The organism is Kluyvera sp. (genome assembly GCF_965301105.1).
Genome location: NZ_CBDKZX010000021.1, coordinates 1 through 52466 on the forward strand (window position 1 = coordinate 1; position 52466 = coordinate 52466).

The 52466-nt window shown below is 51.6% G+C and carries 53 protein-coding genes, 1 tRNA gene, 2 pseudogenes and 1 riboswitch; of the genes and pseudogenes, 27 read left to right on the forward strand and 29 right to left on the reverse strand.

Going from position 1 to position 52466, the window contains the following annotated elements; all coding sequences use genetic code 11:
* Positions 1 to 254 precede the first annotated feature (254 nt).
* Complete coding sequence (locus ACW14G_RS10150) at positions 255 to 1442, reverse strand: acetyl-CoA C-acetyltransferase (protein WP_163446087.1); 1188 nt, start codon at positions 1440 to 1442, stop codon at positions 255 to 257.
* A gap of 111 nt (positions 1443 to 1553) precedes the next feature.
* The gene (locus ACW14G_RS10155; protein WP_249022790.1) at positions 1554 to 2423 is read right to left on the reverse strand and encodes a LysR family transcriptional regulator; all 870 of its coding nucleotides are present in this window, start codon (positions 2421 to 2423) and stop codon (positions 1554 to 1556) included.
* A gap of 94 nt (positions 2424 to 2517) precedes the next feature.
* Here ACW14G_RS10155 and ACW14G_RS10160 point away from each other — a divergent pair, with 94 nt between their 5' ends.
* Both ACW14G_RS10160 and ACW14G_RS10165 read left to right on the forward strand, forming a co-directional pair.
* Positions 2518 to 2979: a multidrug/biocide efflux PACE transporter gene (locus ACW14G_RS10160; protein ID WP_065358237.1), complete on the forward strand. Its 462-nt coding sequence runs from the start codon at positions 2518 to 2520 to the stop codon at positions 2977 to 2979.
* Positions 2980 to 3090: 111 nt separating this feature from the next.
* Positions 3091 to 4320 carry an amino acid permease gene (locus ACW14G_RS10165; protein WP_167575085.1) on the forward strand — a complete coding sequence of 410 codons (1230 nt, stop codon included), beginning with the start codon at positions 3091 to 3093 and terminating at the stop codon, positions 4318 to 4320.
* A gap of 39 nt (positions 4321 to 4359) precedes the next feature.
* Here the strand turns inward: ACW14G_RS10165 and ACW14G_RS10170 are convergent, their stop codons facing one another.
* The 9 genes from ACW14G_RS10170 to ACW14G_RS10210 all read right to left on the reverse strand — a co-directional run bounded on the left by ACW14G_RS10170 (position 4360) and on the right by ACW14G_RS10210 (position 15487).
* On the reverse strand, positions 4360 to 5883 hold the full coding sequence (locus ACW14G_RS10170) for an alpha-N-arabinofuranosidase (protein WP_249022789.1): 1524 nt from the start codon (positions 5881 to 5883) through the stop codon (positions 4360 to 4362).
* Positions 5880 to 7250: a glycoside-pentoside-hexuronide (GPH):cation symporter gene (locus ACW14G_RS10175; protein ID WP_249022788.1), complete on the reverse strand. Its 1371-nt coding sequence runs from the start codon at positions 7248 to 7250 to the stop codon at positions 5880 to 5882. Before ACW14G_RS10175 ends, ACW14G_RS10170 begins: the two co-directional genes overlap by 4 nt.
* Positions 7251 to 7562: 312 nt before the next feature.
* Positions 7563 to 9221 carry a malate dehydrogenase (quinone) gene (gene mqo / locus ACW14G_RS10180; RefSeq protein WP_163446085.1) on the reverse strand — a complete coding sequence of 553 codons (1659 nt, stop codon included), beginning with the start codon at positions 9219 to 9221 and terminating at the stop codon, positions 7563 to 7565.
* Positions 9222 to 9413: 192 nt separating this feature from the next.
* Positions 9414 to 10184, reverse strand: a complete 771-nt coding sequence (locus tag ACW14G_RS10185; RefSeq protein WP_064542884.1) for an ABC transporter ATP-binding protein — start codon at positions 10182 to 10184, stop codon at positions 9414 to 9416.
* Entirely contained in the window at positions 10184 to 11155 is a 972-nt protein-coding gene (locus ACW14G_RS10190) for an ABC transporter substrate-binding protein (protein ID WP_163446084.1), read from the reverse strand. Before ACW14G_RS10190 ends, ACW14G_RS10185 begins: the two co-directional genes overlap by 1 nt.
* A 51-nt stretch (positions 11156 to 11206) precedes the next feature.
* The gene (locus ACW14G_RS10195) at positions 11207 to 12037 is read right to left on the reverse strand and encodes an ABC transporter permease (RefSeq protein ID WP_064542876.1); all 831 of its coding nucleotides are present in this window, start codon (positions 12035 to 12037) and stop codon (positions 11207 to 11209) included.
* A 9-nt stretch (positions 12038 to 12046) separates the two neighbouring features.
* The gene (locus ACW14G_RS10200) at positions 12047 to 13393 is read right to left on the reverse strand and encodes an LLM class flavin-dependent oxidoreductase (RefSeq protein WP_249022787.1); all 1347 of its coding nucleotides are present in this window, start codon (positions 13391 to 13393) and stop codon (positions 12047 to 12049) included.
* 143 nt (positions 13394 to 13536) lie between these two features.
* Positions 13537 to 14856 carry a voltage-gated chloride channel family protein gene (locus ACW14G_RS10205; RefSeq protein WP_249022786.1) on the reverse strand — a complete coding sequence of 440 codons (1320 nt, stop codon included), beginning with the start codon at positions 14854 to 14856 and terminating at the stop codon, positions 13537 to 13539.
* A 70-nt stretch (positions 14857 to 14926) separates the two neighbouring features.
* Positions 14927 to 14988, reverse strand: a riboswitch (Fluoride riboswitch).
* Positions 14989 to 15016: 28 nt separating this feature from the next.
* The gene (locus ACW14G_RS10210) at positions 15017 to 15487 is read right to left on the reverse strand and encodes an Lrp/AsnC family transcriptional regulator (RefSeq protein ID WP_065358244.1); all 471 of its coding nucleotides are present in this window, start codon (positions 15485 to 15487) and stop codon (positions 15017 to 15019) included.
* 138 nt (positions 15488 to 15625) lie between these two features.
* On the opposite strand from ACW14G_RS10210, the gene ACW14G_RS10215 reads away from it, so the two are divergent.
* Positions 15626 to 16237, forward strand: coding sequence for a LysE family translocator (locus tag ACW14G_RS10215; protein WP_249022785.1), 612 nt, complete (start codon positions 15626 to 15628; stop codon positions 16235 to 16237).
* 40 nt (positions 16238 to 16277) lie between these two features.
* Here the strand turns inward: ACW14G_RS10215 and ACW14G_RS10220 are convergent, their stop codons facing one another.
* From ACW14G_RS10220 to ACW14G_RS10235, 4 genes are all read right to left on the reverse strand, one after another.
* A complete protein-coding gene (locus ACW14G_RS10220) occupies positions 16278 to 16550 on the reverse strand; it encodes a GNAT family N-acetyltransferase (protein ID WP_163446079.1) in 273 nt (90 codons plus the stop codon).
* Positions 16551 to 16561: 11 nt separating this feature from the next.
* Positions 16562 to 16795 (reverse strand): 4Fe-4S mono-cluster protein YjdI, encoded by a 234-nt coding sequence (yjdI, locus tag ACW14G_RS10225; RefSeq protein WP_064542861.1) that lies wholly within the window; start codon positions 16793 to 16795, stop codon positions 16562 to 16564.
* A 67-nt stretch (positions 16796 to 16862) separates the two neighbouring features.
* Positions 16863 to 17396 carry a hypothetical protein gene (locus ACW14G_RS10230; protein WP_167575080.1) on the reverse strand — a complete coding sequence of 178 codons (534 nt, stop codon included), beginning with the start codon at positions 17394 to 17396 and terminating at the stop codon, positions 16863 to 16865.
* A gap of 176 nt (positions 17397 to 17572) precedes the next feature.
* Positions 17573 to 18268: a porin gene (locus ACW14G_RS10235; RefSeq protein WP_064542854.1), complete on the reverse strand. Its 696-nt coding sequence runs from the start codon at positions 18266 to 18268 to the stop codon at positions 17573 to 17575.
* A gap of 608 nt (positions 18269 to 18876) precedes the next feature.
* On the opposite strand from ACW14G_RS10235, the gene ACW14G_RS10240 reads away from it, so the two are divergent.
* Together ACW14G_RS10240 and ACW14G_RS10245 are read left to right on the forward strand one after the other, a co-directional pair.
* A complete protein-coding gene (locus tag ACW14G_RS10240; RefSeq protein ID WP_163446077.1) occupies positions 18877 to 19734 on the forward strand; it encodes an AraC family transcriptional regulator in 858 nt (285 codons plus the stop codon).
* Positions 19735 to 19765: 31 nt separating this feature from the next.
* Complete coding sequence (locus tag ACW14G_RS10245) at positions 19766 to 20128, forward strand: cupin domain-containing protein (RefSeq protein ID WP_163446076.1); 363 nt, start codon at positions 19766 to 19768, stop codon at positions 20126 to 20128.
* Positions 20129 to 20150: 22 nt separating this feature from the next.
* On the opposite strand, the gene ACW14G_RS10250 is transcribed toward ACW14G_RS10245, so the two are convergent.
* Positions 20151 to 20531 (reverse strand): NUDIX hydrolase, encoded by a 381-nt coding sequence (locus ACW14G_RS10250; protein ID WP_167575078.1) that lies wholly within the window; start codon positions 20529 to 20531, stop codon positions 20151 to 20153.
* A gap of 102 nt (positions 20532 to 20633) precedes the next feature.
* Here ACW14G_RS10250 and ACW14G_RS10255 point away from each other — a divergent pair, with 102 nt between their 5' ends.
* Positions 20634 to 21386, forward strand: a complete 753-nt coding sequence (locus tag ACW14G_RS10255; protein WP_167577244.1) for a DeoR/GlpR family DNA-binding transcription regulator — start codon at positions 20634 to 20636, stop codon at positions 21384 to 21386.
* Positions 21387 to 21397: 11 nt separating this feature from the next.
* Entirely contained in the window at positions 21398 to 22042 is a 645-nt protein-coding gene (locus ACW14G_RS10260) for a LysE family translocator (RefSeq protein WP_163446074.1), read from the forward strand.
* A 77-nt stretch (positions 22043 to 22119) separates the two neighbouring features.
* Here ACW14G_RS10260 and ACW14G_RS10265 read toward each other — a convergent pair whose 3' ends face one another.
* From ACW14G_RS10265 to ACW14G_RS10275, 3 genes are all read right to left on the reverse strand, one after another.
* On the reverse strand, positions 22120 to 23508 hold the full coding sequence (locus tag ACW14G_RS10265; RefSeq protein ID WP_163446073.1) for a carbohydrate porin: 1389 nt from the start codon (positions 23506 to 23508) through the stop codon (positions 22120 to 22122).
* A gap of 397 nt (positions 23509 to 23905) precedes the next feature.
* A complete protein-coding gene (locus tag ACW14G_RS10270) occupies positions 23906 to 25579 on the reverse strand; it encodes a glycoside hydrolase family 43 protein (protein WP_163446072.1) in 1674 nt (557 codons plus the stop codon).
* Between the two features lie 62 nt (positions 25580 to 25641).
* A complete protein-coding gene (locus ACW14G_RS10275; RefSeq protein ID WP_249023287.1) occupies positions 25642 to 27081 on the reverse strand; it encodes an MFS transporter in 1440 nt (479 codons plus the stop codon).
* 442 nt (positions 27082 to 27523) lie between these two features.
* Between ACW14G_RS10275 and xylA the strand changes: the two genes are divergently transcribed.
* Positions 27524 to 28843, forward strand: a complete 1320-nt coding sequence (xylA, locus tag ACW14G_RS10280) for a xylose isomerase (protein ID WP_163446071.1) — start codon at positions 27524 to 27526, stop codon at positions 28841 to 28843.
* Positions 28844 to 28905: 62 nt separating this feature from the next.
* Here xylA and ACW14G_RS10285 read toward each other — a convergent pair whose 3' ends face one another.
* The 5 genes from ACW14G_RS10285 to cuyA are packed head-to-tail and all read right to left on the reverse strand — an operon-like array spanning position 28906 to position 33218.
* Complete coding sequence (locus tag ACW14G_RS10285; protein WP_163446070.1) at positions 28906 to 29682, reverse strand: ABC transporter ATP-binding protein; 777 nt, start codon at positions 29680 to 29682, stop codon at positions 28906 to 28908.
* Positions 29682 to 30452: an ABC transporter permease gene (locus ACW14G_RS10290; protein WP_163446069.1), complete on the reverse strand. Its 771-nt coding sequence runs from the start codon at positions 30450 to 30452 to the stop codon at positions 29682 to 29684. The genes ACW14G_RS10285 and ACW14G_RS10290 overlap by 1 nt, the downstream gene beginning before the upstream one ends.
* Positions 30449 to 31456 (reverse strand): taurine ABC transporter substrate-binding protein, encoded by a 1008-nt coding sequence (locus ACW14G_RS10295; RefSeq protein ID WP_249022784.1) that lies wholly within the window; start codon positions 31454 to 31456, stop codon positions 30449 to 30451. The genes ACW14G_RS10290 and ACW14G_RS10295 overlap by 4 nt, the downstream gene beginning before the upstream one ends.
* A gap of 54 nt (positions 31457 to 31510) precedes the next feature.
* On the reverse strand, positions 31511 to 32221 hold the full coding sequence (cuyB, locus tag ACW14G_RS10300) for a cysteate racemase (protein ID WP_249022783.1): 711 nt from the start codon (positions 32219 to 32221) through the stop codon (positions 31511 to 31513).
* Positions 32214 to 33218, reverse strand: a complete 1005-nt coding sequence (cuyA, locus tag ACW14G_RS10305) for a D-cysteate sulfo-lyase (protein WP_249022782.1) — start codon at positions 33216 to 33218, stop codon at positions 32214 to 32216. Before cuyA ends, cuyB begins: the two co-directional genes overlap by 8 nt.
* A 449-nt stretch (positions 33219 to 33667) precedes the next feature.
* Here cuyA and ACW14G_RS10310 point away from each other — a divergent pair, with 449 nt between their 5' ends.
* The 7 genes and pseudogenes from ACW14G_RS10310 (at position 33668) to ACW14G_RS10340 (ending at position 38439) form a co-directional block, all read left to right on the forward strand.
* Entirely contained in the window at positions 33668 to 34387 is a 720-nt protein-coding gene (locus tag ACW14G_RS10310) for a PadR family transcriptional regulator (protein WP_419057776.1), read from the forward strand.
* A gap of 381 nt (positions 34388 to 34768) precedes the next feature.
* A pseudogene (locus ACW14G_RS10315) lies at positions 34769 to 35381 on the forward strand (hypothetical protein); the annotation flags it as partial.
* A 664-nt stretch (positions 35382 to 36045) separates the two neighbouring features.
* Entirely contained in the window at positions 36046 to 36372 is a 327-nt protein-coding gene (locus ACW14G_RS10320) for a hemagglutinin (protein WP_455648576.1), read from the forward strand.
* Between the two features lie 66 nt (positions 36373 to 36438).
* Positions 36439 to 36720 (forward strand): ParB N-terminal domain-containing protein, encoded by a 282-nt coding sequence (locus tag ACW14G_RS10325; RefSeq protein ID WP_249022777.1) that lies wholly within the window; start codon positions 36439 to 36441, stop codon positions 36718 to 36720.
* A gap of 23 nt (positions 36721 to 36743) precedes the next feature.
* Positions 36744 to 37070, forward strand: coding sequence for a zinc ABC transporter substrate-binding protein (locus ACW14G_RS10330; protein WP_223803884.1), 327 nt, complete (start codon positions 36744 to 36746; stop codon positions 37068 to 37070).
* A gap of 194 nt (positions 37071 to 37264) precedes the next feature.
* Positions 37265 to 37891, forward strand: a complete 627-nt coding sequence (locus tag ACW14G_RS10335) for a hemolysin/hemagglutinin-like protein HecA precursor (protein ID WP_249022776.1) — start codon at positions 37265 to 37267, stop codon at positions 37889 to 37891.
* 2 nt (positions 37892 to 37893) lie between these two features.
* Complete coding sequence (locus ACW14G_RS10340) at positions 37894 to 38439, forward strand: immunity 42 family protein (protein ID WP_167575069.1); 546 nt, start codon at positions 37894 to 37896, stop codon at positions 38437 to 38439.
* Between the two features lie 48 nt (positions 38440 to 38487).
* Here ACW14G_RS10340 and ACW14G_RS10345 read toward each other — a convergent pair whose 3' ends face one another.
* Positions 38488 to 38595, reverse strand: coding sequence for a SymE family type I addiction module toxin (locus tag ACW14G_RS10345; protein ID WP_223803881.1), 108 nt, complete (start codon positions 38593 to 38595; stop codon positions 38488 to 38490).
* A 737-nt stretch (positions 38596 to 39332) separates the two neighbouring features.
* Here ACW14G_RS10345 and ACW14G_RS10350 point away from each other — a divergent pair.
* The 11 genes and pseudogenes from ACW14G_RS10350 (at position 39333) to ACW14G_RS10400 (ending at position 47691) form a co-directional block, all read left to right on the forward strand.
* The gene (locus ACW14G_RS10350; protein WP_455648577.1) at positions 39333 to 39953 is read left to right on the forward strand and encodes an HNH/ENDO VII family nuclease; all 621 of its coding nucleotides are present in this window, start codon (positions 39333 to 39335) and stop codon (positions 39951 to 39953) included.
* An 8-nt stretch (positions 39954 to 39961) separates the two neighbouring features.
* Positions 39962 to 40381, forward strand: a complete 420-nt coding sequence (locus ACW14G_RS10355) for an SMI1/KNR4 family protein (protein WP_271459143.1) — start codon at positions 39962 to 39964, stop codon at positions 40379 to 40381.
* A gap of 221 nt (positions 40382 to 40602) precedes the next feature.
* Positions 40603 to 41463 (forward strand): hypothetical protein, encoded by an 861-nt coding sequence (locus ACW14G_RS10360; RefSeq protein WP_419057821.1) that lies wholly within the window; start codon positions 40603 to 40605, stop codon positions 41461 to 41463.
* A gap of 434 nt (positions 41464 to 41897) precedes the next feature.
* Positions 41898 to 42584, forward strand: a complete 687-nt coding sequence (locus ACW14G_RS10365; protein ID WP_419057819.1) for an endonuclease toxin domain-containing protein — start codon at positions 41898 to 41900, stop codon at positions 42582 to 42584.
* Positions 42584 to 43087 carry a contact-dependent growth inhibition system immunity protein gene (locus ACW14G_RS10370; protein ID WP_249022779.1) on the forward strand — a complete coding sequence of 168 codons (504 nt, stop codon included), beginning with the start codon at positions 42584 to 42586 and terminating at the stop codon, positions 43085 to 43087. The genes ACW14G_RS10365 and ACW14G_RS10370 overlap by 1 nt, the downstream gene beginning before the upstream one ends.
* A 630-nt stretch (positions 43088 to 43717) precedes the next feature.
* Positions 43718 to 44440, forward strand: coding sequence for a DNA/RNA non-specific endonuclease (locus ACW14G_RS10375; protein WP_419057817.1), 723 nt, complete (start codon positions 43718 to 43720; stop codon positions 44438 to 44440).
* Positions 44440 to 44775, forward strand: coding sequence for a hypothetical protein (locus ACW14G_RS10380; RefSeq protein ID WP_419057815.1), 336 nt, complete (start codon positions 44440 to 44442; stop codon positions 44773 to 44775). The genes ACW14G_RS10375 and ACW14G_RS10380 overlap by 1 nt, the downstream gene beginning before the upstream one ends.
* 663 nt (positions 44776 to 45438) lie before the next feature.
* Positions 45439 to 45507, forward strand: a pseudogene (locus ACW14G_RS10385) (hypothetical protein); the annotation flags it as partial.
* Between the two features lie 141 nt (positions 45508 to 45648).
* The gene (locus ACW14G_RS10390) at positions 45649 to 46149 is read left to right on the forward strand and encodes a ShlA/HecA/FhaA protein (RefSeq protein ID WP_419057832.1); all 501 of its coding nucleotides are present in this window, start codon (positions 45649 to 45651) and stop codon (positions 46147 to 46149) included.
* A complete protein-coding gene (locus ACW14G_RS10395) occupies positions 46146 to 46532 on the forward strand; it encodes a contact-dependent growth inhibition system immunity protein (protein WP_419057813.1) in 387 nt (128 codons plus the stop codon). The genes ACW14G_RS10390 and ACW14G_RS10395 overlap by 4 nt, the downstream gene beginning before the upstream one ends.
* A 628-nt stretch (positions 46533 to 47160) precedes the next feature.
* On the forward strand, positions 47161 to 47691 hold the full coding sequence (locus ACW14G_RS10400; protein WP_455648578.1) for an adhesin: 531 nt from the start codon (positions 47161 to 47163) through the stop codon (positions 47689 to 47691).
* 454 nt (positions 47692 to 48145) lie between these two features.
* Here ACW14G_RS10400 and ACW14G_RS10405 read toward each other — a convergent pair.
* Positions 48146 to 48219, reverse strand: a tRNA-Gly gene (locus ACW14G_RS10405).
* A gap of 80 nt (positions 48220 to 48299) precedes the next feature.
* Positions 48300 to 48995 (reverse strand): amidase activator ActS, encoded by a 696-nt coding sequence (gene actS / locus ACW14G_RS10410; protein WP_249022775.1) that lies wholly within the window; start codon positions 48993 to 48995, stop codon positions 48300 to 48302.
* A gap of 288 nt (positions 48996 to 49283) precedes the next feature.
* Here actS and idi point away from each other — a divergent pair, with 288 nt between their 5' ends.
* Positions 49284 to 49829 (forward strand): isopentenyl-diphosphate Delta-isomerase, encoded by a 546-nt coding sequence (gene idi / locus ACW14G_RS10415; RefSeq protein ID WP_249022774.1) that lies wholly within the window; start codon positions 49284 to 49286, stop codon positions 49827 to 49829.
* Positions 49830 to 49891: 62 nt separating this feature from the next.
* Here idi and lysS read toward each other — a convergent pair whose 3' ends face one another.
* The gene (gene lysS, locus ACW14G_RS10420) at positions 49892 to 51409 is read right to left on the reverse strand and encodes a lysine--tRNA ligase (RefSeq protein ID WP_455648579.1); all 1518 of its coding nucleotides are present in this window, start codon (positions 51407 to 51409) and stop codon (positions 49892 to 49894) included.
* Positions 51410 to 51418: 9 nt separating this feature from the next.
* Positions 51419 to 52466, reverse strand: a protein-coding gene (prfB, locus tag ACW14G_RS10425; protein ID WP_455648580.1) for a peptide chain release factor 2 whose coding sequence is annotated in 2 segments (ribosomal slippage) — positions 51419 to 52441 and positions 52443 to 52466 — 1047 coding nt annotated over the 2 segments. Because the reading frame shifts where the segments join, the coding sequence is not laid out codon by codon here. This gene is flagged as partial in the annotation.

Genomic DNA, 52466 nt, shown 5'->3' on the forward strand with positions numbered 1-52466 from the left:
TACATGAACTTACCAAAAAAGAAGTAACATGAGTTATTCTTAGCAATAGTAATAATTTATGTTTAATCAATGATTCGGCTAAGCATTTACTCATTCATATCTCTTACAGATGACACAAATAAAAATAAATATATAAAGGAAGAAACTAGACACAATTCCTTTCCTAGTCTCTTAACCCTGCGTATATAAACAAAAAAAGACCTCGAATGAGGTCTTTCTGAAGGAAAAAATAGAATGGAGAAACTAAAGCAGATTTACTGAATGTCTCGCTCGACGGCAAGGGCAACCCCCTGACCACCACCGATGCACAGCGTCGCCAGGCCTTTGCGCGCATCGCGTTTAATCATCTCGTGAACCAGAGAAACCAGAATTCGGCAGCCCGATGCGCCTATCGGATGCCCCAGAGCGATCGCTCCGCCGTTGACGTTGACCTTCTGTTCGTTCCATTCCAGCATTTTACCCACCGAAATGGCCTGCGCGGCGAAAGCTTCGTTGGCCTCAATCAAATCCACCTCATTCAACTGCCAGCCTGCGCGCTCCAGGCACCGTCGCGTGGCATAAACCGGTGCAATCCCCATCAACGCCGGATCCACCCCCACGCTGGCAAACGCACGGATCCGCGCCAGGATAGGTAACCCCAGTTCAAGCGCTTTGCTTTCGCTCATCATCAACACTGCCGCCGCGCCGTCGTTAATGGATGAAGCGTTACCCGCCGTCACCGAGCCCGACAGATCGAACGACGGGCTCAGCCGCGCCAGTGCTTCCGCGCTAGCATCGGTTTGCGGCTGCTCATCGGTATCCACAATTTGCGGCTGACCGCCAGGCTGTGGGTTTATCACCGGAACGATTTCGTCGCGAAAACGCCCCGAATCGATAGCCTTGCGGGCTTTATGCTGCGAGCTTAACGCCCAGGCATCCTGCTGCTCACGGCTGATGCCATATTCACGCGCCAGATTCTCCGCCGTGACGCCCATGTGATAATCGTTGAAGGCGTCCCACAGGCCATCATGCACCAGGCTATCGATAAGTTGGCTATTGCCCAACTGCGCGCCGGTGCGGCTGTCGGTCAACACGTGCGGCGCGCGGCTCATATTTTCTTGCCCGCCGGCGATAACCACATCCGCTTCACCGCATTGAATCGCCTGGGTCGCCAGATGCAGCGCCTTCAGCCCCGACCCACAGACGTCGTTAATGGTGATGGCCGATACGGTATTTGGCAGACCGCCTTTTATCGCAGACTGCCGCGCCGGGTTTTGCCCGGTACCTGCGGTCAGAACCTGACCAATAATCACTTCGTCGATCGACGTCGCGGCAATGCCGCTGCGTTCGACCAACGCGTTGATCACCAGGCTACCCAGTTCGACGGCGGAATGACGCGCCAGCGCCCCCTGAAAACAGCCGATGGGCGTACGGACAGCACCTACGATAACGACATCTTTCATCTCAACCTCAGCGCAAAATAACCTGCGTATAGTAGATGATTGTTATCAACTTTTTTCGCAATTGTTTAAAAAAAGTGAGTCTTATCACAAAGGAATTGCTTATCGTCTGCGCTACGTCGACACCTGCTGGAGGTACTGACGTAGCCAGCTCCCCGCCGCCCCCAGGGGAGCCTCTTTATGCCAGAGCAAATCGATAGAAACCGACATGGGCCAGCCTGTAATATCCAGCATAGTCAGCTCCGCCGAACTGGCAAATTCATCCACCAGCGCACAGGGCAATACGCACCATCCCAGCCCCTGCGCCGCCATGCTCAGCAGCATCAGATAGTTGGGTGCCGACCATACTGGCCCGCGCGCGGGTGCGGTGCGATTCTCCAGATAGGTATTCAACCGAAGCTCGCGCCACGTGCGCAGTTGCTCCCACTCCACGCGTGTCTGCGCGGTCAGAGGATGATCGGGAGAGACATAGACCGCCATGCGCGTCTGCATCGGCAGACGGGTATGACCAATATCGGTAGGGTAGTCGTCGCGCGCTTCAATCAACCCCACCTGCGCGCGGCCTTTTTGCAACAGATCGATCACATCATCATCCTCCCCCACCAGACATTCAAACTCGGTATGCGGGAAACGACGATCGAACTGCGCCAGCAGATCTTCCAGCACGTCCGGATGCAGAGTATCCGACAGCACAAAAGTCAGCCGCGCTTCCGTTTCACCGCTCAATGAAACCGCCAGCTCATCAAGCCGTTCGCTGGCGGCGAGGATCGCCTGCACGTAGCTCAGCACCCGCTGACCTTCCGGGGTCAATACCGGCTGGCGCGCAGAGCGATCGAATAGCGTGACGCCGAGATCCACCTCCAGATGAGCGATGGCGGTGCTGATCGTCGACTGACTTTTGCGTAGACGGCGTGCCGCGGCGGAAAAGGATCCGCAGGAGACGGTTTCAACGAAGGCGGTCAGAGCTTCGGGGGAATAGCGCATGAAGTATCTACTTTATCGATGGATTCTATCTTTTACTTATCACATTTACCCATAAAATGCGCATAACAGTGTTCAATAAAACGAAGGTCATCAGATGCAACACGATTCATTACATCGCAGAAAGCTGCCGGAGCGTATTTTCCATGCCGTGTGTTTTGAAGGGATCGCCACCGCGATCCTCGCCCCTACCGCCGCCTGGCTGATGCAACGGTCCGTACTGGAAATGGGGGGACTCACGATTATTCTGGCCACCACCGCCATGGTGTGGAACATCATCTACAACGCCGTTTTTGACCGCCTGTGGCCGGTCACTCGCGTAAAGCGGACGGCAAAAGTGCGTGCCCTGCACGCCCTGGGATTCGAGTGTGGGTTTATCGTTATTGGCGTCAGCATCGTGTCGTTCGTGCTGGGCGTAACGCTGCTGCAGGCACTCACGCTGGAGATTGGCTTCTTCCTGTTTTTCCTGCCTTACACCATGCTCTACAACTGGGCGTACGATACGCTGCGCGATCGCATCATCAAACGCCGCCAACAGAATCTTTACGCACAAAATTAGTCTTCTTTTCAGGCCGATAACAAGCGGCCTGAAAATGTTCAGCCACACGAAAAGCTAATTATGGTAAATTGTCCGCCATTTTTTTGGTTTTATGGTTGATATATTCAGATAATGTCTAAAATTTGGTCTAAAGACGAAACTCTATGGAGCTTTGCCCTATATGGCACTGCCGTCGGAGCGGGAACCCTTTTCCTGCCCATCCAGCTAGGGGCCGCCGGTGCGGTAGTTCTGTTTATCACCGCACTGGTGGCATGGCCGTTAACCTACTGGCCACACCGCGCTTTATGTCAGTTCATCCTTTCCGCTAACACTCCGGCAAGCGTTGGCATTACTGGCGCCGTCACCCACTACTATGGCAAAAAGATCGGCAGTTTAATCACCGCGCTCTATTTCATTGCCTTCTTCGTGGTGGTGCTAATCTACGCCGTCGCTATCACCAATTCCCTGGCCGAGCAGATTGCCCGCTATACGCCCGTCGATTTACCCTTGCGTGCATTGATTAGCCTGGGCGTGGTGCTGTTGCTGAACCTGATCTTCCTGACCGGTCGCCAGACCACTATCCGCGTCATGGGCATGCTGGTGTTCCCGCTGATCGCCTACTTCCTGTTCTTATCGCTCTATTTGACCGGAAGCTGGCAGCCGTCGCTGCTGACCACGCAGATGGAGGTCAACACGCACACTTTGCATCAGGTGTGGTTGTCCATTCCCGTGATGGTTTTCGCTTTTAGCCATACGCCGATTATTTCGACCTTCGCCATCGACCGTCGAGAGAAATACGGCGAGCAAGCCATGGGTAAATGCAAAAAAATCATGAAGGTAGCGTACTTGGTTATCTGCCTGAGCGTGCTGTTCTTTGTGTTCAGCTGCCTGCTTTCGATTCCGCCGTCGTACATTAATACGGCAAAAGAGGAAGGCGTCACCATCCTCTCTGCGCTATCGATGATGCCTGACTCACCAGGCTGGCTGTCGATTTCCGGCATTATTGTGGCGGTCGTGGCGATGTCAAAATCGTTCCTCGGCACCTATTTTGGCGTGATTGAAGGAGCGAGTGAGATGGTGAAAGCGTCGCTGAACCAGGTTGGCGTGCGTAAGAGCCGCTCGTTCAATCGCGGGCTGTCTATCATGCTGGTCTCCGCAGTAACGTTCATCGTCTGCTGCATCAACCCGAATGCCATTTCGATGATTTACGCCATCAGCGGCCCGCTGATCGCCATGATTTTGTTTATCATGCCGACGCTGTCGACTTACCTGATCCCGGCGCTGAAGCCCTACCGCTCTATCGGTAGCCTGATTACGCTGATTGTCGGGTTGATGTGCGTATCGGTGATGTTTTTAGGTTGAACAACAAACGGGCAGCCAGCGCTGCCCGTTTCGCTCTGCTTACGACGCCTCAAAAATCAGTACGTTCCACGAGTGCCGTTTCACCACCATCTTCAGCATACCGTCCTGCAGTTCAGCGCAAGGCAGCATAACCGGGACAACATTATCGGGTTGTTCGAAGGTGTTCCCTTCGCGGTAATCTTCGCTATACAACAGCGTATGCGAAATCGCTTTTAACGTCGTGAAGCTGTTCAGCCGTAGCTGTAACGCATAATCATCGTTCAAATCATGGTTGGCGATAAACACCGCGAGCCGCCCGCTGGCCTCATCAAACGTTGCCGCCGTTTCCAGCGCGACATGTTCGCCGTGATGCCCGGTTTTAACGGCTTCGATATTCGTTATCGGACGCAACGAAGCCCCTTTCGCATAGCGGGCCACATCGCGGAAAGGATAAAACGTCGCCTGGCGAATGGCGCCTCCGCCGGGCTGGGTCGAAATCATCCCACCTTCATTGACCAGCAGCGACTGGCAGGCGATTTTTACCCGCTGCGCATAGTTGAGAAATGTACAAAGCACACCACCGTACACCACCGCATCCAGCTGCGTGAAACTGGCATAGCCGTAGGTTTGCTGCTGACCTCCCGGTACGGCACCAGACTCTGTTACCACGCCCCATTCATCAAAGCTGATGTTGATCTCTTTATCCGAATGACGACGGCCTTTCACAAAATCACAGGCGGCAATCACCGTATCGAGATAACGGCGTAGATCTGCGAACAGCCACGGAATATCACGTTCATCTTCATGGGCCGCATACACCAGCAGCTTGTTCTGGCGGTAGTTCAGATAGCGATGTAGCGAAATATAATCAATATCGTCATAGCAAGTCTCAAGAACGATCCGATCCCACTCGCCAAAGGTGAGGTGCCCCTCTTCGTTCGTGCAGGATCCACAGGCGATGGTCTGTGCACGCGGGTCCATCCACTTGATAATTTTTGCGGCCTCTCGTGCTTTACGGGCATATTCCTGCGCCGTCATGGCGCTTATTTGCCACTTACCATCCATCTCATTACCAAGACACCACAAACGAATATCATGGGGTGTTTCAACGCCATGCGAACGGCGCAGTTCGGCCCAGTAGGTACCGGATGGCGTATTGCAATAATCCACCAGCTCTCCGGCAGCCATCGGCGTGCCGGTGCCGAGATTACAGGCCATGATCAGCTCAACGCCCGCATCTCTGGCAAAGGCGGCAAACTCATTGGTACCGACCTCGTTGGTCTCGAGCATGCTCCACGCCATATCCTTTTTAACCGGACGCTGCGCTTTTGGTCCCACGCCGTCCTGCCACTGATAGCCAGAGACAAAATTTCCCCCCGGATAGCGCACTCCGCTGATGCCGGCTTCATGCATCAGCGCCTTCACATCGTTGCGAAATCCTAAGGCGTCCGCCTGCGGATGTTCCGGTTCATATAGCCCGCCGTAAAGGCAACGCCCCAGATGCTCAACGAACGATCCCATCAGTCGGGGGTCGACATCACCAATCACATAGTGTTTATCATAATGAATTGCAGCGTGTTTCATTTCGTCCCCTCTGACACGGTGAACAGTTCATGCTCGATACGCTCCATCGTCTGGCGATCGAGCTTGTAGAAAAACTGAAACAGGATCCAGCTTGCGGCATAGCCCGCCGCGGGAATACCGGCCATCAGCAGATAAATGCCGGAGACGGCGCTTTCGCTTTGCTGCGCCGCGTCCGGAACGTAACCGTAGAGCGAGAGAATACCGCCCACCAGCGCGCCGCTTACCGCGAGCGAGACCTTCAGGGTAAACAGGTTGCTGGACGCACACAGCCCCGCCATTCTTTTCTTTAATTTCCATTCGCCATAATCATCGGCATCCCCGACAAAACTCCATAAAATAGGTGCACTGGTCAGGTGGACGACGGAGAGGACAAAATAAAAAGAGAAAATAAGTGTCTGATTCAACGGATCAATTAAATATAACGCTAATGACAACGCCACCAGACACAGCTTCACATATTTATATACCGCAACCTTGCAAAAATAACGGGTAAACAGTGGGGTGATCAGACAGCCAATAATACCTGCCACAATCCCCAGGCTCATAAATAATGTGCTCATCCAGTCATTAAGATGCATGATATATTTGGCGAAATAAATCGCGACGGCACCACGAACAAATGAAGGGAAACAGTCAAGAAACATTCCCAGCGAGCACACAATAAGCTGATCGTTCTTTAAGGCATTTTTCAGATTCGTTAAGATACCATCATTATTTTCATTTTGCGGCTCCACGCGTTCCCTGGTGGTGCGAAAGCAGAAAACAAACAGCACCAGCGCTAAAACAGAATAAAGCGTAACGACCCAGAAAAAACCTGTTTGCCGATTACCACCGCCAAAATACTGCACCAGCGGCAGCAACGTAAAGGTGCAAAACAGCCCTGCGACGGCCCCGGCAATGCAGCGATACTGTTGGCAGGAGACGCGTTCTCTGGCATTGCCAGTGATGACGCACCCTAGCGAGCAGAACGGAATATTAACGGCTGAATAGAGCAATGAGAGCAGCAGATAAGTAAAAAAAGCATAGATGATTTTTGCATTCGGCCCTAAATCGGGTGTGTAGAACATCATCATACAGCTTATTGTAAAAGGCACTGCACACCATAGCATCCACGGCCGGTAGCGCCCCCAACGACTTTTTGTTTTATCGATCATCGCCCCATAAAGTGGATCAAAAAAGGCATCGATTACACGTACCAATAAAAATATGCTGGCGACAACCCCAGCGTTAATACCGTAAATATCAGTATAGAAGAACGCCAAAAACATCGTAATGGGATTAAACAGCAAGTTACAGGCGGCATCGCCAGAACTAAAGCCCACCTTTTCAAATACGCTGAGTTTCTCCACTGCCTTGTTGGGAATCATAATGATGTAACCTTATGGCAAATAATAAAAGAATGTCATGTCTAAGCAAGGTGGATTTTAAAGGCATGGGGATTCTTTTTCATGCTGCACACATGGATAATCTGGCTAGCAAAATAAATATGTGACCGTCGTTGTAACACCCGTATTTCAGATGAAAGAAATAATTCATTATGAATATATTTATATTAAGAAATATAAATAATAGATATTATACCCAACAATTTTATTGATGAGGGCGGGTTCGTCATCGGGACGAGGGCTTAGAGACAAGCTCCGGGCTACCGATCGTAGCCCGGATGAGACGGTGAGTTTTTACAGCGCCATATCGTGCTGCGGCGACGCGCTGGCTGGCTGCTCTTCAGCCGGTTTAGCCTGCGCTACCGGGGCGGCTGGCATCTGGATCACCGGCGGTTTGGTCAGTTCCAGCGTCGCGGCGGTGTCGTTCCATACCTGTTGGGTCAGCGCGACGTTGCCGTTAAGGTTCTGGCCAAAGCTCGGGACGATACTGTGGATTTTGCTCTGCCACTCCGGTGAGTTGAACTGTTCCGGGAACAGTTTCTTAATCACGTTGAGGGTGATAGGCGCGGCGGTAGAAGCACCCGGAGATGCGCCCAGCAGCGCCGAAATGGTACGCTGCTGATCCACCACCACTTCGGTCCCCAGCTTCAACACGCCGCCTTTATCGGCATCTTTCTTGATGATCTGCACGCGCTGACCGGCCTGAATCAACTTCCAGTCTTCTTTACGCGCCTGCGGGTAATACTCTTTCAGCGCCGCAAAACGATCGTCGTCGCTCAACATCACCTGGCTGATGAGGTATTTCACCAGGTCGAAATTATCCAGACCCACGTGGGTCATCGGCATGACGTTGCTGGTGGTGGTCGTGCTCAGCAGATCGAAGAACGAACCTTGTTTCAGGAACTTCGTGGAGAAGGTCGCGAACGGCCCGAACAGCACCACGCGTTTACCGTCGATAAAGCGCGCATCAATGTGCGGCACCGACATCGGCGGCGCGCCCACGGAAGCCTGACCGTAGACTTTCTCCATATGCTGACGGGTCACGTCCGGGTTTTCAGTCATCAGGAAGGAACCGCCCACCGGGAAGCCCGCATAGTTATCCGCTTCCGGAATACCGGTTTTTTGCAGCAGCTTCAATGCGCCACCGCCTGCGCCGATGAAGACATACTTCGCGTCAATAGCATGCTGTTTGCCGCTGTTGACGTCTTCAATGGTCACGTGCCACGAGTTATCGCCGTTGCGCTTAAACTCGGTCACTTCAGAGGAGGTTTGCAGCGTAAAGTGTTCGTTCTTTTGCAGGCTACCAATCAGCTGGCGGGTAATTTCGCCATAGTTGACGTCAGTACCCACCGGCGTCCAGGTGGCAGCCACTTTCTGCTGCGGATCGCGACCGGCCATGACCAGCGGCGCCCATTGGGCAATTTGCTGATGATCGGTAGAGAATTTCATGCCCTGGAACAGCGTGGTTTTTTGCAGCGCATCGTAGCGCTTGCCGAGATATTCCACATTTTTATCGCCCCACACAAAACTCATATGTGGAGTGGAATTAATAAAGGAGTGCGGATTATTCAATACGCCGCGCTTCACCTGCGCCGACCAGAACTGGCGGGAGATCATAAACTGTTCGTTAATTTCCAGCGCTTTAGTGACATCAATGCTGCCGTCCGGGCGCTGCGGCGTGTAGTTTAATTCCATGTTAGCCGAGTGGCCGGTGCCGGCGTTATTCCAGCCGTTAGATGATTCTAATGCGACTTTATCGAGTTTCTCGACCATCACCTGCTTCCAGTCCGGCTGCAGCTCCTGAAGCCAGGTGCCCAGGGAGGCGCTCATGATGCCGCCGCCGATGAGCAGAACATCGGTTTTTTGCGTGGTTTCAGTATTGGCGTAAGCAGCGGAATTGACCAGCAGGGCGATGGTGGCGAGAGAAAATAGTTTTTTATTAATAGCAGGCATAATGATGATATTCGCATAGCTAAATGTAATGAGTGCGACAATAGTAGCGCACTTTTACATTATTTTAAAATATCACCCATTATTTAACAAAAAACATTAACAAATAGACTTTGGCTGCTTTTTTTAATTAAAAAAAGCAGCCTTACAGTTTGCGCGGAAATTAAATTAAGCCACGCATATTACAAACAATAATTAATGCAGACCAAACTCAGCCATTAATTGCTGACGCAGGACGACGAACTCTGTGCTGCTACGTTCGCGCGGGCGTGGCAGCGAAACTTCAATCGTGCGAATCGGGTCGCCCTTAATTTTCGGCAGAATCAGCACCCGGTCAGCGAGATAAATCGCCTCTTCCAGATCGTGCGTCACCAGCACCATCGTCATCTTTTCCGCATCACGAATACGGACCAGTTCTTCCTGCATGGTGATTTTAGTCATCGCATCCAGCGCGCCCAGCGGTTCATCCAGCAGCAGAATTTCTGGCTGAATGGTCAGGGCGCGGGCAATTCCCACACGCTGAGCCATGCCGCCGGAAAGCTGGTTCGGTAGCGCCTGCTCGCAGTGGCTGAGGCCCACCAGCTCAATCGCCTCTTTCGCCCGCGCTCTGGCCTGCTTGCGCGGCACACCCTGTACGTCGAGGCTGAAGCTGACATTCTCCAGCACCGTCAGCCATGGCAGCAGGCGTGGCTCCTGGAAAATCACCGCGCGCTCGCGGCTCATGCCATGCACCGCCTGACCGTCAATCACCACGTCGCCCGCATCCGGCGTTTCCAGCCCCGCCAGAATACGCAGCAGCGTGGTTTTCCCGCAGCCGCTCGGCCCAACGATGGCAATGCTCTGCCCGCTCTCAATCTGTAAGTTCAGGTCGCGGAAAACGTCGAACGGTTTACCTTCCAGCGAGAACGTTTTGCGTAAGCTACGAATCGAAATATCGCCGCGTGGCGTCTGAAGTGTCGCTGTCATCACACACCTTCCGTTTTCAGCAAAATATTAGAGGCCTTGAGCTGACCTTTTTTCAGCACGCCATCACGCTCGAGGATATCCAGCCAGAACTGCACGTCGTGTGGTTCAGACTGGCCGCCTTTACGCACGCCGTAGCCGGTAAAGTATTTCGCGACCTCCGGGTTTTCACCGCGTTCCTTAAGGATTTTGGCCATAATTTCGCGCACTTTTTCCGGATTGTCGCGAGCGTAGTCCAGGGCACGCGCCGACTCCACCACGAAGATGCGCGCCGCATCAGGGTGCTGCTTAACGAAGTCAGCACGCAGCACCGTGAAGCCGCCGGCAATCGGCCCGAGTACGTCGGCATCGTTGAAGATTGGACGCAGGCCGCCGTGGCTGCGCGCCGACCCTTCAAAAGTGGTTTGCCAGTAGCCAAATGCCGCAACGTCGACCTGACCAGAGCGTAAAGTTTGTTCCAGCTGCGGGCCCGGCACGACCACCGGTTTCGCCGCGTTTTCCGGCAGATGGGCCTGACGCAGCGCCTCGCGTAACGTGTAATCCAGGTGCGCCCCCAGCGTATTCACCGCCACGCTTTTTCCGGCTAAATCTTTGATCGATTTAATCGGGCTATCTTCCTTCACGTAGAAGATAGATTTGGTGGTCTCGTTAATACCGTTGGTAGGGTAAGCGGCGACAAAATCGTTACCGTTAGCAATGGCGTTAATCACCGCAGGCGTGGCTGCCGATCCGATATCAATGCTGTTCGACGCCAGCGCAAATAAAGACTCCGGGCCACCGCTGGCATAACCGGCATTTTTGATCGACACCCCGGTATCCTTAAAATAACCCAGCGCGTCGGCTAATTCGTGGGCGGAAATACCGCCGTAGCTCGCCATATAGCGCATCGTGACCGCTTCCTGAGCCCGCACTGATGTGCTGATGCCAAAGAGGAAAAGTATCGCCACCCACACAAAAGAGATCTGTTTTTTCATTATTGAAATTCCCATCAGGCTTAATTTAAAAACGCAAAATAACGTGCAAAATTAATGGTTACGTGAGTTCCAGCGACACAGACGACGCTGCAACAGGACCAGAATGGCGTTCGCTAATAGCCCGGCAAACGCCAGCAGGAATATCGCCGCGAACATCATCGGTATTTGGAAGTTATATTGCGCATTCATCACCCGGAAACCGATCCCCTGATTCGCGCCAATCATTTCTGCGGCAATCAGCAGCAGCAGCGCGGTCGTCGCGGAAAGACGCAGCCCAACAAAGATGGACGGCACCGAGGCAGGAACAATCACCCGGTAAAACAGCGTCAGTCGTCCGGCGCCGAAGGTCCGCGCCATCTCCAGCAGCTTGCCATCCACCTCTTTCACACCGCTAATGGTCGACAGCAGAATCGGGAACAGCGCCGCCCAAAAGATAACGAACACTTTTGACGTTTCGCCCAGGCCCAGCAGCAGGATAAAGATGGGATACAGCGCCAGCGCCGAGGTCTGGCGGAAGAGCTGTAAGATAGGATCCAGCGCCTGCTCCAGCGGGCGTATTTGTCCCATAAACAGCCCCAGCGGAATCCCCACCACGATAGCGGCGGCAAAGGCTAACCCGGCGCGCTGTAAACTGATGGTGATGTCACCCAGCAGTGCGCCCTGAGTAATACCGTTCCACAGCGCGGCAAAGATTTTATCCAGCGGCGGGATCACCGCTGCGTTAAGCCAGCCTGCGGTGCTGGCGATTTGCCAGCCGGCAAAAAACAGCACCAGCAGGCCGTAGCGAGCAATCAGCGACAGGCTGCGCTGATACCATTGCCGGTAGGCAGGCGCGGTTGTCTGGCGAGCCTTCAGGCGAATTCGGGTGGTGGAATAGAACATAGATCCTCCTCAAGCCACTTTGGCATTGCGCGCGGCGCTGTAGCGGTTATCGGCAAACGGCAGCCCCAGGTTTTCGCGCAGCGTTTTGCCTTCATACTGGGTACGGAACAGGCCGCGTTTTTGCAGAATAGGCACCACCAGCTCGATAAAGTCATCCAGCCCGCCCGGCAGCCACGGCGGCAGCACGTTGAAACCGTCTGCGGCCTCGTTCTCAAACCACGCCTGCAGCGTGTCGGCCACCTGTTCCGCGCTTCCCACCACGGTAAAGTGCCCGCGCGCGGTCGCAACCCACTGGTAGAGTTGGCGAATGGTGAAGTTGTTTTCGTCGGCGATCTGGCGGATCAGCTCCGGACGCGATTTCATCCCTTCGGTCACCGGCAGCGGCGGCAGCGGGCCATCAGGATCGAATTTACCCAGGTCGATCCCCCCACCGGCCAGGCCGTTCAGCAGCGCAATGCCGTCGGCTTCGACGATAAGCGAAGTCAGCCTGTGGTATTTCTCTTTGGCCTCTTCTTCGGTACGGCCAATAAACGGCGCGACACCGGGCATGATCAGCACGTGATCCGGGTTACGGCCTGCTGCTCTGGCGCGAGATTTAATATCGCGATAGAAGGCCTGCGCCGTCTCGAGATGCTGGTGTGAGGTGAAAATGACTTCGGCGGTGGCAGCCGCCAGCGCACGTCCGCTTTCAGATTGTCCGGCCTGCACGATCACCGGCTGGCCCTGAGGAGAACGCGGCACATTCAGTGGCCCGCGAACTTTAAAGAATTTGCCGACGTGATTCGTGTCGTGCACTTTATTGCGATCAAAGAACTGGCCGGAGGCTTTATCGCGCAGGAACGCGTCATCCTCGAAGCTGTCCCACAGCTTTTTGACCACTTCAACGTGCTCTTTCGCCCGCTGATAGCGATATTCGTGCGGATGCTGAGTATCGAGGTTGAAGTTATGCGCCGCAGCCTCCGTCGCCGTGGTCACGACGTTCCAGCCTGCACGGCCGCCGGAGATTAAATCCAGCGAGGCAAACTTGCGCGCCAGGTTGTACGGCTCTTCATAAGTGGTCGAGGCAGTCGCGATAAAGCCGATATTGTTGGTCAGCGGGGCCAGCGCGGAAAACAGCGTCACCGGTTCAAAACCGGCCACCTTGGCGGTACCGCCATCGGTCACGCCGGAAGCCGGAATCGCCAGGCCATCGGCCAGGAAGTAAGCATCAAACAGCCCGCGTTCGGCGGTTTGCGCCAGCTGTTTGTGGAATTCAAAACTGGTTGCGCCGTCGGCAGGCTGATCCGGATGACGCCATGCCGCAATATGCTGGCCGCCGCCGGGAAGAAAAGCACCTAATTTGATTTGTCTGCTCATTCTGGTTTTCTCCTGATTCGATGCCGGATAGTTGGGCTGGAACCAAGATAGCCAGAATGCGCAGCCATTCTGAAATAACAAATATTGAGTTCGTTATTTACATTTTCGCAATAAGAATTCCACTCCGTTACAACAATACGTTATTAGCTATCCGCTTTCGCTTCATCCACTGGAGGCTGCGGGCGCGAATTTTTACGCTGCCAGGCCGGAAGTTCCGCCAGTGTGATCCCGACGGGCACCACCCGATGCTTCAGACAAGCAACCCGCTGAGAACGATAGATTCCGCTATAGCCGGAGACCAGCCAGGCAACCACGCAGGCCATCGCGGCATACACGCCAATCTCCGCGCCAAACAGCTCAATCGCCATCAACGTCGAGGCGATCGGCGTGTTGGCGGCCCCGGCAAAGACAGCAACAAAGCCCAGGCCGGCCAGGAAAGCGAACGGAAGATGTAGCAGCGGCGCCAACGCGTTACCCAGCGTGGCCCCGACATAGAATAAAGGCGTCACCTCACCGCCTTTAAAACCGCTGCCCAGCGACAGGACGGTAAAAGCCAGCTTGCCGAGAAAGTCCCACGGTGCCAGGGGGTGTTGAAAAGCATCAACAATCACCGGAATACCAAGACCAATATAACGATCCCCCTGCAACAGATAGACCGCCAATACCACAATCACCCCGCCGATAAACGGACGTAGCGGCGCATACGCCACGTATTTTTTCATCACACCGCCAATCAGGTGCGTGGCATCAGCAAAGACGCGCGCCGCCAGGCCGAAACAGCAGCCAGCAGCCATCACCGCCCCCAGCGTCCACAAGGAGAGTGACGGAATCAACGACATTGCGTAGTGGGTATGGTGTACACCCCACATCAGCCCCACCTGGTCAGCCACCACCGCCGCCAGCAGGCAGGGGAAAATGGCGGTGTAGTGCATGCGGCCAATCGCCATCACCTCAAGACCGAAAATAGCGCCGGCAAGCGGCGTGCCGAATACCGAGGAGAAGCCAGCGCTGACCCCCGCCATCAACACCATTCGGCGCGCGTCGTTATTGAGCTTGAGCAACGAGGTAAACTGGTCAGCGATAGAAGCGCCCATTTGCACCGCAGTGCCTTCACGCCCAACCGACGCGCCAAACAGATGCGAAACGACGGTACCGATATACACCAACGGCGCCATCCGCAGAGGAATGGTGTTCGCCGGGCGATGTACCTCTTCAAGGATCAGGTTATTCCCGCCCTCTACCGAGCGGCCAAAGCGCAGGTAGAGCCAGCCGACGGCAAAACCGGCAAACGGCAGCAGCCAGATCAGCCAATGATGCGTGATGCGCGTCGCGGTTGCCCAATCGAGTGAAAAGAGGAAGAGCGCGGAGGCGGAACCGGCCAATACAGCAATCACTGTCGCCAGCAGCAGCCACTGCAAAAGAAAGAAAAGCGTATTTTTACGCGCGAAGTGTTCAGAAATCATGGACGCATCCTTAGATGAATTGATCATCCTGGACGCGGTAGAGGTGTGCCTGTTCATTCCCGGTCCAGGAATAAAAACAGGCATCATCAGCCACACGGCGGTTCAAGGGGGAATGCCATCCCCTGTCGCCCTACTTTAACACATGAAACGTTTCAGCCAACTATTTCTCTTTCAGCGTCTCCAGCGGGAAAGCGCGATCCTGCACGACGGTTTTCATCACCAGCGTCGAGCGCAGGTGCTGTACGCCCGGCATGGCCGAGAGCTTTTGGTCGTAGAGCTTCTGGAACGACGAGAGATCGCGCGTGACCACCTGCATTAAATAGTCGGGGTCGCCAAACAGCCGCTGGGCCAGTACGATCTGCGGGATCTCTTCCACCGCCTCCTCAAAGGCGCTAACCGCTTTGCGGTCACCCTCTTTAAGCGTCGCAAACACCAGCGCCACAAAATTGAAGCCCATCTTGCCTGGATCAAGGTTGGCGCGATAGCCGGTAATCACCCCCTCCTGCTCCAGCGCCCGCAGGCGTCGATGGCACGGCGAGAGGCTCAGGTTTACCCGTTCAGCCAGCTCGGTGATAGATAAACGGCCATCCGCCTGTAGTTCAGCAAGAATTTTTCGATCAATGCTATCCATTTAGAAGATTCTCTCTCTGCGCGCGAAATTCCAGCATAACATTGAAAGCTCATTGCGCGGAAATAACGATATTCTTTCTCGATATCGGGTCAGGGTTTTCGGGGATAACGCAATGAAAAATAATGGAGAATGTGGGTCATGGAGATGAGCTTAGTGGCCGGTTTCTGGCTGGTGTCGTTTTTGCTGATCATGACGCCAGGGGCCGATTGGGCCTACACCATCAGCGCCGGAATCCACGGTCGGCGCATTGTTCCGGCGGTAGCCGGGCTGATGTCCGGGCATCTGCTGGCGACCATCGTGGTGGTCGCGGGCGTTGGCGTACTGATTGCCGGGCATCCGCTAGCGCTGTCGGCTATCACGCTACTGGGCGCGTTCTATTTATTGTGGTTAGGCATTTCCCTGCTGCGCCACCCGGCAACGGTCTCCAGCGCCAGCCTGCAGAGCGGCGGCTGGAATCGGTGGGTGCTGAAAGGGCTGTGCATCAGCGGCCTGAATCCCAAGGTTTTTCTGTTGTTTCTGGCGCTGCTGCCGCAATTTACCGATCCACACGGTCAGTGGCCGCTGGCACTGCAAATGTCGGCGCTGGGGCTGATGCATCTGCTGACCTGTACGCTCATCTATCTGCTGGTAGGTTACGGTTCACGTGCGCTACTCACCAGCCGTCCACAGGCCGCGCGGGCCGTCAGCCGGATATCCGGAGGATTGATGGTGGCAATCGCGGCGATGCTGATCATTGAACAGCTCCGCTAAAAGCGAGGAAATCGCGCCAGCCTGCGCTGGCGCAAAAAGGTCAGGCGCGAATATCGTCGTATTCGCGAGTCTTATCAAACTCATGCTTCGCAAACGGGCACAGAGGGATCACTTTTCGTTGTTCCTGGCGCATCTTTTCCACCACCTTCGCCACCAGCTGTTTCCCGACCCCCTGCCCTTTCAGGCTGGGGTCGACATCGGTGTGCTCAATAATGCTCAAATGCTCGCCGGTCGGCACAAAGACGATTTCCGCCACCTGGTTGCCGTTTGCATCATTCACATAAAACTTGTTATGCCCTTCCAGAATCTCCATCGCACCCTCGCTTAGTCATGATGACGGTATTTCAGCGCCCCGCTCGGGCAGGTATCGATCACCCGCACCACCGTGGCAACGTCCACTTCATCCGGGATAATCCACGGTTTCCGCTTCAGGTTAAACAGCTTGCTGCTGCCTCTGACGCAATTGCCGGAGTGCTGGCAGATGTCGGTGTTGAAATAGACATCAATCTTTTCCCCGGTATAGACGCGATAGCCCGCATCCTGTAGTTCCTTATCCATGACATTGCCTCTATTTTTTATATGGGTTCGAGGCTAAGCATAGACCTGGGGCGATGGAGACCGCCACTCATTTCACCGTGACCTCGTTACGGATTCGGTTCTGGAACTCGGTAGATTGGGCAGCGAACTTCTGCATTTTGTCGGACAGGTCGCGCAACACGCGAGTGCCGTCGTTTGAACGTCCGTACAGATAATCAAAATAGACCGTGCAATCGGCCAGCTTGCAAAGCTTGGCGTAATCATCCTGCAGATGCGGGAAGTAAATGAAGATCAGCGCCTTTATTTTCGAATGAAGCTGCGTGTTATCACCATTAATGCTGGGCTGCGTACTACGATATTCGGCATCCTGCTTTTTCTTTAATTTAGCAATAAAAAAACTGATGCTGGCCAGCCGCTGGGTGTGCCACTCAATTTCCATCGCCAGCAACTCCTCATATTTTTGTAGTATCTTTTGCTGTTTTTCCTCTTCTCTTTTTAACTCGAATTCAGTATGCATCTTTTTTTCTATTTTCATTTCTGTGCGCATGATGAGAAACCATCCGCCCCCCAGAATCAGGAAACAGACGATGAGAAGTAATACTACGACGATAGCGCTGTCCATACACGAACCTCTTCGATGATGTGAATACGAAAGACGTGGGGTAATAGCGACACAACTGCGCTTTAACATTAATTAAATTATTCAGGCGGAGTACAAATAAGGTGTGGCAAGGTTTGCAGGGAAAAGTAGAGAACCCCGGCCAGCTTCGCCGGGGGTTTCACTAAAGCAGGAGGCAATTAGAAGGAGTAAGCGACACCGACACGGAAACGGGTCTGGCGGTCATCACGGTCGTTGACGCCTACGTTACCCACTTCGCCATACGGAGCCCAGTTTTTGTCGATTTTATATGCCACTTTCACGTTATATTCCTGAGAATATGGCTTGTTGTTGTTACGTGCATTGCCTTCTGAGCTACGTGCATAGACGTAGTTCAGCTCGGTACGCCAGTCACCGAACACGTAACCAGCCCATGCATCACCACGGTTAACTTTGTCATCGTCTTTATTGGCATTTGACGGATAACGGGTGTAGTCATAACGATAACGCGCGGCTACGTAGAAGCCGTTGTCGAAGCTATATTGAACGCGCAGGTTCGGCTTATAAATAGAACGGCTGTCGTTACTTTCAATATTAAAGCCAGGCTGAATGGAGAAGTTTTTATTAAATTTGTATTGGTAGCTAATAGATTCTTCATGACCGTTACCAACGAAGTCAGAGAACGGTTGATCGGTGTTGTTACCACCTGATTTCCATTTTGCTTCAACGGAGAAACCAAAGCCGTTTGCAAAACGGTGAGAGACAGAAACGCGGTCAGCGTTCGTTTTATCAGTTTTACCGCCGTCAATAAATTCATGACGGAGATCGACAGTAACTGCGGATGCTGCGAAAGAGGCGCCACATAATGCCATCAGGACCAGAGATTTTTTAAACATGCAATAACCCTCAATTGGAATTGTGTTTCATTTTTATGGAATTGCATTTTATTTTTTTACGAAAGATATTTTAGTGATCGAGATCGTAAAGATTTATTTCATAAGCCTACGAAATGAAAGGACGTGACAGGGGTCAAGAAAACACCGCTTGACGAATGGGAAATACAGCTATGGATCACACAAAAGAATAATTTACACTTAGCTGACATAACTTTATAAAACAAAATTATTTGTTAAATATCAATGCGATAAGAAAACATAATTACGCTTGTTACTTATTTTAAGGCAATAATTTACACCGTCAACAATATAAAGACTAAGAATTAACCTAGTCTTAAAATCGTATTTGATACATTTTCTTCACAATATTGGCGTGACTAACGGAACTTTTTTCGAGCGAATTTGCGCACAAAAATCCGTCTCCAGGAAATTCATTTTCACCGATCATTTGTATACATTCCGGACCAATGGGACTGTGTGACATGCAACAACGGGAGCACCATCATCAATGCTACGTTAGCCGCTGGACGGTGATATTCTGTCGATAAACAAGAGAGGCAGGTAACACGAGAGCACTTCCGTCAGCCAGCCCAACTGCGGACTCCTGCATGAAAAACAACATCGCAACCCAGGACTGGCTTCGCCGGGCCACCGCGCCATCGCGCATTGAGATTATTGAAGCTTACTTCAGGGGGCATGGCTATCAGCCGCATCGTCACGATACCTATGCCATTGGCCGCACGCTGTCTGGCGTGCAGAGCTTCCGTTATCGCGGCAGCATGCGACACGGCCTTCCCGGCTCAACCCTCGTACTACACCCTGATGAGCTTCACGACGGCGAAGCGGGAACCGAAGAGGGTTTCCGCTATCGCATGCTCTATGTTGAGCCGTCGCTGATTCAGTCCATCCTGGGCGGCCAGTCATTACCCTATATCAAAGGGGGGATATCCGCCGATCCGCGACTGCTGGCCGCCGCCACGCCTTTACTCTGCGCCGTTGATGCTCCGCTACAGCCGTTGGAAGAAGATGAAGCGCTCTACGGTCTTGCGCACGCGCTGTCAGCGGTGGGGGGGCTGCGCTTTCATCGTCGCGCCTTCGATTATCCGGCCGCCGAACGGGCCAGAGACTATATCCACGAATTCTTTTACCGCAGCATCTCTTCTGAAGAACTCACCGCCGCCAGCGGTCGCGAGCGTTGGGCGCTGAGCCGTGACTTCCGCGCCCTGTACGGTACCAGCCCTCATCGCTACGTTATCCTGCGGCGCATCAGCTACTGCAAGCAGTTGCTCCTGGCCGGATTCAGCATGGCGGATAGCGCGATCCAGGCCGGTTTTACCGATCAAAGTCATATGATTCGCCACTTCAATGCGTGTATCGGGCTGTCTCCGGGGCGCTGGCTAAAGCTCCACGGCCTCTCGTCCCCTGCCTGCACAAACGTACAATACGTGCCACCTGCCGCTTTATAAGCTGGGTTCTCTTGTTACAGGAGAATCACTCATGCAGAAGCCCGTTAATTTTGTGTCAAAACTTGCTCAGTTCAGCGAGCACTGGCAACCCAAAGTGGTCGCTGAAATGAACGACTATCAATTCAAGGTAGTAAAAATCCAGGGCGATTTTATCTGGCATGCGCACCCGGAAACCGACGAAACGATCGTTGTCCTCGCGGGCACGCTGGAGATCGCGTTCCGCGATCGTATTGTTGAAGTTCAGGCGGGCGAAATGTTCGTTGTTCCACGGGGTATTGAGCACAAAACGGCAGCCGTACACGAAGCGCATCTGCTGCTTATTGAGCCGCGCGGCGTACTCAATACCGGCCATGAGGGCGGCGCGCGCACCGCCGTCAACGACGTCTGGATCTAATCTTTTCGCCCGTCAGGCGGAGTTACGCCTCCGCCTGCTTCGTCTTCACGGGGACCTCATCCAGTGAGTAATACACTGCCAGCCCAAGCTCATTCGCGACCCTGACATCATTATCCGCACCGTTAGACGCGCCTTCAATGCGCAGCACCGCATCACAACGCGTCAACAGTCGATGAGCCACAGGGTAAAGAAACGCTTCGCTGATGGCATCGCCAATTTTCTGCGACCCCGCCGCCGCCGAGAGCGGAAATGCCAGCCACTCGCCAATCACCGGGATATGCCCCCGCTGATACACCGCCAGCGCCGTCTGCTCCATGCGGGCCAGGTTTTCATGCATCAACCGTTCATCGCCGTTGGTGCCACTTCGCACTGGACCTGCAATCAATATGATCATACTTTGCATCTTATGCTCCACATAGGTTGTTGTTTTGGGTAACAGGTGACAGCGCACAACCTATCATGCATAATCGTGCACATTCAAGACCAAACACGCATAGAGAAAATGATGCTAGCCAGCCAGCGAAAACAGCACATCCTTGAGATTCTGGCTCGGGATAAACAGGTGCACTCTACCGAGTTAAGCCAGCACTTCAACGTCTCGGAAGACTCAATTCGCCGGGATTTACGCGAACTTGCGGCGGCGGGATTGCTCCAGCGCGTCCACGGCGGCGCGCTGCCGGTTTCAGCCGCTATCGCCCCGTTCGAAGCAAGAAAAAGCGTGCAAATTGACGCAAAGAAAACGATCGCGCAAAAAGCAGCGGCATTAATCTGCCCGGGCCAGGTGGTGATCGTTGACGGGGGGACAACCACCTCAGAGATGATCAAGCTGCTGCCAGTCGATATGCCGTTCACCGTGGTGACCCACAGCCCAAACATCGCCGTCGGTCTGGTCGACTATCCGTTAATTGATGTCATCCTGCTCGGCGGCACGCTGTTCAAGCACTCGGTGGTCACGACCGGGACGGCGATGACCGAAGCCGCCAGCCGAATCAACGCCGATCTGTACTTTATGGGCGTCACTGGAGTGCATCACAGCGCCGGGTTTACGACCGGAAATTTTGAAGAGGCAGGAGTAAAACGTCTGCTGAGCGAACGAGCCTCGGAAACCGTGGTCATGGCCTCTCATGAGAAAATTAACGCCGCCTCCGCTTTCGCCATCGGCGAGCTCAGCCTCGCCAGCACGCTGATCGTCGACGGTATACTGGATCAACCGCTCACCGATGCGCTTGCGCGCAGCGGCGTTACCCTTATCCACTAACCGAGGTCATCATGCTGGATATCACCCATTTTGGGCTGTTCATTCTCTCCGTGTTCCTGCTCTCCATCACGCCGGGGCCCGATATGGCCTATGTCGTCGGCCAGAGCGTGGCAAACGGTCGCCGCGCTGGGCTGATTTCCGCCGCAGGCGTCGCGCTCGGTAGCTGCACCCATGCGGTTGCCAGCGCCGTGGGTTTAACGGCGTTGATTACCGCCTCGCCGCTGCTGTTCACCGTGGTGAAGTACGTCGGCGCGGTATACCTGATGTATCTGGGTGGGAAAATGGTGCTGGGCACGTTTAGCCGGAAATCGGCACAGGGCGATGAACCGGTGGTGGAGCGAAACAGGGCCAATACCGGCGGCCTGCTGTCAAAAGGGTTTATTACCACCCTCACCAATCCGAAGGTGATTTTGTTCTTTATCTCCTTCTTCCCGCAGTTCGTGATGCCGAACGGCGAGCATCATGCCGTTTCGTTTCTGATCCTCGGTATGGCCTATGCGCTGGTTGGTTTTATGACCGACGCCACGTTTGCCATTCTGGCCGGTAGCGCCGCCGGCGCGGTCTCGCGTAACCAGACGCTGCAAAAGGTGTTGGATCGCGTGGTCGGCACGGCGTTTATTGGCCTGGGAATTCGGCTGGCGCTGACGCGACGCTAGTCGTGCCCGCGGCAACCCAATAAACAGAGCAGCCGGTTTCCCGGCTGCTCCAGGCAAAGCGATTTTTTCACGCTCGCTTAGAACCACGCCTCAAACATGCCGCCGAAGTTCAGTGAATCCAGCTGCTGGTCGTCGGTACCGTTCACCTTCGCCGTGCGCTTGTTGTCGACCTGACCGCCGGTCACGTAGAAGCGCAGCATCGGACGGAATTCCGGGCCCATACCAATCGCGATGTTCTGCGACAGCGTCAGCTTCCAGCCGTGGTTATCTCCGCCCTGGTCGTAATCCACACGCTGGTAGCCCGCTTCCAGCCACGTCGAGTGCACGTCGTTCCAGAAGTACATCGGACGCACAATCGCGCCGTAGTTTTTACGGTTATCGGTTTTGTCTTTGCTGTTGTCGTAGTCGTGGAACGCCAGCAGGTATTCCACCTGCGCCTGCTGGGTGAACTTGTAGTTACCCTCGAAGCTGGCGTAGATAGCCGTCAGACCGTCGGTTTTGTTGAACACGCTGTTATCCGAGTTATCGGAGTAGCGCAGGATAACCTTGTTCACGCCGCTGTCATCGCTGTTGGTGTGGCTTAACAGCAGGCCGCCCTGCCAGGCATCGAGTTGCTTGTCGTTATCCACCGCTTTGGAGTCGAAGCCGTAGTTGGCGTACACCTCAACATCGATTGGGCCCGCTTTGATGTTGTGGGTTTTGGTGGTCAGCGCGTAGTGGCCGTCGTCACCGGTGTCGGAGTTACCGGTACAGGTGATGCGCGACGGGTTCGACTCATCGGCCATCACTTCCGGACTACAGGATTTCACCTGAGCCACCGTGGCCACGTCGAACTGCACGCCGCCAATATCAAAGTTTTTCACCCCGGCGCCCTGGCCGTCGTGGTTCATCCAGAAGTAGTCGTTGATACCCTGTTGCGGACGCTGGTGGAAGTCACGACCGGCCCAGATATAGGCGTTCGGGTTGGATTCGAGCACGTTGGTCACGCCGACGTAGGCCTTTTTCAGGTTCACTTCGTCGCTCCAGTGGTCGAACATTACGTTGATATCCCAGATTGCGCCTTTTTCGCTCTTAAAGGCCTTGGTGAGCTGGAATTCGCCGCCGTTGCCTTCGTTACCCAGACGACCGATCGCCGAGGCGCCGTTATAAGAGCCGTCCACGCCGACGTATTTCTGATCGCCCGCCTGGAAATGCGCGCCGTAGCGGGCGTAGCCGCTGAACTTCAGGCCGAACGGTACCGCCATATCCGGCGTCGCTGCTGCGGTCTGCGGGTTGGTCTCCAGATCCACTTTCTTCGCGGCGGCGGCGTCCATTTTGGCCTGACGATCCGCCAGTGCTTTATCGACGGCTTTGGCCACAATGGCGTCGATTTGTTCCTGAGTAAATTCTTGTGCCATTACAGAGGAAAGAGGGCAAAGTGCGGCAATAACCGCCATAGCTAAAGGAAGTTTTTTTACAGTTTTCATGGTTATCTCAAATTAATTAATTATATTCTCAGACAATAACCATCCCGTTCTGGTGCAAATATAAAAAGACGCCACCAAAACAAGCTGATTTTATTTTTGTTTATGCAGAGGTAAGTTTAAATAAATGACGTAATGAAACCTCCATATTCTGGATAATTAAAAATGTAGTCATAGACAAATAATCTATTTTGACACTATGCGTATTAACCAAATGACTGATGTCATTTCGATATTTCGACCATAAGGGAAAATACAACTTGCGGTATTTCATCGTCACGCCTGGCAATGTGCTGGCGCCATCTATCGCATCCTGATGCGAGGCGGTCGCTGTATCAGCTACCGCCTCTTACACAAGACTATCAGTGAACAATTTACATTCACTAATCTGCCGTTAAGCTCAGCGTCGTTCGCTAGCCTCCCAGCTATAAATCCCCGCAGAGGTTAACGTGTCACCCAGTTCCTGATAGGAGAAATCATAAAAATCGGCACTGACTTCATAACCAGAATAGTCGACGGCTGCCAGGCCAACGAAGGCTCCGGTAAAGAACCCGCCATAGCTTTGCAGGACGTAATCGTCTGACAGTATTGCAGCATCTAATGTGACAGGAATTTCAGTGAAATGAGTACCGTCAAAGCTATATTCATAGCTATAGGTTTGTTTCCGAACTTTCGTGCGGAACCAGACATACTCAGTACCTTCCGGAATGTTGATCGCATCATCTTTTAAATAAGATGTATATTTTCCACGGTTATTCTCACCAACTTCAATGACCGAGCCATTAATTTCATTCCAGGTGATGAAAACAAAACTCCAATGACGATCGTTGTAGTAGTTTGTTAACCCAGCCATCTGTTGATAGCTAAATGGATTAAATTTAACCTTAACTTGCGCATCAAAATAGAAGGCTTGCCAGCGTCGGGCAATGAGCGACAGGTCATGGGTATTGGCTAACGAGCCTTGACCTATTAATGTCAATTTACCTTCGCCAGTCGTGCCCATCTTTTCGTTAAACGGAACGCGAAGCGTATTCCAGTTGTGATCGAGCGTCGATGAGGTAAAGGCATCATACTGGCTATGATCTTTGGCGCTTTCGGTGTAAATGGCATCCTTTGGCCCTTCAACGAAGGTTTTTCCACCGTGCCCCCCTTCGACACGCGGCCAGCCTTCTTCATCCCAGTACACTTTTTGAATCGATGTCTCTCTGCCCAGCGTTGACCAACCGCGCGGGTCGTAAATCGACTCACCAGGGCGATTCCACGGACGGGCGCAGAGCGAGGCGTAGTACCATTCACCACCAGGCGTTGAAACCAAAGCGCCATGCCCTTGCTTTTGAATGTAACTGTCTGGTGTATCGACGTTAGTGATGAACACCTCGCCAGGCGCAGTTTCAAAACTGTGGGCATCCAGCGTTTTTGAACGGGCAACCACTTCCTGATGGGTAAACACCGTCCCACCCTGAGCGGCAAAAAGATAGTAATAGCCGTCTCGCTTATAGAGATGCGGCCCTTCAACCAGTGCCACAGCGGTACCGCGATAGAGCGTCCGCGCGGTTTCTGGTTTTAATTTTAAGGTCCTGGTGTCAAGCTCCGTTAACGTAATGCCATTGAATGGGTGATGATATTCACGGTGATCCCAGGTTTGTTGAACAATATATTTGCGCCCATCATCATCATGGAACAATGAAGCATCAAAACCAACGCCATTCAGTTTAATGGGGTCTGACCATGGGCCACGGATATCCGTCGCGGTGGTCAGGTAGTTGGTCATGTCTTTAAAGGCGCCTTCTGTGATTTTCACATCCGTATACACTAGCCAGAATTTGCCATCAGCATAAGAGAGCGCCGGAGCCCAAATCCCACCGGATGAAGGGTTGCCCTTCATATCCAAAAGCGTGGTTGTCGATAACGGACTGGGAAGCAGATTCCAGTTTTGCAGATCCTTTGACTCGTGTAAGCGAACGCCAGGGAACCACTCAAATGTAGAGTTGGCAATATAGTAGGTTTCACCAACGCGGATAATGCTGGGATCCGCATTGAATCCAGGTAATACAGGGTTTTGAATAATGGCCATATCATTCTACCTTTCTATAATTATTTATTTTAAATCTTTCACAAATCGAATAATTTTTTAAACTATACCCGTATCTCATCAAGCTGACGGTTGATCTCGGTGACATTTTTGTCTGAGATAGGGTAAAGCTGAATAATGATCATCGACACAATCGCCAAAATAATAGGGATCCACACGGCTGTCATAATAATGCCATCGATAGCACTGGCACTTTGTTGGGCACCGGTTTCGCTAAAGCCATATGCCGCCAGTATCCACAATGGAATCGCGCCGCCAATCGTAAAACCAATCTTGAAGAACAGGCCCATAATCGCATTAATAATTGCGGCGTTGCGCTTCCCTGATTTTAATTCGCCATACGCAATCACTTCAGGAACCAGTGCCCACATGAAACCCGTGGCCGAAGTTAAGCCCCATTGTTTGATAAATGTCGCGATGTAAGCCAGCCAAAGCGCATCATGCATTCCTTCACGTGACCAAACGTAGGTCAATAATTCACCGACGATAAACATGCCAAGGAAAAGATGGAAGAACCCTTTTTTACCAAAAATGCGCTTCAGTCTGGACCAGAAAATAGGGAAGATAATACCGGGAATTGAGGCGACAAGACCAATTGCGCCCATCCATTCTGAATGACCAACAACAAACTGATTAAAGAAACCATTGACCGTGTTCATAAAGAACATAAAGGTAAAGGCCAGCATGAAGAACAGACCGAGAATGACCAGAGGTCGGTTATTTTTCAGCTCAAGGAAGAGATCGGTTGTTTTCACGTTAGCGGTTTGTTCCGCCGTCGCGACAACACGCTCTTTAGTGAATTTGTAGCAGACGAAAAGTGCCACTGCGCCAATTATCATATAAATGGAGTATACGCCAAACCATGCATAATTCGCGGATGGATCGGTATAGTTACCCATATTAAGTTCAAGACCAAAAAAACCCGTGTCTTTGAGGCTTCTGTCTTTGGGTGACGCCATTTGTACAAACATCGGAAACAGCGTATAGACAAGCAGGTTAGCGCTGTTTGCCAGCATCATGCGGGTACTGGTGAGTTTATCAATAGACTCCGGATCTCGCGTCAACGAGGCGTTAAGAGAACCATAAGGAATATTAACCACTGAATACACCAGGTCCAGCGCTAAATAAATAATAAACGCAAAGGGAACAGAACCCTGAACCCCAGGGATAGGGGCGAACAGCAATGCGGAAAGAATAACAAGCGGAATACCGGCTCTTAAAAGCCATGGGCGATATTTACCCGCCGCTGAACTTCTTTTATCAACATAGGTTCCGACCATCGGATCCCAAAAAACGTTAACGATACGAACAAAAAGAAATATAAATCCAGCCGTTGCCGTACTAATGGTATTTACCGTCAACATGTGTAGCGCGAGAAAACCGCCAATCGTACCGAATACAAGGTTCTGCGCAAAGTCACCCATCCCATAACCAATACGCTCACCCCGTGTTAATTTGTGATATTCGTCATGCCGATTTTGAATTATATTTTTACGCATTCCAATCAGGTCTCCGATTTCATTTGTGAATGTGAAACACTTTTTGGCACAGGTCACCGCCGACAATCTATTGCGTTTTTATATTAACTGGTTACGTTTTTTTACTTTTGTGATCATTAAAACACATATTTCTTACGTACACGTAGCAACAATATGGCCTTTTCAACCCCCGCAATGCCTGCGCAAGGCGCATAGATCCTACAAAGTCATCGTTTTCTTCCAACGTTTGTCAGCGGAAGCTCTCCCCAAAATAGGCTTTCATATACACATCATCGCCATGAATATATAACAATACTTTTGTGATATTTATCACGTTTGGGCAATCTCCTAATCTGCGAATGAAATTCCGTAATTGATCAAGGCGCGATGGAAAATACAGGATAGCCACAGTGATTGACTTTTCGCTTTCTGAATTATGGAGTTCATTATGCAAAATTATTTCGATCAGCTCGATCGTGTACGTTTTGAAGGACCTAAAACAACCAATCCACTCGCTTTTCGTCATTACAATCCGGATGAAATCGTGCTGGGTAAACGAATGGAAGAACATCTGCGCTTTGCCGCCTGTTATTGGCATAACTTCTGCTGGAATGGCGCGGATATGTTTGGCAAGGGCTCTTTTGAACAACCCTGGCAGCAGGCTGGCGATGCGCTCGCGCTAGCAAAAATGAAAGCCGACGTTGCTTTTGAATTCTTCCACAAACTCAATGTGCCGTATTACTGCTTCCATGATGTCGACGTCTCGCCAGAAGGCGCATCGTTGAAGGAATATCTGAATAACTTTGCCGTAATGACCGATGTGCTGGCGCAAAAACAGCAAGAAACCGGAATGAAATTGCTGTGGGGAACCGCCAACTGCTTTACCCACCCCCGTTACGGCGCCGGTGCGGCAACCAACCCGGATCCTGAAGTGTTCTCCTGGGCTGCAACCCAGGTCGTTACCGCCATGAACGCAACCCAGAAACTGGGCGGTGAAAACTATGTTCTGTGGGGCGGCCGCGAAGGTTATGAATCGCTTCTGAATACGGATTTGCGCCAGGAGCGCGAGCAAATTGGCCGTTTCCTGCAGATGGTCGTTGAACACAAACATAAAATCGGTTTCCGTGGCGCGCTGCTGATCGAACCGAAACCGCAGGAGCCGACTAAGCATCAATACGACTACGATGTCGCCACGGTATATGGATTCCTGAAGCAGTTTGGTCTGGAAAAAGAGATTAAAGTCAACATCGAGGCCAACCATGCGACCCTTGCAGGGCATACCTTCCAGCATGAAATTGCCAGTGCGATTGCCCTGGATATCTTCGGTTCCGTGGATGCCAACCGCGGCGATGCGCAGCTCGGCTGGGATACCGACCAGTTCCCGAACAGCGTTGAAGAGAACACGCTGGTGATGTATGAGATCCTCAAAGCTGGCGGGTTTACGACTGGCGGTCTGAACTTTGATGCCAAAGTGCGTCGTCAAAGCACCGATAAATACGATATGTTCTATGGCCACATTGGCGCAATGGATGTGATGGCGCTGTCGCTGAAGAAAGCCGCTCGTATGCTTGAAGATGGCGCGCTCAATAAGCGCCTTGAAAAACGCTATGCAGGCTGGAATGGCGAACTGGGTCAACAAATTATGCAAGGACGACTGTCGCTAGCGCAGCTTGCCCACTATGCCGAGCAGCATAACCTTAACCCTCAGCATCAAAGTGGGCATCAGGAACAGCTCGAAAACCTCGTTAACGCTTACCTCTTTGACTAAATCTTGTTTTAAATGCCCCTGCGGGGGCATTTGCTCAAAAGGAGTTGATTCATTCCCGACGTTTAGCCCAGGTGCCGCTTTGCCTCGAGCCGTACCCGATGCAGAACGTGGTGTTTGATCTCGCTGTAGGCAGGGTGTTCGGCCAACGTTTCAATATCCCGCTCCCGCCCAAAGGGCAGAACGATCTCATCGACGATCTTTCCTGGTTTTGCCGACATGATCAGGATGCGATCGGCAAGAAACAACGCCTCTTCCACATCGTGGGTGACGAAAAGCAGCGTGGTGCCGGTGGATAACCAGGCCTCACGCAGCAACTCCTGCATCATCAGCCGGGTTTGCGCGTCCAGTGCGCCAAACGGCTCGTCAAGCAGCAGCACTTCCGGGCCGGGAAGCCAGGCGCGTGCCAGCGCCACGCGCTGTTTCATACCACCGGAAAGCTGCCAGGGCGCGTGATTCTCGAACCCTTTCAGCCCCACGCGTTCCAGCCACGCCTTCGCCTGAGCGTTGGTTTCGTCCTTGCGATGTTTTCCCAGCCGCGGGCCAAAGGTGACGTTGTCCAGCACCGACAGCCAGGGAAACAGATTGGGCTGCTGGAAAATCATTCCGCGATCCGGCCCCGGCTGCCGCACCGTTTTGCCCCCTGCCGCCACCCGTCCGCTATCCGGTTTATTGAACCCGGCGACCAGGTTCAGAATGGTGGATTTTCCGCAGCCGGACGGCCCGAGCAGCACAACAAACTCGCCGCGCGTCAGGGTCAGACTGATATCTTCCAGCACCGTAAACGGCTGTGGTTTCGCCGCAAAAGCGAGCGACACATTTTCGAGAGTGATTGCACTCATTATTCTTTCCCCGCCCAGGGCACCGTCAGACGTTGTAGCCCCAGCAGTAAGAGATCCAGCAAATAACCGATGCCACCCAGCAGCAAAATACCGAGCATGACGATATCGGTGCGCAGATAAGAGCTGGCGTTAATAACCATCCAGCCCAGCCCCGAACTGGCCGCGACCATTTCCGCCGCAATCAACGACGTCCAGCCAATACCAATCGAAAGCCTGACGGTGGTGAAAAGATCCGGTAGCGCATCCGGCAACACCACGCGCAGAAAAATCTGCCAGCGAGATGCCCCGAGAGTCTGCGCCACACGAATACGCGAGCGGCCAATGCGCTCAACGGCCGCCGACGCCCCCACCACGACGCTCAAAAACGTGGCAATAAAAATCAGGAAAAATTTGGATGCTTCGCCAATGCCCAACCAGACCACCGCCAGCGGGATAAGCGCGATTTTGGGCAGCGGACGCAGAAACTGAACGAAAGGGTTAAGCACCGCCGACAACCCCTCCGACAAACCCATCAGGAGACCCAGCGGTATCCCGATAATAATCGCCACCGAAAACGCGCTAAGGGCGCGCGCCAGGCTCACCGCGATATGCTCCCACAGCGGCACCTGACGATAGCCGTCTGCCAGCAGCTCTTCGGTGGTCAGCCCGATGTCGGTGAGCGACGGCAGCAGCAGGGGATCAACCCACTGTCGCGTCGCCGCCACCTGCCAGACGATAAAGAAAACCGCCACCGACAGCACGCTGATGGCGATATGCTGACTCAATCTCATTGTGCCGCCACCGCCGCATCACGAATGTAGCGAGACTGGATCGCGTTATCCCAGTTGGCGGGAATATCACGCTGGCGAATCTCGCCTATACCCGCGAGGAAACTGGAGGTTTTGCTCAATGCTTTGCCAATGCCGCTGTCGGAGGTGTGTGTACCGTTACCCAGCCAGTCGGCGGTGCCCTGCTGGGCAAGCGTCGGGTATTCCAGCCCGCCGAGCGTATTTGCTGCGGTGGTGACCGGCGCGCCAACCTCTTTAGCCACAATCGCCGCGGCGCGTTCCGGATCTTTCCTGAACTCATCGACTTTCTGCTGGTGCACGCGCAGGAAGGCGGTGACCGCTTCTGGATATTGTTCCGCAAAGGCTTTGCGTACGACGTAGTTGTTGTAGATCAGATAGCCGTCTTTCTGCAGATCTTTGGTCGCAAAGACCTGATGCCCGCCCGATGCCTCTAGCTCCTGGGCAAATGGCGCCCAGACGTAGCCAGCATCAATATCGCCACGTTTCCAGGCCGCCACCATCTCAGCCGGACGCAGCGGCAGCAGCGTAATTTTGCTGCGATCCAGCTTGTTCACGCTAATTGCGGCTTCAAGGGCGTACTGTGCCGTTGAGTTTGGCGGATAAGCCACACGCTTACCTTCGATATCATTGATTTTCACAATGCCATCTTTGCCAATCAGTCGCTCGTAGCTGGCAATCACGCCCGACACGCCAATAATCTCGACCGGTAATTTACGCACGATACCCGCCGTGGCAGGACTGGACCCGAAATTAGCAATATCAATGGCATTGCTGGCAAAATAATTCAACGCATCGGCGCCCGATGCAAATTGCACCCATTTCACTTTGCTGTTTAGCGCTTTATCCAGAGAGCCGTCGGCTTTTGCCAACATTAATACCTGCGAACCGCCGCTATAAGCGACACGAACCTCAGCCGGCGTCTCGGCAAAGCTGATATTTGCCCATAAACCACCCGCTGCGATTAATAAGCAGAGACTTTTTTTCATTTTATTTTTCCTTTGATGAAACCGATGATTTCGCCCGAAACTACGCCGGACGGTTTATCTCTTTATTTGCCATAACTGCGAACATCGTTCGGCCAGCGCTTGTGCCGGGTCGAAGGTAAGATGACGGAACGGGGCATTGACCGCCTCAAACGCAACGGGTACTTCAGTACAGGCCAGCACCAGTTTCTGTGCCCCGCGAGCAAACAGTGCATTAGCCTGCAGTGACAGCCACTCTCCCCCTTCCTTTAGCGCACCGCGTTTAACCGCGTAGCAGCCAGGCACAAACCACTGCGTCAGTTCCTCTTCCGTTGGCACAACCACTTCGATGTCCTGCTGCGCCAGGCGGTTCTGATACCAGCCCGCTTCCAGCGTGCCTTTGGTGGCAATCACCCCTACCCGCCGTGGCTTTGGCGCTGACAGTGACAGCGCATCCAACGTGGCATCAACGATATGCAGAATCGGCGCCTCACTCGCTTCACTGAGCGCATCGTACCAGTGGTGCGCGGTGTTGCAGGGAATGGCGATATGGCTTGCGCCCGCCTGATTCAGCTTCTCAATACCGTGGAGTAACTGTGGCAGAGGCGATGGCCCGGTGCCCGCCAGCGCTTTCTGGCGATCGACAATTTGCGGTACGTTCCAGACCACCGAAGGGATCTGCTGCTGATCGCTTTGCGCAGGAGTGGCATCCAGCAAGCGGCGCTGAAAATCCAGCGTCGCCAGCGGCCCCATGCCGCCCAGCACGCCAAGCAAAAAAGGCTTAGCCATGCTCTAACACCTGGCGATAACCAAACAAACCTGCCGCGCCGCCGGTGTGGATAAACACGACGTTTTCATCTGAGCGGAAATGGCCTTTACGAATAAGATCGATTAGCCCGGCCATGCCTTTTGCGGAGTAGACCGGGTCAAGCAAGATGCCTTCATGACGGGCAAGCAGCGTTAACGCTTCGAGGGTCCCTTCCGTCGGCAAACCGTACCCGTCGCCGACATAGTCGCTATTCGCGACCACTGCATGCCGCGACAGTTCTCCCGGCACGCCAAGCAGCTCCCGCGTCCGTGAGGCCAGATTCCAGACATTCTCTTCCTGCTGCGCTTTTGGCGCTCGCACGCTAATACCCAGTACCGGAATATGACTATTGGTGGCCGTAAAACCCGCCACCAGCCCGGCCTGCGTACCGGTACTGCCCGTGGCGTGAACCACATGATCGATACGCAGACGGCGCTCTGATGACTGATACAACAACTCTTCCGCGCAGGCCACATAGCCCAGCGCACCAATCGGATTCGAGCCGCCGCCGGGAATGATATACGGCGTGTGCCCCTGCTCGCGCAGCGTCACGGCGTATTCTTCCATCGCCAGCTGCATATTTGTGCCAGCCGGCAGATGAGCGACAATGTCGCCACCCAGCAGATTATCCAGCAGCACGTTACCTGAACGCTGATAATCCTCGCCAAAATCGGTCACGCGTTTTTCCAGCAGCGCCTTTGCTTTTAGCCCCAGACGCGCAGCACCTGCAATGGTCTGGCGCACATGGTTCGACTGTGTCGCCCCCTGGGTAATGACCACATCGGCTTTTTTCTCCAGCGCATCCGCCAGCAGGAATTCCAGTTTACGGGTTTTATTTCCCCCCATTGCCAGACCGGTGGCGTCGTCACGTTTAATCCATATTTTAGGTCCGCCTAATAATTGACTTAAATTATTTAGCGGCTCCAGTGGCGTGGGGAAATGACCAAGTGAAATTCGGGGGAACCGGGCCAGATGCATAAATGCTCCTTGCTAATAAAAATCGCTTTATAAAAGTGAAATTCACTATACACATCTGCAAGATGGGACCAATCAACAATAATAAATAACGATTACTGAAAAACGGATAAGCTGAGAAATAGCGAACAGCCTGCGCAGAGATATTCTTTTGTGGAATAGCTTACGGTGAAAAAGAATATTGTTTGCGGGATGAGCGCGCAACACAAGGGAAAAAACCATCTCGATTGTTAATGGCGAATACGATATCCGCCCCCGGATATCGTTTTGCCTGCCTGCAGATCCATCCCGTTAAGCTGAAATGTTGGCTACAACCAGTCATCCCGCCACTCCGGACAATTTTTTACCACTGCGCTTGATCTTTTGTATCGTAAGATATAGCCTTTAACTATCTTAAGATACAGTCTTACGATGCAAGAAGAGATTCACGTACACTATAAAAGGAGTACCCTATGTTTTTTGATCGATTCCATCGCCACGCCTGTGGTCACCATGAACACGGCCTCCATGGCCATCATCATCACCCACATCATCACCACGATCCTCGAATGGCGATGTTCAACCCGTTCGATGACGAAGATGAGACATGCTTCCATATGGCTGGACGCCATCACGGCGGGCCCTTCGGCGCTGGACGCGGCGGCCGGGGTGACTTCTTTGGCAACGGTGGACGCCCGCCGTTCTTACGCGGGCGTAAGTTCAGCGCCGATGAACTGCAATTATTGCTGTTGGCCCTCCTGGAGGAGAATGCCAGCTATGGTTATGAGCTGATCAAACGGCTCGACGAAAAAAGCGCCGGGTTCTACAAACCGAGCCCGGGGGTCGTTTACCCGGCACTGACCTGGCTTGAGGATGTCGGCTATGTCACCGTCACTCAGGAAGGTACCCGCAAGCGCTATGCGCTGGCGGCAGAGGGCACGGCATGGCTGGCGGAAAACAGAGCTATGGCTGACGCTATCATGGCGCGGCTGGACCACTTCGCTCAGCAGATGAACACCATGACTGAGGCGATGCGCGAAGCCCCTACCGATTTTGATCCTGCATTACGCGACGCCGTGGCCGAGCTGCGCCACCAGATTCACGCCCGCCATCAGAGCGACCCGGAGGTACAGCGCCAGATGGTGACTGTGCTACAAACCGCCATTGAAGCACTCAAAAAACTCCCTCTTTAACCACTGACCGCTTCAGTGCCTGCGGTGCATTACCTGCACCCAGGCGCTGGGGAAACGCGTCGTCATAGAGATAGCCTCACGTTGCTAATGAAGGCATGAGGAATATGGTGGTGTATTCAACAAGAAGACATCCCATACTATTCTTTCCGGCAATAACGCTACCGTTCAGGCCGGCAAACAATATGGATATTGTAGCGGGCACCAACACAGACACCTACTGGCCTATAAAGAAACCCAAAAAAGTGGTCTGATGGGCACGGGTGGTCTTGGTTTTACCATTGGCAGCAGCAAAAACACCCATGCCTTACGTGAAAAAGGGCACCCAAAGCCAGAGCTTCAGCACCGTGGGCTCGACGGGCGGTAGCGTGGCGATTTCTGCCGGGAACCAGCTTCACCTTCGGCAGCATGACAGGCTCCGGTTACATCGCCGCCTCCCGCGACAAGATGAAGAGCCGCTTTGACTCAGTCGCAGAACAAACCGGGATCTTTGCTGGTGATGGCGGCTTCGATATCACCGTCGGCAACCATACTCAGCTTGATGGTGCGGTTATTGCTTCCACTGCCACGGCAGATAAAAACAGTCTGGATACCGGGCCCCTGGGCTTCAGCGATATCCACAATCAAGCGGATTTCAAAACCCAGCACTCGGGCATCAACCTGAGCGGTGGCGGTGAATTTGGCGGTGACCAGTTCAAGGGCAACATGCCGGGCGGGATGATTTCTGCAGCGGGCAAAAATGGGCATGCAGAAGGAACCACGCAGGCGGCGGTGGCTGACGGTACCATCACCATCCGGGACAAGAAAAATCAGCAGCAGGACGTGGCGAACCTGAGCCGTGATACGGAACATGCCAATGACAGTATCAGCCCGATTTTTGACAAGGAGAAAGAACAGAACCGTCTGCAGGCTATCGGGCTTATCAGTGAAATTGGCGGCCAGGCGGCGGATATCGCGAGGACGCAAGGTGAGCTGAATGCGATTAAAAACGCCAAAGATCGCATGAGCACGGCTGAATCTACAGAATTCGATGCAGCGAGAGCGCAGTGGCAAAAAGAAAATCCGGATAAAACAGCCACAGCAGAAGATATCAGTAATCAGCTTTACCAGAACTACTACAATGAAGCGTTTGCCGCGACGGGTATGGGAACCGGTGGCACGATGCAGAGGGGTATCCAGGCAGCGACAGCGGCGCTGACAGCGCTGGCCGGTAGCGGCAACCTGACCGGTGCTCTGGCTGGCGCATCCGCCCCGGAACTGGCGCGCCTGGTGAAGGAAACGACGGAGAGTAATCCTGCAGTCAACGCCGTGGCGCACGCCGTTCTGGGCGGTGTGGTTGCTGCTTTGCAGGGTAACAGCGCGGCATCAGGCGCTGTGGGCGCTGCAACAGGCGAGCTGATTGCACGCGCTATTGCGGATATTTATTACCCTGGCGTGAAAATGTCAGACCTGACGGAGTCGCAAAAGCAGACCATCAGCTCACTGGCGAGTGTATCGGCGGGAATTGCGGGGGGATTGCCGGAGACAGTACATCGGCGGCGGCAACGGGGGCGAGTGCCGGGAAGAATGCGGTTGAGAATAACTATCTCAGTGCAAACCAAGCTCTGACCTTTGATAAAGAGCTGTCGGACTGCCGGAAATCAGGTGGTGATTGTCAGGCTGTGATCGATAAATGGAAACAGGTCAGCGATAAGCAAAGCGCGGAAAGCGATAAGAAGCTGAAAGACGATCCGGTTGGAGCACAGGTCTGGGATAAAGAAGTTGCTCAGGGTGGTTCTGATATGGCAAGTCGTCCAAGCTGGCTTGGTGGCATGGGCGCGGAAGTGATGACCAGTGACGAAGCCAAAGCCTATGTCCAGCAATGGAATAGTCAGGATCTTGCGAACATTGATGTAAACAGCCCGACCTGGACGAAGTTTGCGGTATTTGCCTCAGATCCGGAAAATCAGGCTATGTTAGTTTCGGGCGGGTTACTGGCAAAGGATTAAGTACAACTAGCACAAGCTACCATAACCAACTTATCCCAAGGCGGTGCTCCATTTGCAATAAAAAGTATGCAAGTTGGATTACGTAATCCACAACAGGTGGATCAACTCAAAAACGATATGTTGAGTGGCAATTATAAGTTTACAGCACCTGAGGGGCGTATTGCCGGATATGTTGATAGTAAGGGAAATTATTATATATCTGAAGGTAATCACCGGATGGTTGCAGCTCAGGAAATATATAAGAAAACAGGAGATGCTTCGTACATAGAAAAGCTTATACAAAATGGCTCATGGACTCAGACTAAAAATGCTCCGGCTGGAGCCTCTTCTATGCCGACAAGAAAGTGATAAATAATCATAAGGATGGTTACATGTATAAAAATGAAATATACGTGAAAATGTTAGGGCTTGCACTGCCTTATATAAGAAACCTACAGAGACCGGAAAATAAAGAAAAAAACTTGAATTTATCTTGCTATCTCGAAGCTGAACTTGTTCATAATTTGACTGTTACTATCTTGGATAAGAACTTTACAGAGCACGATATATGGTTTTTAAATAACCAAGCAAAATATTATGTTAAAAAATGCAATGAGAATATATCACCAAATTATAACCAACATCTTATTTATATAAAAGAGTTATTTAATATAGTTCCTGGCGATTTGAAGTCTCAATTAACGTGGGGTGGTCCGTAATATAAGAAATTCCAACTCCCTCGGTTGCGGTTGAGAATAATCACCTGAGCCAGCAACAACAAAAAAGTCGTAGCGAAGAACTTGCGGCCTGTGGTGCTGACAACGGCTGCAAAGCTGGCATTCGCGAAAACTATGCCAAAGAATATGACAATGTTCAGGAGCGGATAAATACCTGTTCAACGGCTGAGGAGTGTGTGGCTGTTGCGAAGGAAATGAAGCAATGGCAGGCTGAAAGCAGCGCCAGAAGTGATGAACTGGCAGCCAAAGCCCGAAATGAAGGCATGGACTCGCTGACTCCGGCAGAGAAACAGGAATGGGTTAATCTGCGTGGAGCACAATCAAACTTTGATGGTTCGATTAATACGCTGATTTATCGTGCGCAAATATTTGGTGGTTCAGAAGAAACCACGACTGAGTTGGCGAATATTTTTGGTCATGCGGCAATAGCTAATGCCGCGGGTGCTGCTGCTGGAATTAGTAAGGCTGGGAAAGGTAGTGCATTACCTGTGCCAACGGCTACGAAAACCCAAAATGGGCATAGTTATCAATCGAATCCAAAACATACGCCAGGACAGGCAGGATATAACCGTAATGCAGGCACTGAGCCAAGTAACTCTATGAACTTATTAGAAAGTTCGATAGTTTCTGGTAAGAAAAGGTACGCTATTGACAGCGAGGGAAATATTCACCAATTCACTAATACTAATGATGGTACATGGCATTGGTCAGGAAGTACTGGCGATGCTAGCGTCCCTATCAGAAAGAGTGATATACCTAATAGTGTACGTAAAGAGTTTGGCTTGCCTGGGAAATGGAGGTAATTATGATTTTTGGAGATCCATATCGTTTTGCCATTTGGGTTGATCCTGTACCTGAATGGAGTGAGTCATTTTTAAACGGCTTTGTATATATTTTTATAAAAGGAAAAATGTTCCCAGATGACATCAGGACGTCTACGTTATCGGTTGATGTTTTTGAGATTATTGATGAGTCTAGCCCGTTGGTATCATTTCCGGTCAATGAAGACATCTTCAATCTAAAAGCGGATGTGGCATTTTCCTCATTGATGTCTTTGGCATATCCAGAATCATCAAGTGAAGATGAATATCCAGATCAAAAATTTGATTTCTGCATTAACATACCAAATGTTAATGCATCTGGTATGCAGCTATTTGCAGTATCCAATGGCATTGATATAAAAATTCTAGGTGCAAAAACAGAGCAGCTTGTTGAAAATTTAGCGACTGGTAAAAATGAATGGGAAGAAATTGATGATGTCTTGGCTGAAAGTGTTGTTATTCCCAATGTTGAAATTGATAATATCTTGAGCTCATTAAAAGAGTACATCCTTCCAAAGCTAAAAAGATAGAATAGTAAAATGATCCCGGCCATTGCGCCGGGATCTTATTTTTAGCCGTCAGCCCTCAACCGGCTCGATCACCAGCCGTCCCTGTTCCACGCTGACAATAATCGGCGTGTCGGTGCTGAATCCCGCCTCTTCCTGCCAGTTGCCGTTCAGGCGCAAGCCAGGGCTGATGGGATAACAAGTGGTTATGCGGAGGCATGCTCTTTAATAGCACCGGGAAAATGGAAAACGGGGAGCAAAACCACGTATCGGTGCACTGGTGCCTTTCCATCAAAATACAGTGGGGAAAGTACTTCTAACTGCTGAGTGTGTTGGAAAAACTCTGCATAGGCTGCTGAATCCTCGTCGGAAAGAGTTGTTGTTGAGAATAACTCGCTCAGCTTGGACCTGACCGGAGCTCTGGCTGGCGCATCCGCCCCGGAACTGGCGCGTCTGGTGAAGGAAACGACGGAGAGTAATCCTGCAGTCAACGCCGTGGCACACGACGTTCTGGAGGGTGTAGTTGCTGCTTTGCAGGATAACAGCGCGGCATCAGGCGCTGTGGGCGCTGCAACAGGCGAGCTGGTTGCACGCGCTATTGCGGATATTTATTACCCTGGCGTGAAAATGTCAGACCTGACGGAGTCGCAAAAGCAGACCATCAGCTCACTGGCGAGTGTATCGGCGGGAATTGCGGGGGGATTGCCGGAGACAGTACATCGGCGGCGGCAACGGGGGCGAGTGCCGGGAAGAATGCGGTTGAGAATAACTCTCTGAGCGAAGCCGCAGATTACCTTGCCACAGGTAAAAAACCGGAAGATAGATATCGTGATGCTCAGAACCAACTGAAAGAAGCCGTTGATGAGTTTAAGGCGAAGAACTGTGCAGGACTCAGTTCTGAGGCCTGTGGCGCGAAGATGGATGCGCACCGTGATGAACTGCTTGCTGCGTTCGCAGATGCTGGTAGTGACTTTATCCCTGTTTATGGAGATTTCAAGAGTTTTGCGGAAGCGGACAGTGCGCTGGGGTATCTTGCCGCGGTTATCGGGCTTATGGGACCGCTGGGCGATGAAGCCGGAGCTTTACTTAAAGGTGCTGATAAGGCACTCAAAGCGGGCAATCTTGAGGCTGCGTCAAAACTGATTGCGAGAGCTGGCGATGATATCAGTTCTGCGAAATACTTTGGTCAGGAGAGGAAGTACTGGAGTGCAGATCCCGTTGAAGTCAATGGCAATAAAGTTTATCAAAGAAATGACTTGTTTGATCCTAGTTATATTGATCCTAAGTCAGGTAAAACAAACCTTGAGCTGATGCAGGGAGGACGTGCGCCGATTGGTGCAGATGGGAAACCAGTAAATCTGCATCATATGTTGCAAAGTCAAGATGGGCCAATTGCGGAAGTAACTCAAAGCTTTCACAAAGATAACCATAGTACTATTCACATTAACGATAACAGCATTCCTTCTGGTATAAACCGTTCAGAGTTTAACAAATGGCGTTCTGATTATTGGAAACAACGAGCTAACGATTTCAGATAGGTGAAAGTATGACTAAAAGTTTGAGTGATGTGATTGAAGAGTTAAAGGCAGTATCTGGTGGTAAGAGGAATAATGTCCCCTTACCAGATGATGCTCTTATTGCTGAATATGAAAAGGGTATTGGATTCTCTTTTTCAGCAGATTATAAGAAGCTTCTCCAAGAAGTTGGCAATATATACTATGGACCAATCGAGTTATTGTCTGTTACAAGAGATAAAAAATTTTACGGTGAGTTATCTGTTGCTATAAATGATGCAGCAAGCGTCGGAGTGCCTGAATCGTGGTTGCCAATATGTGAAGATAATGGCAGTTATTACTGTCTAGACCAACAAGGGTGCGTCCGATATTGGAGTGGTGATGGCAGTAGTGAAGAGCAATGGCCTAATTTGGCTGCTTGGGTGAAAGATGTCTGGATCGATGGTAACTAAGGCAGGAGAGGGTTCTCATGCATTTCGTTGTAATTATAGCGGCGCAGCAAACTTTATGTTACTGCTACGCGGTAACATTTTTAGTGAAAAAGTGCATCGGGGCAAAAAGTTCGCGGGCCGGAAGTACAGCAGGTAAAATCGGTTGTAACTGACGGAAAGAACAGGGGAAAATCGTATCCATCACCACAATGCACGTCAGAGAGAGTTGATTTGATAGAGAAATGACTGCCTGTCGTAAAGCCGGTCGTGAATGCGGAGATATTCAGAACATGTATGCTGTAATTAGTGCTGATAACCGGCTGAAATTGCATATTGATGTGGCTGCCGACCCTCTGACGGCGCTGTCCGGGGAAGATAAATGGAATATTGAGGGCGGACTCAGCGCGGCAGGTCGGCCTGGCTGGCTGTATGGTTCGCTGGAAAACCCGGATGTGAAGGACTACGTCATTGAAGGTAACCGCTACGACTTAAACTATCTGAATAGCAATACGTCACAGGGTGATAGAGCTCTGGCTTTCTTCGGTGAGCCAGAAAATTATTGGGGTACGGTTGCCGGAGCGGGTTCGTTGTTAACGTCATCAGCCACGCTGACGGAAAAATTTGTTAGTGCCGGGCTGAGTTACGGAGCAAATGGGGCTGTCCAGGTTGCAACCGGCAATACCGGTGAGAAGTTCGATTACCTCAGTTTCATGATGTCAGGCTTAACCGGGATAGGGACAGCCGGGAAAGGATATTACGCTAACCAATTATTGGGGGCCGGTAGTGCTTACATGAGCAGTCAGATTGAAGGCCAGGACAGTACCGCATCAGTAGTGGGCAGTATGGCCGGTACAGGTTTTGGCTATAATATTGGTGCTTCAATTACTAATAAGTTTGAATCACAGTATATAAAAAATCAGCTAGGAATGGATGCCAGCAAAAATGCCTTAAAATACTCTGAATCATCTTTTGGTCCGGGGTATTTGCTTAAAGGTGGCGAAATGAATTCCGTTCCAGGAATTGCTGGCGGATCAGTTGGTTCGTTAATGTCGGAAGGTGCAAGTAGCGGAGTTCAGCAAGAAGTTGATGGAGGTGGTAAATGAAACACCCCCTATTAGATTTTATTAAGCTAATATTTATTTTTGCTGCTACTTGCTCTATTGGAATGGTTGTTAATATCTGGCTTATCACACGAAACCCTGTCGCTCTAGCTGCATACATAAAATATGGATGTATTGGTGCTGCAGTTGGGATTTGGATCGGTGCTGGGATTTGGTTATTATTCTACCTGCAAGTACGAAGACACTTCCGTAAGTAGTTTTTTGTTGTTGAGAATAACTACCTGAGTACCAATCAGTCGCTGACCTTTGATAAAGAGCTGTCGGACTGCCGTAAATCTGGTAGCGACTGCCAGGCTGTCATCGATAAATGGAAGAAAATCAGCGATAACCAAAGCCAGCAACTGGATGAGACCCTGAAAGATAACCCGGCTTCCGCGCTTGCATGGGATAAGGAACTGGCCGAAGGTGGTCTCGATATGGCGAGTCGTCCAGCCTGGATGAATAATATTCCGGGTGCCGAGGGAATGAGCGATGAACAGGCCCGGGCATATGTTCAGCAGTGGAACAGTCAGGATCTGAGTAAAATCGATGCCGGTACGCCAGGCTGGATGCAGTTTGCGGCATTTGCTTCAGACCCGGAAAATCAGGCGGCGCTGGGTTCGCTGGGGCTCTTAACGAAAGAGCTTGCGACTGCTGCCGTCTCCTTTATGGGGCGTAATACGGCGACAGCGACGGTCAGCGCCGCGGATATTGGTCTGAAGTGGGGCCAGGAGAATATGAAGCAGAGCATGCCATGGGAGAATTATGTCGGGACATCATTACCTGCTGATGCACGTTTGCCTCAGAATTTCAAAACCTTTGATTACTATGACGGTGCGACAAAAACAGCAGTCAGCGCTAAATCATTGGACACTCAGACAATGGCAAAACTATCTAACCCAAATCAGATCTACAGTTCGATAAAAGGAAATATTGACGCGGCAGCAAAATTTGATATATATACTCTTTCGAAAACTTCCCTTGATTCTTCAATTATCTCTAATAGAGAAATACAACTTGCAGTTCCGGCTAATACTACTAAAACACAATGGACAGAGATAAATAGGACTATTGAGTACGGTAAAAGTCAGGGTGTAACCGTTAAAGTGACTCAGGTGAAATAATGAAATTTAATAAAGAACAAGATTATTGGGCAACTTGTTATTGTACCAATGAGTTTTTACTAATTGAAACTCAATCAGGACTCGGAAGAACTAGTGCAGATCCACTATTCCCTCCCCATTTACTACTACCTGAAGCTGACGACGAATGTGCTGGTGAAACTATATTACAGGCTTTAGCCAATAGCCGGACACTGAATAAGTTAGAGGATCGTGTTGATTTTTTTGACATTGAGAAAGGTAAGGAGAAGTATGCGGCCTGGATAGCCATGCTGATGGATAAATACGGTTATAAAACCAAACGCGCTTTATTCAAGGATATGAAACATTGCATTATTCATTGTGTTAATGGTGTCATTACCATATCACCAACACGTCATGAAAAATTAGAAGGTTGGGGTAGAACTAAAGGTGATGGTATTGAAGATGTCATTCTTCCGGCCGACAGTTCCCTAGCAGAGATTGGTGCAGGTCTGCGGTTAGCCCTCAGTCGTTGCAAAGATTAATTTGAAATGTCGGCTGAATTGCTTTGCCCTTTTCACTTCCATACAAAATGTGTTTTAGGAGTGCCGCCATAATGTTGTGTGTTGTGCTTCCGGCAATCTCACATTGATGCTCACAGGTGCCGATTGTGCTGACGTTTTTCCAGTGTGCAGGGACTAGCGGTCAACAGTGTCTGGTCGTGGTGTGCTGAGTCAGTCCCGGTGGCAGGGAACTGGATTTACTGCAAGGGACCGGACGCCAGAGCAGATCGCACACCATCGGTACATTGTGGCGGGGTATGCCACATCTGCTCAGGGCGTCAGGTCACTGTTCTGGTGATCTTCGCCGGGGCGGTAGCGTGCTAGGGCGAAAAACGCTTAACAGCGCAAAAAGTTGCCACTCCGGAAGTATAGCAGGGGAAATCGGTTGTAACTCACGGAAAGAACAGGGTAAAACCGGGTTCATCGCAGCAACCTGTACCGGAAAGAGTTGTTGTTGAGAATAACTCGCTCAGTGAGGCCGCTGATTATCTGGCAACGGGTAAAAAGCTGGAAGACAGATACCGTGACGCTCAGCAACAACTGAAAGAAGCGGTTGAAGAGTTTAAAGCGAAGAACTGCTCGGGACTCAGCAGTGAGGCGTGTGGTGCGAAGATGGATGCGCACCGGGATGAACTTCTTGCCGGGGCAATGGAATTTGGCAGCGATTTTGTCCCTGTCTACAGTGACATCAAGAGTTTTGCTGAAGCGCAGTCAGCGTATGATTATCTGATTGCAATAATCGGGGTTTTCCCGCCTGCGAAAGGGGCTAAGACATTACTCAACGGGGTTGAAGCAGCCCTGAAAAAAGGTGATGTAGCGGAAGCATCGAAGCTGCTCAATAAAGCCAGCGATGAAATTGCTGCTATTTCAGGCAGTAAAGGAAGCTGGAGTAAAGAGCTTAATAATCCAAAACCAAATACAATTTACAAAGTTGATGACAATAAAATATTTAAGACTGACTCTCAAGGACGGATAGCTAGTGTTGAGAGTACGTTATCTTGGTCTAAAAGTGATCGAAATATCTATCAACAATGTAAGGCAGGTAAATGTGGAATCGAAGGTGATGAGGGTGGTCATTTAATTGCCAGTATCTTTAATGACCCGGGCGAAAAGCTCAATCTTGTTCCTATGGATGGCAACCTGAATAAAGGTGCATGGAAACAGATGGAAAATACATGGGCCAGTGCTTTGAAAGACGGTAAACAGGTTAATGTGAAGATAGAACCTTCTTATAGTAGTATTAGCAAAAGACACGACAGTTTTACTGTCACTTACCAGATAAATGATGAACGTCCAATTAGAGAGATTTTTAATAATGCTCCAGGAGGCAAGTAATGTTTGCTCGTGATGATGAGTTATATTCAGACATAGGTCGAATATTGTATGAATCAGCACCTGAAGATGCTCGAAAAATTTTCTTGGATGCAGAACTGTCATACGAAAACGATCACGCTAAATTTTTATACGATTATATTAATAAAGATGGACAAAAAAAGTGTTTTTTACCCGAAACTCCAGCAACAGATAGTCTGCTTCTTGAGAAGATAGTAGAACTAAAATATTATTATTTAGAGCATGGACTCACTAATGGACGTCCCGCATGGCATGGTTGCCTTGTTATAGTTGACCTTGAAGAAATGAAAGTTAACTTAGATTATCGGTATGATTAAAATAAATCCCGCCCAGCGTTGGCGGGATTTTCGCTTCGCAAATTTACTCACTAATTACTGAATCCTTCCCGGTAGGCTATTTCACAATGGCCTGCTTCTTACCTTAAAATCCCCACACCCGTTGCAAGATTTCATCTTGCATGATTCTCCTTTTATTTTAATAAGTTACCGTGAGTATGAAGTTGCATTTTTAACGCAGTGCGAAAATACAGAGCCGTTGACGACTCTAGCGTCTGCGGGGCCAAAAACGCTTAACAGCGAAAAAAGTTGCCGCGCCGGAAGTACAGCAGGGAAAAACGGTTTTAACAAACTGAAATTAGAGGAAAAATCCCTCTTCGTCGCCGGACTTCGCAACGGACAAAGTTGTTGTTGAGAATAACTCCCTCAGCTTGGACCTGACCGGAGCTCTGGCTGGCGCATCAGCCCCGGAACTGGCGCGTCTGGTGAAGGAAACAACGGAGAGTAATACTGCAGTTAACGCCGTGGCGCACGCTGTTTTGGGTGGTGTGGTGGCTGCTTTGCAGGGTAACAGCGCGACATCAGGCGCTGCTGGTGCGGCAACGGGCGAGCTGGTTGCCCGCGCTATTGCGGATATTTATTACCCTAGCGTGAAAATGTCAAACCTGACGGAGTCGCAAAAGCAGACCATCAGCTCACTGGCGAGTGTGTCGTCGGGAATTGCCGGCGGGCATTGCCGGCGGGCTACTGGAAGACAGTACATCTTCGGCGGCAACGGGGGCGAGTGCCGGGAAGAATGCGGTTGAGAATAATGCGCTGGGTGTTGCACCTCCGGTTCCAGTGCCTGTTCCCGGGGTTCCGGTAAGCCCGGGGGATCAGGTCACCAAAAACGCCAATGACAAAATAGCGTCAGCTGTGGATGATCTGTTTGATGCAGTTGATAAAGCCACTCAGTGTAGCTTTGGGCGTGCATGTTCTTCGGATGATTCAAATCAGGAATCGAAACCCAACGTTGCCGGCAACATGACGGATAACGAGAAGGCTGAATATGGTGGAGCTGGGTCAGGCTCTCCGACTCCACCAGAAGATGATCATGAAAAACAAGAAAGTAAGCCTGTTGATAAACTCAATCAAAAGCAAGAAAGTGCTATCAAGAAGATCGATAACACTATAAAAAATACTTTAAAAGATCATGATATCACAGGAACTCTTAAGGATATGGATGGTAACCCTGTACCTAAGGAAAGCGGTGGATATTGGGATCACATGCAGGAAATGCAAAATACCCTCAGGGGTTTAAGGAATCATGCAGAAACATTGAAAAATGTTAATAATCCTGAAGCTCAAGCGGCATATGGTCGCGCAACAGATGCTATCAATAAAATTGAATCAGCCTTGAAAGGACATGGGATATGATTACTTTCCGTAAGTTGATAGGAAAAATAAATTTAAAACCTGATTCCGTTCAGAAATCATCGCTTGAACAATGGTTTGAACGTGTCATTGATATACCAATAGAAGAGCTGTCCGTAGAAGATCTTTGTCGTGCTATTCGTCAGGATCTCTTTATCGATCAGCTAATGCCAAGAGTATTACAAGTATTGGAGAAAGACCCATTGGCGGGAGAATATTACGATGGTGAACTCATTGCAGCTCTGGCAACAGTAAAAGTAGAGGATCTAAAAGGTCATATGGACTGTTTTGAACAGGCTAAGATGATTATAAATAAAATAAACACTTCAGATATTGATAATGAATTAAGAAAAGATATATTCAAAATCAATAAAATAGGTACGTGAGGAAAAGTAGCTTGTTCTCGCAAGGTAATGGTGTGAACGTGTTCAGGCAAAAAAGGTGCGTCGGGGAAAATATTGACAGCACTAAAGTGCGCCTGCGAGAGTGGGTTTTAACCTGCTGACTGTACAGGGAAAATGCCTGTTCGTTCTCTATAATCGTGTCGGATCGAGTTGTTGTTGAGAATAACTCCCTCAGCTTGGGCCTGACCGGAGCTCTGGCTGGCGCACCAGCCCCGGAACTGGCGCGTCTGGTGAAGGAAACAACGGAGAGTAATACTGCAGTTAACGCCGTGGCGCACGCCGTTCTGGGTGGTGTGGTGGCTGCTTTGCAGGGTAACAGCGCGGCATCAGGCGCTGCTGGCGCTGCAACAGGCGAGCTGATTGCACGCGCTATTGCGGATATTTATTACCCTGGCGTGAAAATGTCAGACCTGACGGAGTCGCAAAAGCAGACCATCAGCTCACTGGCGAGTGTATCGGCGGGAATTGCGGGGGGATTGCCGGAGACAGTACATCGGCGGCGGCAACGGGGGCGAGCGCCGGGAAGAATGCGGTTGAGAATAATGCGCTCAGCTTCGGTGATGGTTTTGAAAGCAATGCTGCGGCGGCTACATCATGGAACAAGTACGCAGTGGACAATAATCTGACACCGGAACAAACACAGGCTGGGCTGGATAAGATAACGAAAGGTGATATGCCGGACAGCACCAATATCACGAAAGTGATTGTGGATGGATATCAGGATGGTGTAATGATTGCAGGGGCTTGGTATTTAGGACCTGCTGCATCAGTTGGTAAGGTGATTAGTGGTGGAGTAGTTGCAGAAATGGCCAACGGAAGCTACCAGTGGTTTGACCTGAGCCAGCCGGGTAATGAAAACAAAAGCTGGGACTGGAAAAGTAGTGCTAGCTCAGGCATTGCAGGTATGCTTGCGGCAGGAAGAACTATCGGACAAAACGTCGGAATTTCTATGGGGAGTGCATTTTTTACCGATGGTCCAAATACTGGTTCTATCGGTGGTGCAGCTTTTGGTGCATGGTTTGGTGGAAAATTTGGTGAGTTTGCTCCTTTCCCTGGGGAGGTTAATGACCTGATCGGCGGTATCGGTGGGGAAGTTATAAGTAACAAGATTAAAGATAAGGTTAGTGAAAGTGAAAAATAAAACCAAGTTATCTGTTTTTCTTCTGAGTACCATTTACTATGGACTTTGTTTTTTTGTTTTTATTTTCTTAGTAAATAATGTGGTTATTGAATTTTTGACATCCGGGCATGTTGATTTTTCCAAGAAATCATTAAGTTATTTATCTGTTGTGAGTTTGATTATTGGATTGGCTTCTGGTGCAAGAATATGGATCTTCGCAAAACTTGACGAGCGAAAATCGCGTAAATTGCCTCCGTCAGATCCTAAGTGAGATTTGCAACAATCTAAACTCATACTGTTGGGATTACCCCCAAACAAATCGGAAAACCGATACTGGAAAAACTCTAAAGCCGTGGCCAGTTTTAGTTGACCACAACAGTGATGATTTGGGGTAAGTCAGGTTTAATTGAGTTGACGAAAAACCGATTAAAATCAGTAGGTAGTTCACGTGAGTGGAGTTCGGGAGATTTGAAATTGGAGCGGGCGAAGGGAATCGAACCCTCGTATAGAGCTTGGGAAGCTCTCGTTCTACCATTGAACTACGCCCGCAAAGGTGTGCGAGGAGCATTATAAACCTTACTCCTCGCCTGGCAAGCACTCTGGGTGCTAAGTGACGATAAAATAACCGGTTAGCACTTCGGCTTACTGCCCTGCGGCGGTAAATAGCGCAGTGGATCGATTGCCGTTGCCCGGTAACGAATCTGGAAATGCAGCCGCACCGAATCCGCATCCGAACTGCCCATGGTGGCTATCTGCTGGCCAATCTTCACGCTCTGCCCGTTGTTGACCAGCAGTTTATCGTTGTGAGCATAAGCGGTAATGTAATCTTCGTTATGTTTAATCATCACCAGATTACCGTAACCGCGCAGCTGGTTGCCGACGTAAACCACCTTACCTGCCCCGGCTGCGTACACCGGCTGTCCACGGCTGCCCGCGATATCGATCCCTTTGTTGCCACCCTCTGAGGTTGAATACTTCATCACCACTTTACCGCTGGCGGGCCAGCGCCAGCAGCGTTGCCCTACCGGCGGCCATGATGACTGCGGCACCGCAGAAGACGGCACCACTTTTGCCGTTTTGCTGGCAGTCGATTTTTTCGTACTGGATGAGGACGCGCCGCTCACCTTCAGCTTTTGTCCAACTTCGATGGTATACGGCGGAGAAATCCCGTTCATCCGCGCCAAATCTCGCACGCTGGTGCCCGTCATACGCGAAATTCGCGACAACGTATCACCACGCTTCACGGTGTAAACCGAACCGCTATAGCTGCCTTCTGATGAGTTACCCGCACAGCCAGACAGCGCCAGACCAATCGTCAGGCACATTAACAGTCGTCGTAGGGAAGAGATTTGGCTTCCTGCTCGCAAAACGAATCCTCAGGTCAAAAGCGTTCGAAGAATCTATGATAGCAGGGTAGCACGAGATGCTAAACCATCAGGGCTGTGGATTGGCATGAGAATGCGGCGCACAGAGAACATGAGCCATCCCGGTGGCTAAAAGGAGGCAGGGCTTGTTTTGGTAATGCCTTTTTCCCACTTATGGGCTACGCTGGTTGCCTGAGTATATGGCCCGGTGGGTTTATGCCGGGTCATCTTTCATTTTCAGGAGTTGCCATGGCAGGGGAACACGTCATTTTGCTCGATGAGCACGATCAACCGTGCGGATTACTGGATAAGTATGCCGCGCACACTCTCTCTACCCCGCTGCATCTCGCCTTCTCTTGTTGGTTATTTAACGATCGCGGCCAGTTTCTGGTCACCCGCCGCTCTCTCAGTAAAGTGGCCTGGCCCGGCGTATGGACTAACTCAGTCTGCGGGCATCCACAGCAGGGCGAGACCTTCGAACAGGCGATTGCCCGCCGCTGTCGCTTTGAGCTGGGTGTCGAAATCAGCCACATTACCCCGGTCGCGCCCGACTTCCGCTATCGCGCCGTAGCGCCTAACGGTATCGTCGAAAACGAAGTATGTCCGGTGTATGCGGCTCGCATCACCAGCGCCGTACAGCCGAATGCCGACGAGGTCATTGAGTACCAGTGGTGCGAACTCGACGACGCGCTGTATGCGCTAGCGCTGACGCCGTGGGCGTTTAGCCCGTGGATGGTGATGGAGGCGGCAGACGCGAAGGCGCGTCAGGCGTTGATCGATTTCGCCCACATCTAGCCCCAATCGCAGACATAAAAAAACCCGGCCATGGCCGGGTTTTTTACCTTTCGCTTTCGCGATTATTTCACCGGACGCATCGCCGGGAACAGAATCACGTCGCGGATGGTGTGGCTGTTGGTGAACAGCATGACCATACGGTCGATACCAATACCCAGACCCGCAGTCGGCGGCAGACCGTGTTCCAGCGCGGTAACGTAGTCTTCGTCATAGAACATTGCTTCGTCATCACCCGCATCTTTGGCGTTAACCTGATCCTGGAAGCGCTGCGCCTGATCTTCTGCGTCGTTCAGCTCGCTGAAACCGTTACCGATTTCGCGGCCGCCGATGAAGAATTCAAAGCGGTCAGTGATTTCCGGGTTCACGTCGTTACGGCGCGCCAGCGGAGAAACTTCCGCCGGGTATTCGGTGATGAAGGTCGGCTGAATCAGGTGCGCTTCGGCCACTTCTTCGAAGATCTCGGTCACGATACGGCCCAGACCCCAGCTCTTCTCAACGTGAATACCGATGCTTTCAGCAATGGCCTTCGCGGAGTCGAAGTTATCCAGATCCGCCATGTCAGTTTCCGGACGGTATTTCTTGATAGCTTCACGCATGGTCAGTTTTTCGAACGGCTTGCCGAAGTCGAAAGTCTGGTCGCCGTAAGGCACCGCGGTGTGGCCCAGAATATCCTGCGCCAGGGTACGGAACAGGGATTCGGTCAGCTCGATCAGATCTTTGTAGTCTGCGTACGCCATGTAGAGTTCCATCATGGTGAACTCAGGGTTGTGGCGAACGGAGATACCTTCGTTACGGAAGTTACGGTTGATTTCGAACACACGCTCGAAGCCGCCAACCACCAGACGTTTCAGGTACAGTTCCGGCGCGATACGCAGGTACATGTCCAGATCCAGCGCGTTGTGATGGGTGATGAACGGACGAGCGGACGCGCCGCCAGGGATCACCTGCATCATCGGTGTTTCCACTTCCATAAAGCCGCGGCCCACCATGAACTGACGGATACCCGCCAGAATCTGAGAACGCACTTTGAAAGTCTTGCGGGATTCATCGTTAGAGATGAGATCCAGGTAACGCTGACGGTAGCGCGCTTCCTGATCCTGCAGGCCGTGGAATTTGTCCGGCAGCGGACGCAGTGCTTTGGTCAGCAGACGCAGTTCGGTGCAGTGGATAGACAGCTCACCGGTTTTGGTTTTGAACAGCTTACCTTTCGCGCCCAGAATATCGCCGAGGTCCCATTTCTTGAACTGCTCGTTGTAGATGCCTTCCGGCAGATCGTCACGCGCGACGTACAGCTGAATACGGCCGCCAACGTCCTGCAGCGTAACGAAGGACGCTTTACCCATAATACGGCGGGTCATCATACGGCCCGCAACGGAGACCTCGATATTCAGCGCTTCGAGTTCTTCGCCTTCCTTATCATCAAATTTCGCATGCAGAAGGTCTGAGGTGCTGTCGCGACGGAAATCGTTCGGGAACGGGATGCCCTGCTCACGCAGTGCAGCCAGCTTCTCGCGGCGTGCCTTCATTTCATTGTTAAGATCGACTACCTCGTCAGCGCCTTGTGCGTTTTGTTCAGACATTTTGGTTCCTCATAGCCCTGCTTTCAAACTTGCTTCGATAAATTGATCCAGACTTCCGTCCAGTACCGCCTGCGTATTGCGGGTTTCCACCCCAGTGCGCAGGTCTTTAATACGGGAATCGTCCAGGACATACGAACGAATCTGACTACCCCAGCCGATATCAGACTTGTTGTCTTCCATCGCCTGTTTTTCCGCGTTCTTTTTCTGCATTTCCAGTTCATAAAGCTTCGCTTTCATCTGCTTCATGGCCTGGTCTTTGTTCTTGTGCTGGGAACGGTCGTTCTGGCACTGCGTCACAATCCCGGTCGGGATGTGGGTGATACGCACCGCAGATTCCGTACGGTTAACGTGCTGGCCGCCCGCGCCGGAGGCACGGTAAACGTCGATACGCAGATCTGCCGGGTTGATGTCGATATCGATATCGTCATCCACTTCCGGGTACACGAACGCGGAGCTAAAGGAGGTGTGGCGACGGCCACCGGAGTCGAACGGGCTCTTACGCACCAGGCGGTGAACGCCGGTTTCGGTACGCAGCCAGCCGTAGGCGTAATCGCCGGAGATTTTGATGGTCACGGATTTAATCCCGGCCACTTCCCCTTCGGACTCTTCGATAATTTCAGTTTTAAAGCCGCGCGCTTCTGCCCAACGCAGATACATACGCTCGAGCATGCTTGCCCAGTCCTGCGCTTCAGTACCGCCGGAACCGGCCTGGATATCAAGGTAGCAATCGGCGTTGTCATATTCGCCAGAGAACATACGACGGAACTCGAGCTGCGCCAGCTTCTCTTCCAGCGTGTCCAGCTCGGCAACGGCTTCGTTGAAGGTGTCTTCGTCGTCGGCTTCTACAGCCAGTTCCAGCAGGCCGGAAACGTCTTCCAGGCCCTGGGCCATTTGGTCGAGGGTATCGACGATCGCTTCAAGGGAAGAACGCTCTTTGCCCAGCGCCTGCGCGCGTTCGGGTTCGTTCCAGACATCCGGCTGTTCCAGCTCGGCGTTTACTTCTTCCAGACGCTCTTTCTTAGCATCATAGTCAAAGATACCCCCTAAGAACGTCGGA

What these genes read in the sequence shown, in the direction of transcription:
- mqo (WP_163446085.1), bottom strand. Translation starts at nt 9,221, where the DNA reads ATGCCTGCTATTAATAAAAAACTATTTTCTCTCGCCACCATCGCCCTG.
- ACW14G_RS10360 (WP_419057821.1), top strand. Translation starts at nt 40,603, where the DNA reads ATGACTGCCTGTCGTAAAGCCGGTCGTGAATGCGGAGATATTCAGAAC.
- ACW14G_RS10325 (WP_249022777.1), top strand. Translation starts at nt 36,439, where the DNA reads ATGCAAGTTGGATTACGTAATCCACAACAGGTGGATCAACTCAAAAAC.
- idi (WP_249022774.1), top strand. Translation starts at nt 49,284, where the DNA reads ATGGCAGGGGAACACGTCATTTTGCTCGATGAGCACGATCAACCGTGC.
- ACW14G_RS10230 (WP_167575080.1), bottom strand. Translation starts at nt 17,396, where the DNA reads ATGGACAGCGCTATCGTCGTAGTATTACTTCTCATCGTCTGTTTCCTG.
- ACW14G_RS10395 (WP_419057813.1), top strand. Translation starts at nt 46,146, where the DNA reads ATGATTACTTTCCGTAAGTTGATAGGAAAAATAAATTTAAAACCTGAT.
- ACW14G_RS10215 (WP_249022785.1), top strand. Translation starts at nt 15,626, where the DNA reads ATGGAGATGAGCTTAGTGGCCGGTTTCTGGCTGGTGTCGTTTTTGCTG.
- yjdI (WP_064542861.1), bottom strand. Translation starts at nt 16,795, where the DNA reads ATGGATAAGGAACTACAGGATGCGGGCTATCGCGTCTATACCGGGGAA.
- ACW14G_RS10205 (WP_249022786.1), bottom strand. Translation starts at nt 14,856, where the DNA reads ATGATTTCTGAACACTTCGCGCGTAAAAATACGCTTTTCTTTCTTTTG.
- ACW14G_RS10190 (WP_163446084.1), bottom strand. Translation starts at nt 11,155, where the DNA reads ATGAAAAAACAGATCTCTTTTGTGTGGGTGGCGATACTTTTCCTCTTT.
- ACW14G_RS10290 (WP_163446069.1), bottom strand. Translation starts at nt 30,452, where the DNA reads ATGAGATTGAGTCAGCATATCGCCATCAGCGTGCTGTCGGTGGCGGTT.
- ACW14G_RS10165 (WP_167575085.1), top strand. Translation starts at nt 3,091, where the DNA reads ATGTCTAAAATTTGGTCTAAAGACGAAACTCTATGGAGCTTTGCCCTA.
- ACW14G_RS10330 (WP_223803884.1), top strand. Translation starts at nt 36,744, where the DNA reads ATGTATAAAAATGAAATATACGTGAAAATGTTAGGGCTTGCACTGCCT.
- ACW14G_RS10250 (WP_167575078.1), bottom strand. Translation starts at nt 20,531, where the DNA reads ATGCAAAGTATGATCATATTGATTGCAGGTCCAGTGCGAAGTGGCACC.
- ACW14G_RS10175 (WP_249022788.1), bottom strand. Translation starts at nt 7,250, where the DNA reads ATGATTCCCAACAAGGCAGTGGAGAAACTCAGCGTATTTGAAAAGGTG.
- ACW14G_RS10260 (WP_163446074.1), top strand. Translation starts at nt 21,398, where the DNA reads ATGCTGGATATCACCCATTTTGGGCTGTTCATTCTCTCCGTGTTCCTG.
- ACW14G_RS10370 (WP_249022779.1), top strand. Translation starts at nt 42,584, where the DNA reads ATGAAATTTAATAAAGAACAAGATTATTGGGCAACTTGTTATTGTACC.
- ACW14G_RS10160 (WP_065358237.1), top strand. Translation starts at nt 2,518, where the DNA reads ATGCAACACGATTCATTACATCGCAGAAAGCTGCCGGAGCGTATTTTC.
- ACW14G_RS10295 (WP_249022784.1), bottom strand. Translation starts at nt 31,456, where the DNA reads ATGAAAAAAAGTCTCTGCTTATTAATCGCAGCGGGTGGTTTATGGGCA.
- ACW14G_RS10265 (WP_163446073.1), bottom strand. Translation starts at nt 23,508, where the DNA reads ATGAAAACTGTAAAAAAACTTCCTTTAGCTATGGCGGTTATTGCCGCA.
- ACW14G_RS10195 (WP_064542876.1), bottom strand. Translation starts at nt 12,037, where the DNA reads ATGTTCTATTCCACCACCCGAATTCGCCTGAAGGCTCGCCAGACAACC.
- ACW14G_RS10340 (WP_167575069.1), top strand. Translation starts at nt 37,894, where the DNA reads ATGATTTTTGGAGATCCATATCGTTTTGCCATTTGGGTTGATCCTGTA.
- ACW14G_RS10220 (WP_163446079.1), bottom strand. Translation starts at nt 16,550, where the DNA reads ATGGAGATTCTGGAAGGGCATAACAAGTTTTATGTGAATGATGCAAAC.
- cuyB (WP_249022783.1), bottom strand. Translation starts at nt 32,221, where the DNA reads ATGGCTAAGCCTTTTTTGCTTGGCGTGCTGGGCGGCATGGGGCCGCTG.
- ACW14G_RS10380 (WP_419057815.1), top strand. Translation starts at nt 44,440, where the DNA reads ATGTTTGCTCGTGATGATGAGTTATATTCAGACATAGGTCGAATATTG.
- cuyA (WP_249022782.1), bottom strand. Translation starts at nt 33,218, where the DNA reads ATGCATCTGGCCCGGTTCCCCCGAATTTCACTTGGTCATTTCCCCACG.
- actS (WP_249022775.1), bottom strand. Translation starts at nt 48,995, where the DNA reads ATGTGCCTGACGATTGGTCTGGCGCTGTCTGGCTGTGCGGGTAACTCA.
- ACW14G_RS10235 (WP_064542854.1), bottom strand. Translation starts at nt 18,268, where the DNA reads ATGTTTAAAAAATCTCTGGTCCTGATGGCATTATGTGGCGCCTCTTTC.
- ACW14G_RS10350 (WP_455648577.1), top strand. Translation starts at nt 39,333, where the DNA reads ATGGATGCGCACCGTGATGAACTGCTTGCTGCGTTCGCAGATGCTGGT.
- ACW14G_RS10155 (WP_249022790.1), bottom strand. Translation starts at nt 2,423, where the DNA reads ATGCGCTATTCCCCCGAAGCTCTGACCGCCTTCGTTGAAACCGTCTCC.
- ACW14G_RS10200 (WP_249022787.1), bottom strand. Translation starts at nt 13,393, where the DNA reads ATGAGCAGACAAATCAAATTAGGTGCTTTTCTTCCCGGCGGCGGCCAG.
- ACW14G_RS10375 (WP_419057817.1), top strand. Translation starts at nt 43,718, where the DNA reads ATGGATGCGCACCGGGATGAACTTCTTGCCGGGGCAATGGAATTTGGC.
- ACW14G_RS10245 (WP_163446076.1), top strand. Translation starts at nt 19,766, where the DNA reads ATGCAGAAGCCCGTTAATTTTGTGTCAAAACTTGCTCAGTTCAGCGAG.
- ACW14G_RS10150 (WP_163446087.1), bottom strand. Translation starts at nt 1,442, where the DNA reads ATGAAAGATGTCGTTATCGTAGGTGCTGTCCGTACGCCCATCGGCTGT.
- ACW14G_RS10355 (WP_271459143.1), top strand. Translation starts at nt 39,962, where the DNA reads ATGACTAAAAGTTTGAGTGATGTGATTGAAGAGTTAAAGGCAGTATCT.
- ACW14G_RS10310 (WP_419057776.1), top strand. Translation starts at nt 33,668, where the DNA reads ATGTTTTTTGATCGATTCCATCGCCACGCCTGTGGTCACCATGAACAC.
- ACW14G_RS10170 (WP_249022789.1), bottom strand. Translation starts at nt 5,883, where the DNA reads ATGAAACACGCTGCAATTCATTATGATAAACACTATGTGATTGGTGAT.
- ACW14G_RS10270 (WP_163446072.1), bottom strand. Translation starts at nt 25,579, where the DNA reads ATGGCCATTATTCAAAACCCTGTATTACCTGGATTCAATGCGGATCCC.
- ACW14G_RS10210 (WP_065358244.1), bottom strand. Translation starts at nt 15,487, where the DNA reads ATGGATAGCATTGATCGAAAAATTCTTGCTGAACTACAGGCGGATGGC.
- ACW14G_RS10255 (WP_167577244.1), top strand. Translation starts at nt 20,634, where the DNA reads ATGCTAGCCAGCCAGCGAAAACAGCACATCCTTGAGATTCTGGCTCGG.
- lysS (WP_455648579.1), bottom strand. Translation starts at nt 51,409, where the DNA reads ATGTCTGAACAAAACGCACAAGGCGCTGACGAGGTAGTCGATCTTAAC.
- ACW14G_RS10185 (WP_064542884.1), bottom strand. Translation starts at nt 10,184, where the DNA reads ATGACAGCGACACTTCAGACGCCACGCGGCGATATTTCGATTCGTAGC.
- ACW14G_RS10240 (WP_163446077.1), top strand. Translation starts at nt 18,877, where the DNA reads ATGAAAAACAACATCGCAACCCAGGACTGGCTTCGCCGGGCCACCGCG.
- ACW14G_RS10365 (WP_419057819.1), top strand. Translation starts at nt 41,898, where the DNA reads ATGGCGAGTCGTCCAGCCTGGATGAATAATATTCCGGGTGCCGAGGGA.
- xylA (WP_163446071.1), top strand. Translation starts at nt 27,524, where the DNA reads ATGCAAAATTATTTCGATCAGCTCGATCGTGTACGTTTTGAAGGACCT.
- ACW14G_RS10285 (WP_163446070.1), bottom strand. Translation starts at nt 29,682, where the DNA reads ATGAGTGCAATCACTCTCGAAAATGTGTCGCTCGCTTTTGCGGCGAAA.